The sequence below is a fragment of the Pseudomonas sp. S9 genome, assembly GCF_000222125.1.
Lineage (GTDB): Bacteria > Pseudomonadota > Gammaproteobacteria > Pseudomonadales > Pseudomonadaceae > Aquipseudomonas > Aquipseudomonas segetis.
Genome location: NZ_AFFX01000001.1, coordinates 519,044 through 575,289, shown reverse-complemented (window position 1 = coordinate 575,289; position 56,246 = coordinate 519,044). Strand labels below are relative to the sequence as shown.

Genomic DNA, 56,246 nt, shown 5'->3' with positions numbered 1-56,246 from the left:
GACCGTACAGATACAAGTTTTACGCAGCATTACCCGAACCTTTGAAAAACAACATGTGTTCCGTTTTCTCCCCGTCAGAAGACCCTCGGCCGAACAGGCCCTCAATCAAGTCATTCAACTCAGCAAAGACTGGGATGAACGAGCCGCCTGGGGCGACCCCATAGGCGCGGACATTATTGCAGATGAAATTTCACAGCAACTTCCTGGCCTGCTTGAGCCCATGATCGACGTCCTGGTTTCGGCCAACATATCGCTATCCAATGAACTGGACGATGACCGCCAGAAGCTGCATTCAAGCTTTCTCTACCTGGGCTGGTCGCTGCTTGGACTGCTCATCGGCAGTGCGCTCCTGGTTGCCCGATTGATCGTCAGTTACCTGCAGGTTCGGCGGCTCTCGTTGCGCCTGGGCGACCTTAATCAGAACCTTGAAGCGCGGGTCGAAGAGCGGACCCAGGAGCTATCCGAGGAGCAGGCCTTGCTCAACTACATACTTGAGGCCAGCCCCAGCGATGTTGCCCTGTTGAACGCCAAGGATAGCCAGGTGCACTTTGTCAACGAGCGCCTGCTCAAGCGCAGCGGCATCAAGCAACAGCAAGACTTCTCCATCAATGCATTATTTGCGCATCCTGGTGAAGGTGAGCGCTTTCATGAAGCCCTTGAAGCCAGGCGTCAGATCAACGATTGGGAAGCACTTCTGGCAGGAGAGCAGCCCTATTGGGGAGTGGTTTCAGGCCGCGTCCTGGATCAAATTGGACGTACCTCCTACCTGATCTGGTCTTACGACATCAGCGTGCGCAAACAGATGGAACAAGAACTTCTGACCCTCGCCAACACCGACAGCCTGACCGGCATCAACAACAGGCACGCATTCATGCAGTTGGCGGAAGATTCTCTCAAGCTCAACCATCGTTACAGACGCCAATGTGGCGCCCTGATGATCGATATCGATCACTTCAAACAGATCAATGATGTGCACGGCCACCAAGTCGGCGATCTGGCACTGCAAGCGGCAGCGCAAACCCTGGTTAACGGTTTGCGTGAAGTTGATGTTCTTGGCCGCCTGGGCGGTGAAGAGTTCGCCATATTGTTGCCCGAGACAGATTTCACTCAAGCTCGGCAAGTCGCCGAACGCCTGCGCAAGAACATCGAGAACATGCAGGTCCTGCTGCCCAGTCAAAATACATTGAGCATGACCGTCAGCATCGGGTTGGCGATGAACACGTCACAGGAGAGTCTCGACCACTTGCTGGGACGAGCAGATAGCGCGCTCTACCAAGCCAAGACCAACGGGCGCAACCGGCTCGAAACCGCTGGCGAAGCCGCTTTCAGGCAAAAACTGTAACTGTCTGCCGGCTGATTGCCAGCAAGTCCCCGTCATCGGACCACAATGCCGCTGCCACATGGCCATAGCCATCTCGCGCGTATTCAATATGTGCCCGGTACAAGAACCAGTCATCGGTGCTTGATTGCTTGAGCGGCTGGACAAATTCAATGGTCCAGGTCAGGGTGCTGCCAGGCGCCGGCGTCTTCAAGTGCGGCAGTACCGCGGGTGGCCAGGCATCGACCAACGCCAATAAATAAGCTTCGGTAACAGCTTGAGGCTGCTCTTCACCCCGAAGTTGCACCCAACCGCCCATTTGCCGCTCGGGCTTAGCGGTATACGGCATGGCACCGATGGCCCAACGCATCGCTAAATACCGGGTGAACTCTGGCGTAACCTTGGGTATATAAGGCAGTTCCTGGCAGTCTTCGGCCGGTTTGACTTGCGGTGCAGGCTCGGCCTCAACACTGATAACCGAATCACGGGGGCCGCCAAAACTGCCCTGGATCAATGTCACGACCTGCCCGTTCTGCACAGCGCGGCCCAGTACCTGGCTTACCGCCCGCCCCTCGCGCAGCACTTCGGCCTCGAAACTGATAGGAACACCAGGCTCGGCAGGGCCAACAAAGGTCACAGCCAAGGAACGCACGGGGCGCCCGGAAACCACCTGCGCCTTCATGGTTTCATAGACCAATGCGGCAACCAAGCCACCAAAGCTTGCTCGCCCCTGCCCCCAAAGTTCCGGGATCACCAGATTGGCGGGGTTGCCACGCACGGCTTGGAGCAATGAGGAGAAGGTCGTCATAAGCATCTCGAGGATTCAGAGTGAAGCTGATCCTACGGGAAAACCAGACGTACACGAAAGTAGCGATGCCAGTATCGGTGATGGCTCTTTTCAGCCAGTTCCAGAGTTGACGCTGGATGCAGCCAGATAGCGATTAATCAGATGTCCGGATAAACCGCTCATTTGACTGCTTAGCCCTGCTCCTGCTCATTCATTTGCGAGCAGTCTTTTCCTTAAGCTCGCCAGCGCCTTGGCAACCTTTATCTCGGCACTGAGTAAATCTGCCTTCCAGGAAGACACGCAAGACGCCAAGTCTGTTTCTGTTTCACTGAGCAGTAACCACTGCAACAGGTCATGCCATTGCCCCAGCGCTTCCTGAGCCTGTTTTAGCGCTTTCTGACCAGGGCGATCGAGTCTTGCTACCTTGGGGTAAGCCTCGGCGTTGTAGCGCACGCGCTTGACCAGCAAGCGCAGGTCATGCCAGTCATGCAACGGATCAGCCAGGGCCTCAACCAACCGGCGTTGGGCCTTAATCAGCCGTGACTCAAGCTTAGACTCGACCCGCTTTAACGAGCCGTCCCGCTCAGCGAGTCGCCATTGCACGGGCCAGTCGTCAAGGGCCTGCCAGAATGCGGACAATTGATCACTGTGCAGCGTTTGCAGGTAGCCGTCGACCACCCGTTGACGGCGCTGCTCGACAGGCCCCGACGCTTGTTGCTTGCGCTGCAATTCAGCCACAAGCACCTCAAGCTCACGCACCGGGCCAGTCAACTTGCCCAACTGCGCCGCATGCAGTTGCAATTGATCGCAGGCGGGCAATCCTCGCAATGGTTTGAGCAAACTGCGCAAACGGCGCAAATTAATACGCAAGTCATGCAATGCCTCAACATCAGTGCAAGCCTGCATACGCGCCGCGCAGGCAAATAGACTGACCTGGCGTTTCAAGACCTGGGCGCTGATACGATCAGCAAATGCCGACATTGCGATTCTCCTCGACAAGCAACTCCAGCCTGGCGCAAGCCAATACGCCCAGCCCCAAGACCACAGCGACGACTGCTGCAGCCAAATCTCATCCTTGCTTGGCTCCTGCGGCATTACAAGTCGACATTCGTCACAAAAGGTTTTGCAGCGCGCCTGCACTGGCTTGCACAAATCATCCGTGCAGCGGTTTATGCTTGAGCTTTGCACCCGACAGGCAAGTTAGTTTGATGAAACCGATTAGGCTTCGCGGCCTTGGCCCCACGTTGGCTGGCGCCGGTAGCGGCGGATTCAGCCTCGCCGTTTTTGCGACAAGCCAGTGTCCGCCCGAATTTGCCGAGAAAAGCCAGCTGAGCCTGGCCATGGGCTGGGCAGTCATAGCCCTGGGGCTGCTGCTGGGGTTGGTTGTCATGGGCTTTGCCTGGCGCTATTCACGCAAGCACAGCCTGGCGGCAGGGCTACTGACACTGTTTGCCTGCACGACAATAGGCTTGATTGCGGCCATAAACCGTTTTTTCCTGAGCTGCTGATTGAGCCCAACTCGCCAAACACTAGGTCAAACGCCAAGGCAATGCCCTGCGCAACGCCCGAAGATGCTGTTCAAGAATCGCCAGGGATTGGCCTTGACCGCCATAGCGCTGGGCCTCGAAAGCCCTGGCGAACTGTTGGATCTGCCTGGCTTGTCCCGGCAAGGCTTGCGCAGCACGCCGGGCGAAGTCTCGTGGCCCTTCTGCCGGTTGGCGAACGAGTGCGTGGCGCGCCAACAAGCGTTCAAAACGCCTGAAGACTCTCTGCTGCTGATCCCGCTGGTGCTGCCATGGTTTGAATAGAAACAGCGCAATCAAAGCCAGCACAATGGCGCCACCACCGACCAGGCACAAGGCCAACCAGCGACCATCGACCTTGCCGAACCAGCGCTGAAACAACTCCAGTTGCTGCGCGCCTTGATAACCCAGCACCCAGCGTTGCCAGTCGTAATTGACTTGATCCCAGGCAAGCCTGAATTGATTGAGCCACGCCAACTGCCGATAGCGCAGTGGTGAAAATGGCGATTTTTCCAGGAAGCTATTTTCCCCCGCCACGGCTTCTTCCAGTCCCAGTTCGATACGTTCCGGCGCAACTTCAAATGTCGGATCAACGCGAAGCCAACCCTTACCCGCCTGCCAGTATTCCACCCAGGCGTGCGCATCGAACTGGCGGACCTGCAGATAATTGCCAGACGGATTAAGCTCACCACCTTGATAGCCCGCAACCACCCGCGCCGGAATCCCCGCTGCACGTAAAACAAAGGTCATGGATCCCGCGTAGTGAGCACAAAAGCCGCTACGGGTTTCGAACAGAAAATCATCAATGCTGTTAACCCCGACCGCTTTGGGCCGCAATGTGTAGTGAAACGGCTGGCGATTGAAGTTGCGCAGCACCGCTTGCACCAATTGCTCGTCTTGCGGGTATTGCTGCTTGAGTTGCCGTGCCCAGGCGCGGCTGCGTGGATCACCACCGTCCGGCAGCTGCAATGCGCGTCGCAAACGCTCTGTCGAGGCTGCAGGCTCCAGCAGCGCCTGTGGCCATGAAGTCAGGTTGTACAGCAGGGAGCGATCCACCGGTTGTTTTCGCTGCAGACGAAAATCACTCATCATGCGCGTGCCTTCAAGGCTGGTCTGCGCCACATCCAGGCTAAACAACCAGGGCCTGGCACTTGGCTGCATGACGATCTGGTAATTGATAGGTTCGCCCTGCTTTTGCCACGACGGCTGCAGTGGCAACCGTGCAAACCCCGACTGTGACCAACGTCTGCCGTCAAAACGATCCAGTGTCAGCGCGCGCCAGTAGAGCTGATTCCGGGGCGGCGGTTGCCCCTCAAAGCTGGCGCGAAACGCCAGTTCACTGGACTGGCTCAGCTCGGCAATATCCGCTGGCGCCATGCTGTCCGAAAGACCGGTGACCCCTTTTGCGTTGGCCCCAGGCAGCGACCATAAAGGCCCCATCCGCGGGAAGAACAAAAACAACAACAGCATCAAGGGCAAGGCTTGCAGCAGCAGTGAGCCGGCCAGTTTCGCCGTTGCCCAGGGGCGCGTGGCCAGCGTACTTTGTTGCAGCCCGATCATCGCCGCCAGCAAGGCACTAACCGGCAACAGGCTGAAAATGGCGGAAAGCATGCTGTCATCGAACAAGTAGGCGGTAACAACGGTAAAGAAGCCCAGAAAGATAAGCACGAGGGCATCACGGCGAGTACGCACCTCGACCAGTTTCAGGACAAAAGCGGCAATCAGCAACACCACGCCCGCATCGAGCCCGACCAGGCTACCGCGTGAAACAAAGACACCAATGCCGGCAGCAAGCATCAAGGCGCCTTTCAACCAGGCATTGGGAAACCGGGCGCGCATGCGATAGATCTGTACCCGCCAGGCTGCGCAGCCAAGCCATAGGCCGACAACCCAGAGGGGCAAGTGACCAAGGTGCGGGATAATGACCAGCAACTGGGCAATCAATAGCCATGTCAGGCTGACGCGCGGAATGCTTTGCGGCTTGTTCATGCTGGCGCGCCCGGCTCAGCGAAACTCGAACCGAATAGTGCCAGCGCTCGCAAGCATCTGTCGCGATGCTGCTCGCCGCTGTCAACGCCGATATACACCCCTGGCAAGGCCAGTGAAAACGGTTGCTGGCGCTCGCTCAACCGCAACACCCAATAGCACAGCAGTGACAGACGGGCCTCGGTATCGCTGGCCAGCGCACTGAAGTCCAGGCTGATATCGCGGCCACTCAGTGCGGTAAAGTCCTTGACCAATAAGCCCAGCCCCCGGGAATAGGCTTTCCAATGCAGGCGGCGCTTAGAATCACTCGGCTGGTACGCCCTGAGCCCTTGGAAATCATCGGCACCACTGCCATGAGCCCGTGCGCCCTGCTCCTGCGGGTCATCACCAAGCCCTGCGCCAATTGGCAAATCGCCCTCAACCGGAAGCGGATAAACCAGTAGCTGCAAATCCAGATCGACCCAACTCCAGGCCACCAGAATTCCCAAGGGGAATCTGCTCTCAACCCGCACCCTGCCTGGGCGTAACCAGCCACGCGACGTGGCCGGCAACCCTAGCTCGACATCACTTCCCGACAACGCAGCCACATCCAGTTGCAGCATGCCTTGGGAGGGCCAACCCAGCACAATCGCCTCATGGGCCCGGCGCTCACTTTCAAGCCGTACGTTGAAACGCGCATGCTCGCCGACAAACACAGGCTCGGCAGGACCCGACTTGAGCATCAAGCCACTCAGGTTGAGGTAGGTGTGCAAGATAGCGACGATAAAGACCGAGCCCAGTAAAAACGTCAGGCCGTAGGCCAGGCTGTTTTGATAGTTGATCGCGGCCAGCAACATCAGGATCAACGCCAGGATAAACATCGCACCAACCCGCGATGGGATGATAAATATTTGCCGCTGGCTCAAGCGCAGGCTTTTCGCTGGGGGAATGCGCCGGGACAACCAGCGATTCCAGCGCGACTGCAGACCTTGGATCAAATCGCTGCAACCTCGCGCAACAACCACTGCACCAAAGTACCGCCGCTGTGGCCCGCTGGGTCCGCACGCTCGCGTAGGCGGTGACCCACAACCGAGGGCAAGACAGCCTGCACATCTTCGGGTATCACATACTCGCGGCCTTCAAGAAGTGCCCAGGCCCGAGCAGCAGCCAACAATGCCAGGCTGGCCCGCGGAGACAGCCCCCAGGCAAACTGAGGCTGGGTGCGGGTTGCCTCTACCAGGCGCAATACATAGTCGACCAAGGCATCGCTGACCCTGACCTTTGGTACTTCATCTTGCAAGAGGGCTAACTGTGCGTGGTCGAGTATTGGCGCCAGCCTGGGCAACAGGTTGCGCCGTGCATCCCCCATCAACAAGGCCTTTTCAGCCGCCTTGGCGGGATAACCCAAGGACAAGCGCATCAGGAAACGGTCGAGTTGAGACTCCGGCAAGGCAAAGGTTCCGCCTTGGCTAACCGGGTTCTGGGTGGCGATTACAAAAAATGGATCGGGCAAGGCGCGGGTTGCGCCCTCGATGGTGACCTGGCCCTCCTCCATGGCCTCAAGCAACGCACTCTGGCTTTTCGGCGTGGCGCGGTTGATCTCGTCCGCCAGGACCAGTTCGGCAAAGATCGGCCCCTGGTGAAAGACAAATTGCCCGGTGTCCTTATCAAACACCGAGGTCCCCAGAATATCGCCAGGCAATAAGTCAGAGGTGAACTGAATCCGCTGAAAGCTCAGCCCAAGCACCTTGGCCAAGGCCTGGCTCAGCGTGGTTTTGCCCATGCCGGGCAAGTCCTCGATCAAGAGATGGCCACGCGCAAGCAGGCAAGCCAGCGCGAGCCTGACCTGCTGCTCTTTACCCAAGAGTATTTCGTTGACTGCGCTCAGGCAGGCATCCAACTGGCTGCGCATCATGAACTCCCACGACAAGTTAACCTGATGCTACTGGCAGCCGCAGTTGCGGCAAAGGGCTATGTAACCTTTGCTCACGAAACTGTGAGCAACACCCTCAAATAGCCCTTTGGACAACCGGTCTGTGGCTGTGCGCAGCAGGTCAAGTCGGGCGGATCATCTCGAAGGTATCGCGGGTACGGGTGTACGACATGCCACCCAGGCGCCCGACTATATCCAGTTTATGTGGGTCGACCCGGCCTTTTTCATTGAGCACAGCATCATCGATATGCGCCAGCAGTACCTGGGCAAAAATCAGATTGCAGTTCGGGTTGTGCTGCGGAAAAGGCTGGATCTGCGAAACCTTGCACTCAAAGGTAACTGCCGCGCCCGAGACGCGCGGCACCGCAACCCGCTCGCTGGCAACGCTGGCGATGCCGCAATGCTCAAACTCGCTGACACCATGCTCCAGGATGGCAGAGCTGGCGTTCATTGCCTCGGCGTGCTCAAACGACACCAGTTGGATAACCAGCTCGCCGGTTTCCTGGGCGTTGCGCAATGTGTCTTTCAGGCTGCCGTCGGGATGATGATTGACATTGACCAGCAAGGTCGGCGGCTCATCGCTGATGACCTGAAAAAAACTAAAGGGCGCAAGATTGCTCACGCCCGCAGCTGAACGACTTGAAACCCATGCGATGGGCCGTGGAGTCACTGTCGAAGCCAGCCAACGGTAGGCATCAAGGGCGGCTAACTGAGTGAAATCAATGCGCATTGGCAATTTCCCTGTCAGGGTTTGTTTCGAGTGGATTAACGGCCTGCGCGGGACTCGTCGATATAAAAGCGTGCTTTCTGGGCCTTGCTGCTGCAACCCTCGTAGGCTTCAAATTGCTGCTGGGTCTTGGCCGCGGTCAACAATGACAAGGCCTTGGAGTAGCTGACAGTACCGGCAAAACCTTCAGCCTTGGCCAGGTCAAGCTGTTTCCAGGCGGCATCCAACTGATTGGCGCAACTATTACGATTGACCGTTTTGCCAGAACAACCGGCCAGCAGCGCAACGACTAGGGGTAAGCAGATCAATGCTTTCATGGTGCTCCTCCAATATTTGATATACCCGCTGGCCTGGGACCAGCAGAAGATTGCGATTGTTATCAAAGCAAATTAGTTCAACCCGCTGCACGCTCACGCAAGTACTCGACCACCGCCGCTTGCTCACCACTGAACTCGATACGCCCGGCCTTGCTCTCATGCTGAAACACGTACATAGGGTCGTAATACTCGATTAATAGCGTTTCAATCCAGCCACGATGCAGGCTTACATCATTATTGACCTGCTGTTCAATCAGGGCTTGATCCATGATCGCAGCCAAGCGCTGATAACGCTCGCCCCCTAAACGCTTGAGAATATTAGCCAGGCTTTGTTGCAGGCGCTCAGCGAAGGCTGCAAAGCCCGCCTCCTCGCCAAGCAACTGAACAAACTCGGCCCGAAGATCTATTACATAATCCTTGAGGATACGCTCAACCCGCCCTTCTACACTGTCTTCCAGCCAGACCAGCGCAAAGCCTTGCATGCCTTGATATAGAGACAGGGGCAGCGAGCAACGACCGATAATCCGACCTTCGTCTTCAAGTACGAATTGATTGATACCGCGTTCGCGCTTTTTCAGTATGTCGATGGCCAAGGCATTTTCAAAATCGATCTGCGTGGGCTGAGCCGTTGCGCGCTTGCCGAAGCTCGATCCACGATGGTTGGCATGGCCTTCAAGATCCAGGCTGTTTTCAAGTTGCGCAACCACTTCGGTCTTGCCCGTGCCGGTCATGCCGCCGACCAGTACGAACCGGCTTTGCTCGATGGCAAGTTCAGTTGTTTCAATCAAGAAATTGCGCATGGCTTTGTAGCCGCCCGCTACCCGCGGGTAGGCAATGCCCAGCTCCGATTTCAACCACTGCTGCACGAGCTGCGAGCGCAGGCCGCCTCGAAAGCAATAGAGATAACCTTCGGGATTGGCCTCGGCAAAAGCCGCCCAGGCCGCCAGGCGATCGGCCTTGAGCTGGCCGTTGACCAGTTGGTGCCCCAGTTCGATTGCGGCTTGCTGGCCGTGTTGCTTGTAGCAGGTGCCAACCTTTTGCCGCTCGATGTCGTTCATCAATGGCAAGTTGACGGCACCAGGAAAGGCGCCCTTGCTGAACTCAACCGGGGCGCGGGCATCCATCATCGGGGAGTCTTGCAGGAAGATCTGGCGGTAGTCACTGGTGTCGTCACGCATTACACCACCTCAACCGCATGGCTCTGTCGCTCACACATTTGGCCAATGGCTTCAAGATGCAAACCACACTCGGCGGCCGTTTGCAGGAATTCGCCCTCGGCTTCGGGCTTAACGGCAACCAACAAGCCACCACTGGTTTGCGGATCACATAACAGCAACTTGCACAGCTGCGGCAGTGGCGCAATCTTGTCGCCATAGCTGTCGAAGTTGCGCAAGGTCCCACCCGGTATGCAGCCCTGCTCCAGATAATATTCAACGCTGGACAGGCGCGGCACCTTGGCAAATTCGATCCGCGCGGTCAGGCCGCTGCCATCGGCCATTTCAACCAAGTGCCCAAGCAGGCCAAAACCGGTAACGTCGGTCATGGCCATCACGCCGGCCAACTTGGCAAAGCGGCTACCGGGTTTGTTCAGGGTGCACATCCAGTCGCGCGCCAGGCCGATGTCCTCATCGCGCAGCTTGGCTTTCTTCTCGGCGGTGGTCAGAATGCCGATTCCCAAGGGTTTGCTCAGATAAAGCTTGCAGCCAGGCGTGGCGGTGTCATTGCGCTTCATGTGGCGCTTTTCAACCAGGCCTGTGACTGCCAGGCCAAAAATTGGCTCCGGTGCATCGATGGAGTGTCCGCCAGCCAGGGCGATACCCGCCTCGTCACAAATCGAACGGCCACCACGAATCACTTCACGAGCCACTTCAGGCGCCAGCACATTGACCGGCCAGCCCAAAATGGCGATAGCCATCAGTGGGTCGCCCCCCATTGCATAGATATCGCTAATGGCGTTGGTCGCCGCGATTCGCCCGAAATCGTAAGGGTCGTCAACGATTGGCATAAAGAAGTCGGTGGTGGAGACCACACCGCGCTCCGCGTCGATCTCGTACACTGCGGCGTCATCGCGAGAGGCATTGCCAACCCAGAGTTTGGGATCGAGATTCTGCGCGCCACTGCCGGCCAGGATCACTTCCAGCACCTTTGGCGAAATTTTGCAGCCACAACCGGCGCCGTGGCTGTATTGGGTCAAACGAATTGGCTCACTCATAATTTCTCACTGGTCGTGTCGACAGGCGGGCACATTCTAGCAAATACAGCCTTGGCGCTAGCGCCTCTCGCGGGTATGTTGTCAAAACAATGCGTTATGAGGGATTTACGGTGAAAAAGCGAGTCGCCCTGGTCTTGGGTTCAGGTGGTGCACGTGGTTATGCACACATTGGTGTTATCGAAGAACTCGAAGCCCGTGGCTACGACATCGCATGCATCGCGGGTTGCTCCATGGGGGCCGTGGTTGGCGGCATCTATGCTGCCGGAAAACTCAAAGAATACAGTGAATGGACGCAAAGCCTGGACTACCTGGATGTATTGCGCTTACTGGATGTCAGCTTTCGCCTGGGCGCCATTCGCGGTGAAAAGGTTTTCGGCCAGATCCGGGAAATTGTCGGCGACGTCAAGATCGAGGACCTGAGGATACCTTTCACTGCCGTGGCAACCGACCTCACCAACCAGCAGGAAATCTGGTTTCAAGAAGGTAATTTGCATCAGGCCATGCGCGCCTCCGCAGCCATTCCGAGCTTGTTTACTCCTGTAATCCAGGGCTCGCGCATGCTGGTCGATGGCGGCCTGCTCAACCCCTTGCCCATCGTTCCTGTGGTTTCCAGCCACTGCGACCTGATTATTGCTGTCAACCTCAATGCCACCAACCAGCAACACTATCAACTGCCTGTAATTGAGCGCCCTGCAGCAATCAAGGGCCGCTTTGACCAGATGATGGCATCGCTCGGCTCGCGCCTTCCCACTTTGCGTCGGAAAACCACCGAGGGCGAAGAACAGATGCTGCTGCTCGAGGATGATTCGGCGCTTGAGCATGAATACATCCTGCAACCTGACCAGCAACCCCCGGCGGCACCCGAGCCTGAAGCTGATGCAGCACCCAAGTCGGCGTCAGGCTCGCGCATTGCCAACGTAGGCGGCCCGGCATCGTTGCTGGAGCTGGTCAACCAGAGTTTCGAGGTGATGCAGGCATCGTTGGCGCAGTACAAAATTGCCGGCTATCCGCCGGATATCCTGATCAATGTACCCAAGCGCGTATGCCGTTTCTTTGAGTTCTACAAGGCCCCCGAACTGATCATGCTCGGCCGCCAGATTGCCAAGGATACGCTGGACAAATATGAGCGCGGTGATCACTAGACGGCTGTAGGCACAGCCTTGCTAGCCATAATGGATAAGGCTGGGTAAAACAATGCCCAGCCTTGCTCCACGCCACAATATATCCCACCAGGCGGGATATATTCCTTCCTAGGCCGCGCAATCAGTTTGCTGGTTTCCAGCCCCCACGCTCAGCCGCCTGGCGAAACCTGGCCCGGTTGGCCGGCGTATCGGCAGGTTCTGATTCACCAAATATGGCTTTGATCCAGTGGCCGTCGGTGGGATTAGGAAAGAGGATGTACCGACCACCAAACTTGTCATGGTTGTCGTCCACCAACTGCGCGCGCTTCTCGACCGTATCGACATAATAACTGCGCTCGAAATCATTGAGGTTGTCACCCAACATCAACAACACATTGAACTGCTCGACGATCTTGTGCTGTGCCGGCTCCTTGTTCGAGCTTTCGCGCAGAACGGTCACATGGGCTTCATCGGCATCAGGCAGCTTGTACTTGCGCAGGTTATTCAGCGCGTACTCGTATGTCTTGTCGCCCTGATCACGGCTGGATACATAGAAGATTTCCACCCCGCGCGACTTGGCGTAGTTCAGGAACTCCAGAGCGCCCGGGGTCAAGGTCGGACCATTGTCAGCCACCCAGCTAGGATCATCGAAAAACGCTTTATCCTGGGCGATCAAATAGCCCCAATAGCTGTTACTGTTGAGAATGGTGTCGTCGATATCACTGATGATCGCTGGTTTTTTGTCACCGGGCTTCTGCTCGGCCAATGCCTGATCCAGGCGCGCCTTTGCAATGTTGAAGCCTTGATAATAGAGCGCCCGATATTCCGCCGCAGTCTGGCGCCAGGCCACCGCATCAGTCAGCAGGTTCGAGTCAGGGGCCTCGGGTTCGGTACTTGAGGCATTAACGCTGGCCACAGGTACAGCCAACAATAACAACGACAGGCTAATAGCATTCTTGAGATGGGGCATGGATACATTCCTTGTAGTGCCTTGCGCTTGGGACAGCGAAAGCTGAACCAGTCATACACCGGCCGCTGTCATATCACAATCAGGAAGCCGCACAGGCACAACAATCTGGCGCGCCCATATATGTAAGTGCAGAACCCGCATCCGCTAGGGTGCCAGCGACCGCTCTCACATCTCGAACGGCCGCCTATTGACGATCATCTGGACTCAGCTCGGGGGTTGATCTGTGCTGCGTATCACCACGCCGGTTTCGGTCTCGAATTTCGGCTGCCCGTGAGCCACCCAGTCTGTGACCAGATTGTAGGCGACCGCCAGTAAGGTCGGCCCCAGAAACAGCCCCATGAAACCAAAGGTCAGAATGCCGCCAAAAACGCCGAGCAACACCACCACCAGCGGTAAGTTACCGCCCCGGCTGATGAGGTAGGGTTTGAGGATATTGTCGACCCCACTGATGATCAGCACGCCCCAGATGCCGAGGAAGATCGTCATGCCGACCTCGCCATTCCATGCCAGCCAAGCCACCGCCGGCGCCCAAACCAGGGGTGGGAACATGATCAGGCTTGCCCCAAAGGTCAGTAATGCCAGGAGCAACGCCCCCGGAACACCCGCGATCAAAAAGCCGATGTAAGCCAGTACTGCCTGCGCTGCAGCCGTACCAATCACCCCATTGACCACGCGCTGAATAGTGCCTGAAATCAAGTGGATATAGTGATCTGCCCGGTCCTCTATCAAGCGCTCGAGCAGGCTGCGGGCAAAAGCGGCAAGGCGCGGGCCATCACGGTAGAAAAAGAACACCAGAACCAGGCTCAACGCCAGCTCAAGCATGCTTCCGCCAACCTGCGCGCTGCGCTCCAGGAGCCAGTTGCCAACCTGGCCAAAGTAAGGTCGCAGCGATGCAAAGAAAGCAGCGCCTTGCTGGTCGATGGTGATCCAGAGAGAAACCAGGCGATCCCCAACCAGGGGCACGTTCGCAATCCATGCAGGTGGAGCTGGCAGACCGGTCACCTGCAGGTTCTTGATCAGGCCAGTGGCATCGCGAATATGATCGGCCAGGTTATAACCGAGCATGACCAATGGCACGGCCACCAGCACTATCCAGCACAGCGTGAGTATGGCCGCGGCCAATGACTCACGGCCCTTTAGCATATGGGTGAGCCAGCGCATCAACGGCCAACTGGCAAACGCCAGCACTGAAGCCCAAAACAGCGCCGACCAAAATGGCGCAAGTACCCACAAGCTTGCGCCCAGCAATGCCAGCAGCAATATCTGCACCAGCAAGCGATCGTTATTGAGCATTTCAATGTCCTGAAAATATGAATGTAACGAACAAAGGCCCTGTGGGTTACACAGGGCCTCGTTAATCAGGCTGCCTTGGTCGGTATCGCAACTACGGCGGGTGGGATACTTGAGCGGTTAACGCAATACATTCACCTGCAAACCGCTAACATCGGCATTGCCCAACTCAAGTCGCGAGCTGCGCACCCGTTGCGCGACCAATGCCTCACGCCAGCTTTCAGCATTGTTACCGGCAAGGCTAACACGCATGGTGCTATCGGAATTCAATGCACGTGACAACACTTCGACCCAGGCTGGCGTTGGCTCCTGCTGGTTGGACAAGTTCAACACGCCAGTGGTTCGCAATTGACGTAATAATGTTGCTGGCGTTGGTAATATGTCCCCTAGCGCGCTATCACTGGCGAGCAGTTCGGCATGCAGGTAGGCCCGGCGATTACCGCGCGTGATGCTGTACAGCGCCAGAACGCTGTCTTGTTGCGGTTCAGCCAGCCTGAACAAGGCGAACGACTGCTGATCATCCGGCCCATAGAGGATTGACTTGGAGAACACCGAATTAGCCCATAGGCTACTCCCTCCGCAATCACGTCCCTTACACCAATAAAGCATCTGGGCATTCTTGGCCAACAACGCTTCCCGGGTGCTATTGAATACCTGATCTGAGCTGTGTGTGTCGGGCAATCGATAGGTGATTGCGGTGAGGTCGCCCTTGAGTTGAATTTCATTTTCATAGCGCAGACGGCCACTAATTCTGCGAATGGAGCCTTGCGGGTAGATACGTTCCTGCTCCGCCTGCTCGCTGTAATCGACGATCTGGCTGCCGGTAAAGCGCGGCATTACCGATAAATCCTTGCTGCCCGGCACATCCGCCAGTACCGCGGAACTGAATACCATTGCTAGCGCGACACAAACACTACGTATACCAGCCATTAGCGAGCCAACATTGTCTGGGCGGATTTGACGACCTTCACACCGTCATCTTCGCTGTGTGGAATGGCCAGGCCGCGCTGCACGGCCGGGCGTTGAGCAATGGCATCAAGCCAGCGCTGGAGGCTGTCAAGGCCGTCAATCGAGACGCCAGCCCAATCGTGTAGCCGCACCCATGGAAAGGTCGCGATATCCGCGATGCTGTATTCCCCAGCTAAAAACTCCTCCTCTGCAAGACGAGTATCGAGCACTTCATATAGACGCCGGCATTCGTGCTGATAGCGATCGATTCCCACCTGGATTTTCTCGGGCAGATAACGATAAAACACGTTGGCCTGGCCTTGCATCGGGCCTACACCACCCATTTGGAACATCAACCACTGCATCACCCGTGAACGACCTTTGACATCTTGCGGAATCAACCGGCCAGTTTTCTCCGCGAGATAGACCAGGACCGCACCGGACTCAAACACCGCAAAATCGTCGTTATCACGGTCGACAATTGCCGGGATACGGCCATTGGGGTTGACGCGAAGAAAGGCCGGGCTTTTCTGCTGTTTCTTGTCGAAGCTCAACGCGTGCACCTTGTAAGGCAGGCCAAGCTCTTCGAGAGCAATCGCTACTTTGTGTCCATTGGGTGTGGCCGCGGTGTAGAAATCAATCATGTACTTCTCCATTGCAATGGCACCACCATTCCCCAGTTCGGTTTGCCAAGTCAAGAAGACAGCATGAAGCGATTGAAACAGTCTGCTACAAGCTGCGCGCCGCGTTCGTCATCAAGGTGCAGGTGATGTCCTCCCGGCAGTTGGGTGACCTCGAAGTCAAGCTCGCTCATGACCTTGTCGTAGGTGGCTTTGGCCTTGCCCAGCAAGATGCCCTGCTCGGCCACGACCAAGCTAACCGGGCAAGCGACTCGCTTGGCAAATGCCATTGCCTGGGCCTGCGTCAATAGTAGTTTAGACGGCAATGTGAGCCGGCTGTCTGCGCTCCATGAATAGCCGCCAGGTACCTCGACCAAGCCGCGCGCAGCCAACAGTTGCGCAGCCTCAAGGCTGACCGAGGTCATGCCGTTCATGCGCATTTCTACAGCACGCCTGAATTCGGGATGCACTGTTTTGCGCTTTTTGGCCAATTGCATCTGCGCCATCAACGCATCGCCAAAGCGCTGCGGAGCAGCTTCAGCCTCGAGTGTATGGGGAGTCACGCCATCGATCAGCGCCAGGCGCTCAATCCGCTCAGGCAAGGCACCGGCCAGCAGAACCCCAACAATTGCCCCCATTGAATGACCGATGATGCTGAATGTCTCCCACTCGAGAAATTCAGCCGCAGCCAATACGTCGTAGACATAATCCCAGATCGCATAACTGACGCCCGCAGGGCGATGCCCGGATAAACCATGCCCTGCCAGATCCAGCGCTACAATTCGCAGCCCCTCCAGCTTGGGCGCAAGGCGTGCAAAGGTGGCGGCATTATCCAGCCAGCCATGCAGGGCCAGCACCGGCTTGCCGTCGGCGGGCCCATAAACCTGGGCTGCGAGCTCTATATGCGGCAGACGCAACCGCAACTCCTGGATGTTTGAGCTCATGCAGTGTCCTTACTTGAATCGTGGCTGTCGATATCGGCCCAGCGCTGGAAAAATGACTTTAACAGCTCCGCCGTTTGCAACGGATGTTCCAGGGGAAACATGTGACCGCCCGGCATTGTCAGGTACTCACCCTTTGGTATCCGCCGTACATGCCGCGTGTGATGCGCAAGAACCACCCGGCTATGCTGGCCACGCACCATGGCCAATGGCACTTTCAATTGATGTGCAGGGCCAGCGCTGATGTGCGGCACATTGCGATAGATATTGATTTCCGTGGCTGGGTCAAAGCGCAAGCGCAGTCCCGTTCCAGTTGGTTGCAAACCATGCTCGATATAGGCACTCAAGCAATCTGGATCGAACCTGCGGAACAGGCTCTTGGCCGCGAAATAACGGTGTGCCTCGGCGGCATCGGCAAATGCCTCGCGTCGTCCAATGGTTCGTCCGGCCGGGGTGATGCGATCGATAAAACCGAAACGCTTGGCCGCGCGGATCACCCACTGATCAGCCAGGGTCAACAGCGGCGAGTCGAGCATGGCGACGCCCAGGTACAACTCGGGGCGCAACTGGGCGGCATGATAGTGCAAGACACCACCAAGGGAATGCCCTACTCCCCACACCGGCTGTTCGCGCTGTTCGAGATGATGGATTAGCTCGCGAACCAGGTTGCTCCAGTTCGCATTTACCGGGAAATCGGGGTCGTGCCCATGCTGGCCGATATGCTCGACCTTGTAGTGTGGCCCCAGCGCGTCAAATAACTTGGTGTAGGTCGCTGCCGGAAAACCATTGGCATGGGCAAAAAATACCGTTTGATGGGGCATTGGCTAACTCAATCAATCAAAACCGAATGAATTGTCCAGCACCCTGAGGGTTATCACAATGAGCGTAATTGCCAGTGATGATGGTGCTATGGCCAAACACCTGTAGCCACGGCTACACGCCCCAGGATTGCCACCGCCACCAGTAGAAACACCACGCCACAACATAGATCGATAGTGGGCACCAGGCGCACCAGGCGCATTTGCAGGCTCCGATGCGTAAAGCCGATGCTCAGCGCACTGAACCAGAGCAAACCGACGACAAACAAGATGCTCGCAGCCGCCAGTTTACCTGCCACCGACATATGCGCGGGAATCAAGCTGCTCAACAGTGCCAGGAAGAACACCAATGCCTTGGGATTGAGGATATTGGTGGCAAAGCCGCGTAGCCACGGGCCCAGCACCGAGGGTTCCAGGGCACGGGTGAACTGCCCGGTTTGGGCGGCCGAGGGCGAACTGAAACGTGAGCGCAGCGCGCCAAACCCCAGCCAGGCCAGATAACCCGCACCAGCGACCTGGATCAGGTTGAACAGCAGCGGAGAACGGCTGAGCAGCAATGACACGCCGGTCAACACCAAAATCCCGTGCAGCAAAATGCCACAGGCCAGCCCCAGGGCACTGAGCAAACCGCTGCGCCGACCTTGATGAATCGAGGTGCGCACAACCAGCGCGACATCCGGTCCTGGACTGATAAGTGCTATCAAAAACACAGCCGTCAGCGACAGCAAGACGGAACTCTCCTGCATGGCAATCTCCACAAGATCAAATAAAGTCGGGTCAGCTGCTTGAACGCAACCTTGCTGGGGGCAAACCGTAGGTTCGCCGGAACAGGCGGGAAAAATGCGCTTGATCGTAAAAGCCCAGCTGCAGGGCTATGTCACTTAGCGAATCGCCGCGTAGAACCCGTGGCAGCGCTCGCTCCAGACGCAATTGAGTCAACCATTGATGTGGCGGCAAGCCACACTGGCGACTGAATCTACGCAGTGCTTGCCATGGACTCAGGCCGCAAAACGCGGCCAGCTCTTCCAGAGACGGTGGCTGATCGAGCCGTGACTCCATCCACTCACGCAGACGCCCCCATGTGCGCAGGTCAAACCCTTGATCCTGCTCCTTGATCCTCAGGCTCGAGCCGAGAGCCAGTAATGTCGCAAACATGCTCAGCAGGTTACTTTCCTGGGCCAGGGTCGAATCACCGTTGACCAGCGAGGCATGCAACACGCCCAGTTGCCGTTGCAGCTGGACATTGCGCAAGGAGGAACTGGTCAGGCGCGGCGTGCCGTGGCGCTCATCACTCAAGCTGCGACTCGCCTGCTCGAGCCGTTGCGGATCAAGGGCAAGCACGCGAATGCGATAGCCCTCGCCAGTGAGGCTTGCACCGTCGTGGATTTGCTCGGGCGCCATCAGCAACGCATCACCTACCGTCGCCTGCAGGCGTTCACCCTGGCACACATAGCGGTGCTGCCCGCGCAGCAGCAAACCGATGTGGTATTCAAGGTGAAAGTGCCGGGGAAAGGCAAAGTTATGGTACTCGGCGTTGATTAAACGCACGCCGGGTAGGCCACTGATGATGTGTTGAGTCTGTTCCATGGCCGCTACTTTAACGCTTTGCAGCAGCCTGATCTTGGACAAAATTGCAGAGGGCAGCGCGATCAATCACCGCCTGGCCGAACCGCGCGCCCTAACGGTTCACTTTGGTAACTCGCTACCCTGGGCGACAACCGCAACCGTCAATCGCGAAATACAACTGGTTTTACCCTCTTCGGTTGTCAGCCGAATATCCCACACATGGGTAGAGCGCCCCAGGTGGACGGCTCGCGCAACGGCTGTAACCCGCCCGCTGCGGACAGCGCGCAGATGGTTGGCATTGACCTCCAGGCCTACACAGTAGAACTTCTCTGCATCGATGCACTGGTAGCTAGCGGTAGAACCCAATGTTTCGGCAAGCACCACCGATGCACCGCCATGCAGCAGCCCATAGGGCTGATGGGTGCGGGAATCGACCACCATGCTCGCGGTTATCGACTCATCGTCAAATGACTCAAAGCGAATATCCAGCTGTTCACCAATGGTGTTTTTCAGCGTTGCATTCAACCCGTCGATATCGGGCGTTCGGCGCCACAGACTCATATGCGTTCCTTTTCCATAACGTGGCATCACCACCGATCAAGCTGAATCAAGCACGAACGGTGAATATTGCTCACAGCAAAATTAGTCGTGCCAGACAAGAGGCTGGCGACTGTCACTCCAGGCCGCAAACCGACTGGAGTATGTGTCCTCGACCACATTACGCTTGATTTTAAGCGTGGGCGTAAGGAACCCATTCTCAATCGACCAGGTATCCTTGACCAACACCAGCCCTTGCAAACGTTCGTGCTGATCAAGCTGTGCATTGACCTCCTCCAACAACTTCACCAAGCTGCTTTCCAATTCGCTTCGGCTACTGTTGGCTGCATCCTGGCGACCTGTTTCCGACAGCACGCAAAGCGCCATGGGCTGGGCCATGCCGTCACCGACCACACACACCTGCTCGATGCGCGAATGCACCGCCAGGCGATTTTCGATCGGTGAAGGCGCGACATACTTGCCTTTGCTCGTCTTGAATATTTCCTTGATTCGTCCAGTCAGGCGCAAATTGCCCTCGCCATCCTGCTCGCCCTTGTCACCCGTGCGCAGAAAGCCATCCTCGGTGATAGTTTCAGCGGTCTTTTCCGGGTCTTTGAAATAGCCCTGCATGGTTGCCCCGCTGCGCACCTGCAACTCGCCATCGTCGGCAATTCGCGCCTCGACACCCGTGCTGTTTTGACCGATCCAGCCTTTTTTATACTTGCCGGGGCGGCAGACATGGGAATAACCGCAATTCTCGGTCATGCCATAGACCTCAAGCACATCCAGCCCCATGCGTTGATACCACTTGAGCAAGGCTTCAGGCACGGGCGCCGCGCCAGACAAGGCAAAACGGATCGCATCCAGGCCGAGCCCGGTCAGGACTTTCTTGCCCACAACAGGGCCGATGATGGGCAACTTGAGCAAGAAACCGAGCCGCTCGGCAGGCATCTTGCTGTAGACCCCCATCTGGAATTTGGTCCAGATGCGCGGTACGGCGAAGAACACTGTCGGTCGAGCACGCTTTAGGTCTTCAAGAAAGGTATCGAGACTGGCGGCAAAGAACACCGTCGGCCCACCGTAGAAGGATGAAAGCTCAATAAACATGCGCTCGGCGACATGGCACAGTGGCAGATAGGACAACAACCTGTCGTCTTCAGTGACACTAAATAGCGTACGCGCATTGCTCGCGGCAAAACCGAAATTACCGAAGTTATGCATCACCCCTTTGGGCAAGCCAGTGGTGCCCGAGGTGTAGATGATGGTGGCGAGCTGGTCCGGGGCCGGGCTCGGGCTGTCCTGGATCGGTGAACAAGCCTGCAAGTCGCTCCAACTGAAGTCAAAGCGGCCCTCGGGATGCAACGGCATTGCGACCGTTGGGATGGCGTCGGAAATTCCCGGTGCCATGCTCGGCCAATTATCAAGCTTGCCAATGAATGCCAGTACCGACTCAGAATGCTCAAGCACATGGCTGATCGATTCGGCCGTCAGGTTGGGGTACAGCGGCACCGACACATGCCCGGCCATCCAGATCGCCAAGTCGGTGATTATCCAGTGCGCACAGTTTTTTGAAATGATTGCGATATGACTGCCGGGGGGGAAATCCTGGGTGCGTAGCCAGTGTGCCGCGCGCCGGGCTTGTTCACCCACTTCGGCCCAACTCAGCCTCTCAAGGCTGCCATCCGGCAGTGGTTGGACCAAATAGCATTTATCGGGGTGCCGTGCTTCTCGATGGTAGAAGGCATCGAGCGGCAGTTGGAACGCATCAGCCATGAAGTTTCTTCCCTTGTTATTATTTTCGGGGTAAACCAAGCAATTGCTTGGTTGACTATTTCATGCCCAAAGGCATCCCGCAAGAGAAGAAATGTTTCCGTGTGTAGTGATATTTCAGTTAGAGGAATCGCTTAAAAGGATAGCGGCCATGTTCGGGCCAGGCACAACGAGCAACGGCACTAACAACCTAAGCCGCGCACAACCATGGGCGCGTCAAATACGCATTCTGGGCACTTCTTTAACGAAGCCCCGACCGCCCCACTCATATCTGGCGCAATAGTTGTTCAGCGGCTGTTTAATGATGGGCGTGAACCACGGCCAGTAGATCCATGGCTCCGGCAGCAACCATTGGCCCATCCAGCTCCGCCAGGCTTGCCGTCATCATCGGCAGCGGCTGTTCGCGATGACCATGGATCAGCAAGCCCGCCAAATCACCGACTAAAGGCTGATGAGTCACCAGCAAGATCTCTTCATCGGCGTATCGGTCCAGTTGGCGAATGACATTACGCGACTGACCGTCAGGCGTCAGCCAGGGCGCGGTTATGATTGGGGAGCCGTAGCCTAGCGTCTCGGCAACCAGGGCCGCCGTCTGCTGGGTACGCAGGTATGGGCTGGCAATGATCTGCCGAATGGGACGCCCCTCAAGCTGCAGCGCCGCCTTGCGCACCTGATCGCAGCCGTGCGCAGTCAAGGCACGGGCAGCATCAGTGGCAGCCTGTGGCTGCGCCTCACCGTGGCGCAACAACCACAAACGCATTACAACTTGGGCTCTTCGTCGCGCACCGGATGCGGCGCAGGTTCAACTGAATGCGGGGCCTCTCCTTGGGGGGCTTGCGGGGTTGGCCAATCGGAAAACGGCCAGGGCTTGGCCTCGGTATTGAAGGTGCCGAAACGCCCAATCTGCGCCAGGTACTGACTCAGGCTGTCACCAAAGGAAAGCAGTGTCTTGCTGGGCGCGCCGTAGAACAGGCGGTAGGCCAACTGCACCACGACCGTCACCCCCAGCACCACGACCACGGCTTGCCAGATAATGCTGAACAGCACCATCCAAAGGATCCTGAGCAGCAGTGACTCGCGCTCGATAAGGGTATTTTTCTCAGCCATGTGATTCTCCCTGAATAATCTGGACGCAACCCGCTCAAGGGCTGCCTAAAAACCGGTGGTGGAAATAAAGTCGACGTCTGTCTTGGGTTCGGCCTGCATCAATTTATCAATCACCTGGCCCAATGTACGCCCGCCAAACAAGATGGCGTACAAGCCACTAACCAGAGGCATGTAAACCTCCATTTCGTCAGCTTTGGCCTTGAGTACCTTGATCGTATTGACGCCTTCGGCAACCTCGCCCAGGCGCGCCACGGCGTCATCAAGGCTGAGCCCCTCGCCCAAGGCGAAGCCAACCTGATAATTGCGGCTCTTGGGCGAAGAACAGGTCACAATTAAATCGCCAACGCCCGCCAACCCCAGAAAAGTCATCGGATTGGCCCCCAGTTGCACGGCAAAGCGGGTCATTTCAGCCAAGGCGCGGGTGATCAGCATGCTTTTGGTGTTCTCGCCCATGTCCATGGCCGCAGCCATGCCCGCGATGATCGCGTAGACGTTTTTCAAGGCCCCGCCCAGCTCGACACCGAAGCGATCATTACTGGCGTATACACGGAAGGTCTTGCCGTGCAGAACCTCTTGTACACGCTGGCACAAGGCTTCGTTTTCACTGGCTACCACTGTGGCAGTCAAGGCACCAACTGCTACTTCCTTCGCCAGATTCGGCCCGGAAATGACACCAATGCACGCATTCGGTGCAATTTCTTCAATAATCTGGCTCATCAGCTTGAAGCTCTTGGCTTCAATACCCTTGGTGGTGCTCACCAGCATTTTACCGCCAAGCAACGGCGCGACAGGCTGCAACACTTGCCGCAGTGCGCTGGATGGCAAGGCGACGAAAATCAATTCACAACGTTCGACGGTTGACTGCAAATCGCTCAACGGCTCCACAGCCGGATGAATTTTAATCCCCTTGAGGTAGCGTGGATTCTCGCGCGTGGCCAATATCGCTTCGACCTGAGTCTCGTCGCGCATCCAATGCAAAACGCGCTGGCCGTTTTCAGCCAAGAGGTTTGCGATAGCCGTGCCGAAACTGCCGCCACCCAAGACGGCGATAGGTTGTTGCTCTGTCATAAAAAATCCGTTGTGCGCCATTTACACTGGCATTCTGAACGCATTATACGGGCCAAAGGCCCAGCGGCTAGCCCAAACCGGAACGAGATAGGCTGCACGACAGCTAAAACCACATGCCCAGCCAAGACTAATAGCAGCATGGCGTTACAGTTTATCGCCCTGGCGTCGAAGCAATGCATGACACACCGGGTAATTCTGCTAGGTTGAAACCCAAAGCGGGCTTGGCACGCAGGCTGCACCGATTGCAAGTGAACGATTGAGCACTGCAGGCTTCATACAATTAAGGCTTGTGGTGACTTAAACTAACCGCCAGCGAGTGACTAAAGTGCTAGAGGCGAACGCTCAGCTAACAACTAAAATGTGCTTTCAGGCTACAATTGGCAAGCAGAGTACAACTGTACACTATAAGCTGTGACTTTCATGGCGACCTAGCAGTCTATTAGTGTAAGCAAGCTGGCCTGCGACCTGTCGCGTGACCAGCCCGAACGACTTGCCCAGCCATGGAGCATGGGATTATTGAGGAGCTCGCATGACCAAACAAAACGCCTTCACCCAAGAAGACCTGTTGCGCTGCAGCCGCGGCGAACTGTTCGGCGAGGGTAATGCGCAACTGCCCGCCCCTAACATGCTGATGATGGACCGCATCGTTCATATCAGCGAAGCTGGCGGTAAGTACGGTAAGGGCGAGATCGTCGCTGAGCTCGATATCCACCCAGACCTGTGGTTCTTTGGCTGCCACTTCGAAGGCGATCCAGTGATGCCTGGCTGCCTGGGCCTTGATGCCATGTGGCAGCTGGTTGGCTTTTACCTGGGCTGGCAAGGAAACCCCGGCCGCGGTCGTGCGCTGGGTTCAGGCGAAGTCAAATTCTTCGGCCAGGTTTTACCTACGGCCAAGAAGGTCACCTACAACATTCACATTAAGCGCACCATCACTCGCTCGCTGATCCTGGCTATCGCAGATGGCACGGTCAGCGTTGATGGCCGCGAGATTTACAGTGCCGAAGGCTTGCGCGTCGGCCTGTTCACCTACACTGACAGTTTCTAAAGGATTTTTCCATGCGTCGCGTCGTAATTACCGGCCTCGGCATCGTTTCTTGCCTGGGCAATGACAAAGAAACAGTCTCCGCCAACCTGCGCGCGGGTCGTTCTGGCATTCGCTTCAATCCGCAATACGCTGAAATGGGCCTACGCAGCCACATTTCCGGCTCGATTGATCTGAACCTCGAAGAATTGATCGACCGCAAGCTCATCCGATTCATGGGTGACGCGGCGGCCTACGCTTACTTGTCCATGGCTGAGGCGATCAAGGATTCCGGGCTGACTGAAGAGCAGGTTTCCAACCCGCGCACCGGCCTGATTGCCGGCTCTGGTGGTGCCTCGACCGTCAACCAGATGGAAGCCATCGATACCCTGCGCGAAAAAGGCGTCAAGCGCATTGGCCCGTACCGCGTGACCCGCACCATGGGCAGCACTGTTTCAGCCTGCCTGGCCACTCCGTTCAAGATCAAGGGCGTCAACTTCTCGATCTCCTCTGCCTGTGCGACCAGTGCCCACTGCATCGGCCAGGCCATGGAGCAGATCCAGCTCGGCAAGCAGGACGTGGTTTTTGCCGGCGGTGGTGAAGAAGAGCACTACAGCCAGAGCTGCCTGTTTGATGCAATGGGCGCGCTCTCGACACAATACAACGACACCCCGGAAAAAGCGTCCCGCGCATATGACGCCAAACGTGATGGTTTTGTCATCGCTGGCGGTGGCGGCATGGTTGTGGTCGAAGAACTCGAGCACGCCCTCGCCCGCGGCGCAAAAATCTACGCTGAAGTCGTTGGCTATGGCGCAACTTCTGACGGCTACGACATGGTCGCCCCAAGTGGCGAAGGTGCTATCCGTTGCATGAAGCAAGCGTTGTCCACCGTTGACACGCCTATCGACTATCTCAACACCCACGGCACCTCGACACCGGTTGGCGACATCGCTGAGATGCGTGGCGTGCGCGAAGTGTTTGCCGACAAAGCACCGGCGATCAGCTCGACCAAGAGTCTGTCCGGCCACTCGCTTGGCGCTGCTGGCGTTCAGGAAGCCATCTATTGCATGCTGATGATGGAAGGCAATTTCATCGCCGGCTCAGCAAACATCGATGAACTGGACCCGGAAGTTGCGGATATGCCAATCCTGCTGAAAACCGAGGAGAACGCACAGATCAACACTGTGATGAGCAACAGCTTCGGTTTTGGCGGCACCAACGCAACATTGGTGATGAAGCGCTGGACTGGCAAGTAGGCTGTTGCTGAGCCTGCGACACTAAAAAGGGAGCCAATGGCTCCCTTTTTGCTGCCCGCGATTTAACTCAACGTACAGTGAATTTTTGCTCGGCGAGCTTGCGATCACCCTGAAAAACCATGAACTGCCACTGCCCCGGAACCACTTCATAAGGCTCGGTAAACTCAAACGCCATGGTGTCCAGCACAGCACCGGGCGCCAGCTTTTGCGTCACCACGAACTTGTCGTGACGCTGGCCATCAGGGCTGTTCACACCAGGGGTAAGGTAGAGCAGTGTCAGCGGCTCGCCATCGACAGTCTTGCCAGCCAGCTTATAGCGCATACCAAACTTGGTGCCCAACTTGGCTGGCACGCTGTCAGTGGTTTCGATTTCTTGATTGGCTCGCGTCAGTACACGCTCACCGGGCTTGAAGTCTTTGTATTGAGTGGCAAACACACCGTATTCGACCGGCCCTTCGACGCGCACCTGCGCGTGCACAAGCCCAGCCATCATTGTCAGTGCCACAGCGGCGCCAATACGAATGCAATACATGTCTCGCTCCTTGTTTTCGATGGCGCGAGCCTATGACGCCAGCATGACAAGACAATGACAGCCTGCATATTTTCAGCCCACAGGGTCACTCGGCGCTGGGTTGCTGCTCGGCAAGCTCAGCCTGAACGGTGCGCGGCAGGACTGCGAGAAAGTTGTCATGTGCCACTTTCTGCGCCACATCTGCGGGCAAGGCATCCAGAAACGGCACGAAGCTGTCCATGTACTCCTTGAGACTGTCAAAGCGCCCAACCACATCGGAGCCCAACATAAAGCGCGCCGGGTAACTGCTGACAAGCCTGACCCATTCGGGATCCGGGTTTCCCTCTTTGTCCAGCAAGTAGGGATGGGCGACTGTCCACGACAGATCGATATACAGGTTGGGATAGGTCTTGAGCATGCGCTCGAGCGTTGGCAAGAGGAAATCCAGCTTGGTCTGGTGACGGTGAATCTCCATGCTGGTGCCAGCATGGGCCCAGATGAAACGTACGCTTGGATGATTGCGCAATGGCTCTTCGATTTCTGGCAGGTACAGCGGGTTGCGCTCGCGCTTGGAGGTGATATTAGAGTGCAGCATGACCGGCAAATCGTACTCTGCCGCCAAGTGATAGATCCTCGACAACGCCTCGTTATTGGCGCGCGGCGTATCACCCTCGATCAACGCCGTGAGATCGTCGTGACGGGTAAATATCTCACCTATGCCCTGCCACAGCCCTGGGTCAAGCTCCAGGGTCTTGCGCACCAAGGCATCGGCATTCTTGTCATTCGGATTGAAACCGGACAAAAACGGATGAAAGCGCCGGCGTTGCTCGGCGGGGAGTTTGTTATATGCATGGGCAATCAAGGTATCGGTCGCGCTGTACCAATAGGCATTGGCATCATCACCGGCGTAATAACGAGGGCGCTTGGGCTCGTCCTCGTGCCATTTCTTGGCAACAGGAATACCCGAGAGCATCACATGCTCGATATTGGCTGCGGCCATATTGGCGACCAGGTCATCAAGCCCCGCGCTTTCCTGGAAGAAATCAACGAAATGCAGGTGCGCATCGCTGAAGCGATAATCCCGTGCCTCAACCGTACTTGTAGCGCTGGCTGCAATCAATGCAGCTATACCCAGGCGAAATAATGACAAACGCGAATACTCCCTATAACGTGATTTAGATAGAGTCAGTTAAGCTCTGGAGAGTTCAGCCGGCAATAACGCCCATTGTTACAAGAAGTCAGTGAGCCAAGGCATTATCTAAGCCCAAGTATGGATTAAGTGGCGCAATGAGCACGTATTGCCGTCATTTTGGAGAGCAGTGAATGAGTGAGCTTCAAGTAATTCAGCCGCGTCTGGAAGAGATTGAAGGGCAGCCCATACTGCGCCCTCTTCCTTCGGCCAAATGCCGCAGCGTCGGCCCCTTCGTGTTCTTCGATCACATGCTCGAGCACAACTATGCGGCCGGCAGCGGGATGAATATCAACCAGCACCCGCATATTGGCCTGTCGACACTGACCTACCTGTTTGAAGGCCAGTTGCAGCACAAGGACAGCCTCGGTTCCGACCAGCTGGTACAGCCCGGTGATGTCAGCTGGATGACGGCCGGCAAGCAGATCGCCCATGTCGAAAGAACCCCGCATGCCTTGCTCAAGGCAGGTTCGAACCTGCCCATGTCGAAAGAACCCCGCATGCCTTGCTCAAGGCAGGTTCGACCCTGAATGGCCTGCAAGTCTGGCTGGCACTACCCGAAGCCAATCAACTTGATGAACCAAGCTACAGCCACCATCGCGCCGAAACCCTGCCGCGTAGTGAAAGCATGGGCGTTGAAATCTGCATGATCGCAGGCCATGGCTTTTGCCTGGAGTCACCGGTGCCGGTCAAGTCAGCCACCCTCTATGCCGAAGTCAAACTGGTCGCGGGCGCCAGCCTGGCCATTCCCGCCGAGCACCGCGAACGGGCGATATACCTGCTTGAGGGTGATGCGCAACTGGGTTGCAGCGACCTGACCGTACGCGCACTGACGGTCTTGCCTGAATCCGAAGCATTGACGCTGCTGGCCTGCTCCACCTGTCACCTGGTGATTATTGGTGGCGAGCCACTCGGCCCAAGACGGATGAACTGGAACTTCGTCTCCAGCGACCCGCAACTGATCGAGCAGGCACGACAAAATTGGGCCGCCCAGCAGTGGCCGTCTGTGCCAGGTGAAACAGCACGTATCGAACTGCCTGGCCAAGGCTGACTGCGGCTCACTCCACCACAAGCCCTAGCCCCCTTTCGCCAGCCTATAAAAAACGCAGCCAGTGGCTGCGTTTTCAGTACTGCCCCTTGCGCTGTCAGGCGCTGAAGCACTCATCCAGCAAGTTGCGCATAGCGGTGAAGGCCCGCGCTGCAGTCTTCTCATCATACTGCGCCGTCCCCGGCATATTGGCGTGCGGATCAGTAAAGGAATGCACCGCACCGCCGTAGGTGACCAGTTGCCAATCGACTTTGGCCTCGGTCATTTCCTTGGCAAACTCGGCAAGTTGCTCACGAGGAACCAAGGGGTCGGCCGCACCGTCCAGGACCAGGACAGCCCCCTTGATCTTCTTCGCATCGGCAGGATTTGGCGTGTCCAGCGTGCCATGGAACGAGACGGCAGCTTGCAGCGGTGCACCATCACGCGCCAACTCCAGCGAGCAACAACCGCCAAAGCAGAAGCCAAAGGTAGCCTGCCTGGAATCATCCAAGGCCACCTTGTCTGCCTGGGCCAGCAAGGTCTTCAGCGAGCCTTGCATGCGTTTACGCAGCAGTGCCCGGTCATCCTTGAGCGGCATCATCGCGGCACCGGCTTCATCGGCATTACCGGGGCGCAGGTCTTTGCCGTATAGGTCAGCAACAAACACCACGTAATCATCGCCAGCGACCTTGCGCGCGATATCGATCGCACCATCGCTCACGCCCATCCAGTTAGGCGCCATCAACAAGGCTGGGCGTGGCGTCTTGATTGCACTATTGAAGACCAACTGACCTTCAAACTGCACACCATCGACCTCGTATGCGATGGCTTGAACCTTCATATTGCTCATCTGTGCTCTCCCGATTTCAGGCTGAACGATATGAAAAAGCCCGCGTTCGCGGGCTTTTTCGTTGCACTTGCTAGGCTGACATTTCAACCAGCAGCTTGTTCAGACGCTGCACATAAGCGGCAGGGTCTTTCAGGCTATCACCAGCAGCCAAGGCCGCCTGGTCGAAGAGGATATGTGTCAGATCGCCGAAACGGTCTTCATCCTGCTCCGCATCCAGACGCTCGATCAACGGGTGGGCCGGGTTGAATTCAAAGATAGGCTTGGACTCCGGCACCTTCTGCCCGCTCGCCTCAAGAATCTGGCGCATCTGCATGCCCAGGTCCTGCTCGCCGATGGCCAGAATAGCAGGCGAATCGGTCAGGCGATGGGATACACGCACTTCGGCCACCTGCTCGCCCAGAGCAGACTTCAAGCGCTCGGTCAGGCCCTCTTTGGCCTTGGCCACTTCTTCCTGGGCCTTCTTGTCTTCTTCAGAATCCAGGCTGCCAAGGTCAAGGTCGCCACGGGCTACATCGACGAACGACTTGCCATCGAACTCGGTCAGGTAGCTCATCAGCCACTCATCGATACGATCGGTGAGCAACAGTACTTCGATGCCTTTCTTGCGGAAGACTTCGAGATGCGGGCTGTTCTTGACCTGCGCGTAAGACTCGCCGGACAGGTAGTAAATCTTGTCCTGGCCTTCCTTCATGCGGGCAATGTAGTCGGCCAGGCCAACCTCTTGCTCACCCTCGGAACCGGCGGTGGAGGCAAAGCGCAACAAGCCAGCAATCTTGTCTTTGTTGGCAAAGTCCTCTGCCGGGCCTTCCTTGAGCACCTGGCCAAAGTTTTTCCAGAATGTCTTGTACTGCTCGGCGTCGTTCTTGGCCAGCTTTTCCAGCATGTCCAGCACGCGCTTGGTCAGCGCCGACTTCATGGAGTCGATAACCGGATCTTTCTGCAGGATTTCACGGGAGATATTGAGCGACAGGTCATTGGAGTCGACCACGCCTTTGATAAAGCGCAGGTACAGCGGCAGGAACTCGTCTGCCTGATCCATGATGAACACGCGCTGCACATAGAGCTTCAGGCCACGGGGCGCCTCGCGCTGGTACAGGTCAAAAGGAGCGCGGCCAGGCACATACAGCAGCGAGGTATATTCCAGCTTGCCTTCGACCTTGTTGTGGCTCCAGCTCAGTGGGTTCTCGAAATCATGGCCAACGTGCTTGTAGAACTCCTGGTATTCCTCGTCCTTGACCTCGCTACGTGGGCGAGTCCACAGCGCGCTGGCGCGGTTGACGGTTTCCCACTCTTGCTCGGCCGGCTGTTCTTCAGCTTCACTGGCCGCCTCTTTCGGCAGCTCGATTGGCAATGCAATGTGGTCGGAATACTTCTTGATGATATTGCGCAAGCGCCAGCCATCGGCGAACTCGTCTTCACCTGCCTTGAGGTGCAAAACGATACGCGTACCGCGCTCGGCCTTATCGATGGTGGCAATTTCGAAATCGCCTTCGCCCTGCGAAGACCAGTGAACGCCCTCGCCTGCGGCAAGGCCTGCGCGACGGGTAAACACATCAACCTTGTCTGCAACGATGAATGCAGAATAGAAACCCACGCCAAACTGACCAATAAGGTGCGAATCCTTTTTCTGGTCGCCGGTCATGTTCTTGAGAAATTCGGAAGTGCCCGACTTGGCGATGGTGCCGAGGTGCGTGATGGCTTCCTCGCGACTCATGCCGATACCGTTATCTTCGAGCGTCACGGTCTTGGCTTCTTTATCGAAGCTCACACGAATTTTCAGCTCTGCGCCACCTTCAAGCAACTCTGGCTTGGCCAGGGCTTCAAAACGCAGTTTATCGACGGCATCCGATGCGTTGGAAATCAATTCACGCAGGAAGATTTCTTTATTCGAATACAGCGAATGGATCATCAGGTGAAGCAGTTGCTTCACCTCTGTCTGGAAGCCCAGGGTTTCTTTTTGAGTTTCCACACTCATGGTCGTTTAACTCCACATTTGATGGCTGAGCCTTTTATAGGCGGTAGTCATTCAAATGGGGGCAGTCACAGGCATTTCAAGGGCTTGACTGAATTGAAAATTTTCAGGCTCAGGGTTCAAGCAGCTCGATGGTTTCGATCTGTTGCGGATCGACGGTGAAACTGGCCTCCCCCGCACCATTTCTGACTTGGCGCAAAACAATCTGCCCCTGGTCGTCCACTCCCCGGAAGCGACCCTCGACCCGGCTGCCACGCAAGGTAACCGCATGCATGGCCAGGCCATAGTAGCGCTCGGGATTGCGAAGCAATCGCTTCAAGGAGAAACGTGAACGGCGGTCTATCTGCCGTGTTGCAACTTCTGGCGACAGCTGTTTTTCGGGTTCGACGGTGGTAACAACCGCAGGAGCCTTAAGGTCTTTTGGCAACTTGGCGTAACGATCTCCCTTCACACTCCACCCCGCTCCGGGCGACTTGACCAGTTGCAGCGCCAGTTGTTGGGGCTCTTCATTGATTTGCGCATCGACCTTTAGATCAAGGCTGCTGGATGTGAAGCTGGGCATGGGCAAAGGACGCAGTTGCACCTGGCGGGTGATAAAGCGCCGCTGCAAGTAATCCTCGATGATATAAGCCAGGGTGTCGCGCGAGTCGACGCTGCGATCAACCTTGCCGTCAACGTAGCGCAAGCCATTACTGAACAGCTCGACCTTGCCGCTCAGGGTTGTCTTGAATTGTGGCGGCAGCACCAGGTGGAAGTCACCTTCAAGCTTGTTCGGCGCTAGAGGCGTCAATGCCAGGTGCAAGGTATAACCATGACGCACGCGACGTGCTTCAGGCAGTTCCTGTTCGGGCAATAGCCAACTGATTTCGACTTCGGGTAGACGGCCGGTGTCCCTTGGCAACACATCAACATTTACCGCACCAGCTGGCTGTTGAGGCAGGCGGATAACCACTTCACGACGGGCAAAGAAATCCTGCCCTTCACGCAGCGTCAGCACGCCGTCGATCAACTCACCCTGTTGCGGGTTGAATGGCTGGCCATTGAGCTCTCCGTTCAAGGCAAAGTTGAGTGCCGAAGGTGCTGCCGCGTCAGGCTGCAGCCATTGCAGGCTAATGATCTGGGCCAAGCGCTGGCTGTCATGACTGGCCAGCATCGTCAGGCCGACCACCAACGGGATCACGCCCAACCCACAAAGCCCAATCGGCTGTTTGGCTGACCTCCAGTGGCGAAACAGATAGCCCAGGGTCAACGGCGGCAACAAGCTGGCCCAGCCCCATAGCAGGCTGGTGCCAAAGGCACGCATCACCAACCAGACCAAGCCTGCCAAAATCAGCAGTAAGCCACCGAGGATCAACAACGAATCCATGCAACGTCCTTAAGCAAAATATCTGACAGCGAAGCTGTTACGGCTCGTCGACCTTGAAATGCGCGCGAGCAGTTGCAATTGGCTCCGTCTGGTTGGTTTGCCAGGCGGTAATAGCAACGTTGGCGACCCGGCGGCCCTGACGCCACACCTGGCAACGAACGAAGGTGTCACGATAATGACCTGCGCGCAGGTAATCTATCGAGAAGTCGATGATTTTAGGTAAATGTGGAATTTCCATGAACATCAGCAGGTGCAACATTGCCGAGTGCTCCATGAAGCCGGCGATAACCCCGCCGTGAATCGCGGGCAACACCGGATTACCGATGTTGTCTTTATTGGCTGGCAGCCGAAAAACCATGTCATCGCCCATACGCAAGCACTCGATACCGAGCAGGCTGGCGTAGGGAAACAGACTGATCAGCTTGTCGTAATCATTACGCTCATGCGCATCGCGTACACATTGATTGAGGTCGAGGCTCATTGCGCGCCCCCCTGGATGTCTTTTTTCAGATTGCCACCGCCCTGCGCGATCTTGCCCATGCGCATAAAGGTGCCAACCACATGCGCAATAGGTTGCGTGGGATCATCTTGATAGGCATAGCCACGGGTAAAAATAATGTTAGGCGTTACCCGATAGCATTCGGCAAACCCATATACGTTCTTATGCGGCTCTGCGGGATGCATGTAGTCAATACGCAGATCGAGGGTTGGGCAAATCTCGAACTCCGGCAATACACAGACCGTTGAAATACCGCATGTAGTGTCCATCAAGGTGGTGATCGCACCACCGTGAATAACCCCGGTCTCTGGGTTACCAATAATCTGCGGACTGTAGGGCAGGCATAAAGTAAGCCCTTCAGCCGTCGCCTGATGAACCTGTAAACCCAATACCTGACAATGACGTAGCGCGCTTAAAAAACGCTGCGCCCGTTCGAGAATAGCCGACTCACTCATTCTACAGTCCAACCGCAAAAGCCGGCATGATAACGTCTTGTCCCGTGGCAATGCATCGACTCATGCGCAATCAACGCCAGGTCAGCCAATCACTTAGCCGGAATCCTTGTATCCAATAGTGAACTAAAGTCTTAGTGCTGTGTTCAAAGCAGCATGCTTAGGGGAAACCCGGCACTTACGATACTTACAAGGAGTACCTAACCGTGCAAAAACCATTTTCCTATGCCCTTATTCTTGCCTCCATGCTTGCCTTGGGTGCGTGCGAGAAAACCCCGGAAGACAAGATGGAGTCGGCTAAAGAGTCAGTTTCTGAAGCAGCCGAATCCATGAGCGACGCCGCAAAAGACGCCGGCGATGCCATCAAGCAGAAAGCAAACGAAGCCGTTGGCAATGAGCCAACCACTGGCGAAAAAGTCGAAAGCGCGATGGATGATGCATCCGACGCAGTTGAAGAAGCTGGCGACGAAACCAAGGATGCGATTGACGGCAACTAAGTTTTTGCGCCGATAAACAAAGCCCCGCAAATGCGGGGCTTTGTTTTGTCTGACGGCTTTGCTTCAAAGCTTTTACAGCGCAGGCGACAACATCAGCAGCAAGCTACAGAGCAAACCCACCAGCCAGGCCAGGCTGCGCTGCCAGTGCATGTCCGCCCAGTAGAAAACCAGATACAAGACCCGCGCAACCACGAAAATGATCGCCAGGGTATCAATCAGGTAACCCTGGGTCTGGGTCACATGGGCCATCAGGACCCCGACGGCAAACAGCGGAAAGGCCTCGAAGCTGTTCATATGCGCAGCTAGCGCACGCGCGCCGAAGCCTGTGAGCTGCGACTGCTGGGTCCGTGGATGATGATTATCGTAGACGCCTCCGCCCTGCTTCTGCATCGCTTTGGCCACAGGAGCCTTGGCGACGAAAATCAAAAGCGCACTGATGAACACACACCAAAACGGCAGACTCATTCGACTTTCTCCTTAACCGGCTCAATTGTCGGGGTTTGCGTATAGACCATGACTTCCAGCACGTCTGAATGAAACTCGCGGCGATACAGGATCATCACCACACCCGTGGTGACAAGGATGAAAAACCATGGGTTGATAAACCAGGCCAAAGTCGCCATGCCGAAGTAATAGGCGCGCAAACCATAGTTGAACTGGTTGGCCGCCATGGAAATAACCCGCGCCGTGCGCTCACTGAACGCCTTGCGTTCCTGCTCAGTCACATTGCGCTCACCCACCATTGGCGCCGACCCCACCAGGATCGCAGCAAAATTGTACTGGCGCATGCACCAACTGAAGGTGAAAAAGGCGTAGACAAACACCACGCCCAGGCCCAGCAGCTTGACTTCAGACAGGCTGCGGCTGGCTTCCTGCACAAAGGGCAGGTCCGCCAACAACGAGAGCGCCCGGTCCGATGAACCCAGAACAGTGAGGATACCGGCCAGGATAATCAGCGTACTGGATGCAAAAAAAGAAGCGTTACGCTCCAGGTTACCGATGACGTTGGCGTCGGCAATGCGGTTCTCACGCAACAGCATGCGGCGCATCCAGTCTTCACGATACAAATGCAGGACACTGGCCAGGCAAGGCGTGGTCTTGGCTTTTGCCAGGGAATAACGGCTATAGCCGACCCAGCAAATCAAGAACCAAATGACTGCAATTACATGTGGCAGGTGAAAATCACTAATCGGCATGAGTACTCCTTGTTGACCCTGACGATTATAGACAAGGCGCATCCCTCGCTGCCTCATAAAACACCAACCTGCCGAACAAAAAACACCCACTAAAAAGCCGCCTCGTGGGCGGCTCTTAGCGACAAATCGTGCTAGGCGGTGGCGATAGCCTTATGCCCAGCGATCCGATCGACAATGATCGCAACCACCAGTGTTGCCAGCACCGGCAATACCCAGCCCAGGCTCTGCTCTGACAGTGGCAACTGCGAGAAAATGCTCGGCACCAGGTTCTTGAAACCGGCGGCAGACAGTGCAGCTTCAAAGCCGAAGATCAATGCAATCGACATCACCGGGATAAATACCCGGCGCGAAGACAGCCAGAAACGATCAAGCAGGCTCAAGCCAATCAGCACAATCGCCAGCGGATACAAGCCGACCAGGACTGGCACCGACAGGCTGATCAACTGCGTCAATCCCTGGTTCGCCACCAACAAACTGAAGACGCCCAAGGCCACCACAACCACGCGATACGGCAATACTGGCAACAACTCGCTGAAAAACTCACCACAAGCAGTCAGCAGGCCAACCGCCGTAGTCAGGCAGGCCAAGGTAATCACCACCGCAAGCAGCAGGCTGCCAGTGGTGCCGAATGTGTGCTGTACGTAAGCGGTGAGAATCTGCACACCATTCTGCGCCTCTGCGGCAATGCTCTGGCTGGTCGCTCCGAGATAGAACAGTGCGAGATACACCAGCGACAACCCGGTTGCAGCAATCAAACCGGCAATGATCGAGTAACGTGTAACCAGCTTGCTGTCGGTGATACCACGGTCGCGAATCGCCATGGCGATGACAATGCCGAAGACCAGGGCGCCCAGGGTGTCCATGGTCAGGTAGCCCTGCAAGAAGCCTTGTACAAAGGGTGCAGACTGGTATTCAGCGGTGGACTGCCCCACCTCGCCCGCTGGCGACAGCAATGCCGCGCCACCGAGTACCAGCAAGGCGGCAATCAATACCGGCGTAATGAACTTGCCGACACGATCAACCAGGCGTCCCGGATTTAATGACAAGAACATCACCGCGGCAAAATACGCCAAGGTGTATATCAGCAATGCAGAACCATCCGTGCCCGTGAACGGGGCGATCCCCATTTCAAAGGAAACCACTGCGGTACGAGGGGTCGCGAACAATGGGCCAATCGCCAGATAAACCGCCACGGCAAACACTATGCCCGCCGCCTTACCCAATGGCGCTGTCAGCAATGCCATGCCGCCACCGACACGGGCCAACGCCACGATGGTCAACAATGGCAGGCCTACGCCAGTGAGCAAGAAGCCAAACGCGGCCATTCCCATGTTGCCGCCAGCAGCCATGCCTGCACTGGGTGGGAAAATAATATTGCCTGCACCTAGAAAAAGCGCAAACGTCATGAAGCCAAGGGCCAGGAGATCCGAGCCTTTTAAACGAGTCATAAAGGGGAATACCACATGCAGAAAATAATGAGTTCCGAGGGTTTCCCGAAGGATCGGGGGAAACGTCGCCGTGCAGGTTAAGCACAACCACTGGGATGCCGAAGGCTTCTTGTGAAAGCCCCACCAATTAATCGTTGTAATACTAACGAATTCAGCCGTGGAACGGCATTGACACAAGCCTGGGTGTCGAAGCGCAATAACTTGGTGTCGCATCGACTACTTTTATCAGCAAGACATTGACGACCGGTCAATCACCAACGTCCAGGGCCACGCACCTGCAGGCACAAAAAACCCGGCACTAAGGCCGGGTTCTGCTGCTAAAAGCTCAGATCAAACTGGAGCTTTGGCGCGCGACTTGTACTCGCCAGTGCGGGTGTCGATTTCGATCCAGTCGTCGATCTCGCAGAAGTCAGCAACCTTGACTTCAGTACCGTTGCTCAGCTTGGCTGGCTTCATCACTTTGCCAGAAGTGTCGCCGCGAGCGGAGCCTTCGGTGTAGGTGATCTGGCGAACGATAGTGGTCGGCAGGTCAACGGAAACAACTTTGCCTTCGAAGAAAACGGCTTCGCAGACATCAGTCATGCCGTCAACGATGTAAGGCAGGACGCTTTCGAGGTCTTCTTTGTTCAACTCGTACTGGTTGAACTCTTCGTCCATGAACACGTAGTTAGGCTCGCTGTAGTACGAGTAAGTCACGTCGATACGGTCCAGGATCACAGGCTCGAGCTTGTCGTCAGCCTTGTAGACGGTTTCGGTCGAGGAACCCGTCAACAGGTTGCGCAGCTTCATTTTTACGATGGCGCTGTTACGACCGGATTTGGTGAACTCGGCCTTCTGGATAAGCCAAGGTTGGCCGTCGATCAGAGCCACACTGTTGGGCTTCATTTCTTGTGCGGTTTTCATACTAGTATCCGGATATGAATGGGGTTACAGAATTCGTAGGTGGCGTATCATATCCAATTTTGCTGAAACTGCACCAGCGCGGCAGCAAGATCTGTGCGAGAAGCCTGTTCCAGACACCATTTTTCTGCATGAACGGTCAGTTCTTCGGCCTGCTCCTGCCACAAGGACCAGCTTTGAGTCATCATTTGCCCGCCATTCCAGTCGCGCCATAGCGCCAACAATGCCTCGCGGGCCGGTGCCGACAAGCCTTGGCTGTAAAGTTGCAAAAACGCATCAAGCTTGTCCCAATGCGCGCCCTCCTCTTGCGGATAGATATGCCAAAGCATGGGTCTTCCTGCCCACTGCGCGCGCAAGAAAGAGTCTTCGCCGCGCACCGCGTTAAAATCGCAGCTCCACAGCAACCGGTCGTATTGGCTTTGCTCAAGGAAAGGCAGGACGTTGACCTGCAACTGACCACGCACCCGGCAATCACCAGCTCGCAATTGCGGGCCTCCGAGCCAGCGCTCGACATCCTTGAGGATTCGCCCTTCCGGAACCAGGAGCTGGGTTGTCGATTGCATGGCCGCCAGCCCATCAAGCCAACTGCCTAGCGCTGCATTCTCGTAGGCGAATAGCGAGATCAGCCGCGCCCCGGCAACAGGCTCAACCGCCAATTCGCGCAAAAAGCGTGCTGCAGCCCCCGCATCCGCCTGGAATGCATGTCGCTCGGCGATCAGCCCAGTCTCCCGCAGCAGACCGCCGGTTTGGCCAGTAAAGCCTGGGAAGAAGAAATATTTTTGCAGGCCATTGGACTGCATTGATGGCAAACCATGACAGCCGTCGACCCATTCTTCGGCACTCAGGTATTCCAGGTTCAGCCACAGTGGCTTGGGTTCACGCGCTGCCATTGCCGCCACGTAGGCATCTGGCAGGTGACAGGCAAAGCCTTCAACCACCACATCGCCAGGCTCAATCGCTGTCCACTGGCCATGCCAGGCATGAATGGCAACACCGTGCTGGACCTGAGAATCAAGTCGTGGATCCACTGCAGGGCAAATCCGGGCAAAGGCGCTGAGATCATCCACCCACAAGCGCACGGCCAGGGCATGCTCGGCAACCAGTTGCCTGGCCAACCGCCAAGTCACCCCGATATCACCGAAGTTATCTACCACACTGCAGAAAATATCCCACTTCACAGCACGCACCGTTCACATTCGATGCGCCAGTTTAACCCGTGCCACCTGACGCAACATCGTCGGCAGACTACGCAGTTCAAATAAATCGCCATGCCGGTTGGAAATTGCGGACAAAGAAAACCCGCCACAAGGGCGGGTAAAGGGAGGAGCAACACAAGGAGTAAAGCGAAACGGTAAAACTATGGCTGGACTCGATAATCAGGCAGCAAATGACTGGAGACCCTTATGACGCATGAGCAGCTCGAATTCCCATACCGACTGGTTGGCAATGGCAGCATCAAGGGATGTGAAAGGTCCTGACTTTTGCACGCCATCAACTACGACATACCAACAGGCTATGGATCCTGCGGCCCGTAACGCCGCCGGTACTGCACTGCCTACTACTGACATGATGTTGATGTGTGACATGGTCGCCTCCAGAACTTTGCTTGGGACAAACGATATGCCAGAGGCCCCCGGAGGAGAAATCAGTCGAATTGATAGTCGTTATCTATAGAAAGCATGCCCCTGTTTGTAACATTCAAATCAACGAGCAAGCCGCTGCCAGCCCGGCCTTCAAACCCGTGCCTTGATCAGACATTGACTGCCGGTTTAGGCGAAAAACGATCACAACGAACAAATTTGATCGATAAACGAACGCTTTACAACAAAGCACACAATGCCAAACCCAGCTTGGATAAAGCCACTAAACCCTTAATAAACAGCTAGTTATCCAATAAAAACCATAGCAATGCCTGGTTTGGATGCTGGCACCTTAGCCAATAAGCTAGTTGACCAAACTAACCAGTTGGTACATTTTCTCCCCAAGCGTTCCGGGCATTGCACCCAGAACCACAAAAATAAAACCGGAGTACCTTTTTAATGCCTCGCACCCTCTTGGTTCTTAACGGGCCAAACCTGAACATGCTCGGCACACGCGAGCCTGCAACCTACGGCCACGAAACCCTGGCCGATATCGCCGAACTCTGCCGCCACAGCGCCGAACAGCATGGGTTTGAGTGTCAGTTCCTGCAGACCAACCACGAAGGCGAGTTGATCAACTGGATACACGAGGCACGTGGCCGCTGTGCAGGGATTGTCATAAACCCTGCGGCCTGGACCCACACCTCGGTGGCCATTCGCGATGCGCTGGTCGCCAGCGAAGTGCCGGTGATCGAAGTACACCTGTCCAACGTGCACAAGCGCGAAGCTTTTCGTCATCATTCATTCGTTTCAGCAATAGCGGTTGGGGTGATTTGCGGCCTCGGCAGCAACGGCTATCGCCTGGCGATCGAACACTTCGCTCATCTTCTGCAGGACTAACTTCTATGCCGTCCCCAAGTACCGCCAGCATCCTGGCCGGCCTCATTGGCGCAGGAATCCAGGCCTCGCGCACCCCCGCCCTGCACGAACATGAAGCCGACGCCCAAGGCGTACGTTGCCTGTACCGGTTGATTGACCTGGATGCCTTGCAACTGGATTTGAACGCCCTGCCTGAACTCATCAGCGCGGCGCAGCACACCGGCTTCACCGGACTCAACATCACCTTCCCCTGCAAGCAGGCAGTGATCCCGCTGCTTGACGAACTCTCACCCGAGGCCCGTGGTATTGGCGCAGTCAACACTGTTGTCTTTGCCAATGGCAAGCGGATCGGCCACAACACCGACTGCCTTGGCTTTGCTGAAGGTTTCCGCCGTGGCCTGGCCGACGTTGCTCGTGAGCAGGTCGTGCAGATGGGGGCCGGTGGCGCTGGTGCGGCAGTCGCGCACGCATTGCTCAGCGAAGGCGTGCGGCGACTGATTATTTTTGATGTCGACGCCAGCCGGGCACAAAACCTTGTCGATAACCTGAACCAGAACTTTCCCGGCGACCGTGCCCAGCTTGGTGTAGACCTTGCCGATGCAATGCAGAACGCCAACGGACTGGTCAATACGACGCCAATGGGCATGGTCAAGCTGCCCGGCATGCCGGTGCCAAAAGCATTGTTGCGTGCTGACCTGTGGGTTGCCGAGATTGTCTACTTCCCACTCGAAACCGAGCTGCTGCGTGAAGCCCGAGCGCTGGGTTGCCGCACGCTGGACGGCAGCGCCATGGCGGTATTCCAGGCGGTCAAGGCGTTTGAGCTGTTCAGTGGTTTACAAGCAGATGCACAGCGCATGCAGCAACATTTCCACGGCATGGGCTGAGTGATCGGCGCTGAGGCTTAACAATAAGAATGGCACCGGGTGCGCTGCACACTGGCTAGCCTTGTGAGGTCGAAATGACAAAAATCGTCAACCTGTACTTTAGCCTGCTCAAACTGATCATCGTCCTGTGCATGGGTGTAATGGTGGTCATGGTCTTTGGCAACGTGGTCATGCGCTACGCCTTCAACTCCGGCATTACTGTTTCAGAAGAGCTCTCACGCTGGCTGTTCGTGCTGATGGTGTTCCTTGGTGCGCTGGTTGCCTTGCGCGAGCGCAGTCACCTGGGCCTGGACCTGATCATCAAGAAAATGCCAGCGGCAGGACGCAACCTGTTCCTGGCCCTTGGCCACCTGATGATGCTCTTGATTGCCTGGCTGATACTCAGCGGCAGCTGGCAGCAGGCAAAGATCAACCTTGATGTCGCCGCGCCCGCCTCTGGCCTGTCGATGGCCTGGTTCTATGGCATTGGCGTGGTGTTCGGAGCGAGCGCGATCCCAATCATCACCTACGACCTGATACTGGCACTGCGCGGACGCCTGCCCCAAGGCAAGTCCGAAATCGAATCAACACAGTTACCTGACAACGAGGGGATCAAGTCATGACCCTGGCCCTGTTTCTCGGCACCCTGCTTGGCACCATGGCGCTGGGCATACCGATCGCCTTTGCCCTGCTGATGGTGAGCGTTGCGCTGATGTGGCAGCTGGATTTGTTCGATGCCCAGATCATCGCGCAGAACCTGCTTAATGGCGCCGATAGCTTCCCTTTGCTGGCTGTGCCATTTTTCATGCTGGCTGGCGAGATCATGAACGCTGGCGGCCTGTCCAAACGCATCGTCAACATTGCCATGGCCTTGGTTGGCCACAAGCGTGGTGGCCTCGGCTATTTAGCCATTATCGCTTCATGTCTGCTGGCTTCGCTGTCCGGCTCTGCGGTTGCCGACGCTGCTGCCCTGGCGGCGCTGTTGGTGCCGATGATGGTACAGGCCGGGCATAATCGCGAGCGCGCTGCCGGGCTCATTGCCTCTGGCGGCATCATTGCCCCGATCATTCCACCAAGTATCGGCTTTATCGTCTTTGGTGTTGCTTCCGGCGTGTCGATCTCCAAGCTATTTCTCGCAGGCATAGTGCCAGGCATCATGCTCGGCGGCGCGTTGGCAATTGCCTGGTGGTTTGTTTCACGCAGTGAAAACGTTGAAGTTCCCGCCAAGCGTAGCCGCCAAGAGGTCATCAAGACCTTGCTTGACGGCAGTTGGGCCATGGGTCTGCCGATCATCATTATTGTCGGCCTCAAATTCGGTATCTTCACCCCGACCGAGGCGGCCGTGGTTGCGGCAGTCTATGCCTTGTTCGTGTCACTGGTGATCTACCGCGAGCTGAAGATAAGCCAGCTGTTTGAAGTCGTGCTGTCTGCTGCCAAGACCACCTCGGTGGTGATGCTGCTGGTCGCGGCGGCCATGGTTTCCTCATGGCTGGTGACTATCGCCGACCTGCCTGGCCAACTGACCGACTTGCTCGAACCATTCCTTGAGTCGCCAACCCTGTTGCTGCTGATGGTCATGCTGCTGATCATCCTGGTCGGCATGGTCATGGACATGACGCCCTCGATCCTGATTCTGACGCCGGTATTAATGCCAGTGATGAAACAAGCAGGCATCGACCCGGTTTACTTTGGCGTACTGTTTTTGGTCAACACCTCCATTGGACTCATCACTCCGCCAGTGGGCACTGTGCTCAACGTGGTATGTGGCGTATCCAAGCTGCGTATTGATGAAATTACCCGAGGCGTCTGGCCGTTCCTGCTGGCACAGGTGATCGTCCTGATACTTCTTGTCCTGTTCCCCCAACTGGTTCTGGGTCCGTTGAAGTTTTTCACCGGTTGAACCTGTGATCCACCGCAAGCCCCGTAACTCAAACAATAACGATGGAGTGCCTTACTCATGAACAACTGGCTTAAACCACTGCTGACCTCCGCCTGTCTCGCAGGCTTACTGCTCAACAGCCTGTCTGCCCATGCAGAAATTGGCGAGCACACACTGCGTTTTGCTTTCCAGAACGTTAAAGAGCACCCGCAGGGCCAAGGCGCACAGAAGTTTGCCGACCTGGTCAAGGAGAAAAGCGGTGGCAAGATGAAGGTCCGCCTGTTTGCCGGCGGCGTGCTCGGTGGCGACCTGCAAACCGTTTCCGCACTGCAAGGTGCAACCCTGGACCTGACCGTGCTCAACTCCGGAATTCTTGCAGCCCAGGTGCCGGAGTTTGCCCTGCTCGACTTCCCGTTCCTGTTCAACAACACCGCCGAGGCCCAAGCCGTGATTGATGGCCCGGTTGGCCAGGAACTGTCCAAGCGTTTGGAAGGCAAAGGCCTTAAAACCCTGGGCTACTGGGACCTTGGTTTCCGCAACCTGACCAACAGCAAGCACCCAGTAGCCAAATGGGAAGATATGGCTGGCTTGAAGATTCGTGTAATCCAGTCCCCCATCTACCTGGAAACCTTCAAGGCCCTGGGTGCAAACCCAGTGCCAATGCCATTCCCCGAGGTGTACACCGGCCTTGAGCAACGCACTGTAGACGGCCAGGAAAACCCGTTCACCGTGATCAAGGGCAACAAGTTCAACGAAGTGCAGAAATACCTCTCGGTAACTCAGCACATCTACAACCCACAGTCGTTCATCATTGGCGAAAAGAGCTGGGCCAAGCTCAACCCCGAGGAACAGGCCGTCATTGTGGATGCAGCCAAGGAAGCAACTGCCTACCAGCGCAAGATTACCGCGGCAGCCCAAGATGCAGCCTATGCAGAACTGTCGAAAGACATGCAGGCCAACGCTGTGACCCCGGCTGAGATGGATCGCTTCCGCGAGAAGGTCAAGCCTGTTATCGAGCAGTTCTCCAAAGACATGGACCCGGCTCTGGTCAAGGCCATGTACGACTCAGTCGAGAAGACCCGCGCAGCGCACTAAACCGGCGCTTTGCCACCCACAAAAAAACGGCCAGCTGGCCGTTTTTTTGTGGCTTACAATTGATCAGCGCTGAAGAAAGCCCAGGACCGACTCACAGATCATGCGCTTTTGCCGCTGCTTGACTTCATCGTCTTGCAAGTCGATCTGGAAGATTGAGCTGAAGGTGTGGCGGTTTGAAACCCTATAAAAGCTGAATGAGCTGATCAACATATGCACATCAACCGGATCAAGGCCCTGGCGGAACAGCCCGGCTTCGGCGCCACGATCAAGGATTTCGCCCAGCGACTTGAGCACATGGCTGCTCATGGTACGAATGGTTTCCGACTGGCCGACATACTGGCCAAAGTTGATGTTTTCGATACTGACGATGCGCACGAAGTCGACATTGCGGTCATGGTGATCGAAGGTGAACTCGACCAAGCGGCGTATCGCCTCGACGGGCCCCAACTTGCCTAGGTGCAAGCTCTGCTCAGTAGAACGAATGTCGCCGTAAAGTTTTTCCAAAGTAGCCTGGTAGAGCTGCTCCTTGCTGCCGAAATAGTAATAGATCATGCGTTTCGAGGTATGCGTGCGCTCGGCAATGGCATCTACGCGCGCCCCGGATAGACCAAACTGGACAAACTCGGTGATTGCAGCCTGGAGGATATTTTCGCGGGTTTTCTCGGGATTGTTCTTGCGGCTTTTGCGTGGCGCGCTCACTGCGCCCTCGGCAAGCCCTGTTGTTGTTGTCATAGTTAACCGATCGCTTGAATTCGTTGATGATGATTATGGTCGTGTCCGTGCAACGAAGAAAGCCCGGCACTGTTAGGTGCCGGGCCGGTTCCGGTCAACGACTACAAGCGCTTTTTGCCACCTGCCCCGCTTCGGGCCTTGGCCATGGCTGCGAGCCGCACCGCAACGTTGGCGGCGCCATAACCGATATAGCCGTTTTTACGCTGCAATAGCTCGAAGAAAAACCGGTCTTCAAAAGGCTCGGTATACACATGGAACAGTTCGCCACCCTGGGCATCACGGTCGTAAAGCACATTGTAATAGGCCAACTCGCTTAAGAACTCGTCATCAAAATCGAAACGAGCGGCCAGGTCATCGTAGTAATTGAGGGGAATATCCAACAAGGGCACGCCAGCATCCTTGGCGCGATTGATCTCGGTGAACAAGTCATCACAGGAAAACGCGATGTGATGCACCCCCGAGCCACGATAGCTCGACAGGGCATGAGAAATCGCAGTATTGCGGTTCTCGGAAATGTTCAACGGCAAGCGGACACTGCCATTGCGGCTGCGCAAGGCACGACTTTTGACCAGGCCATAGGGGTCGGGCAGCACCACTTCGTCATCCGCTTCAAAGTCAAAGACGCTCTTGTAGAACAGCACCCAAGTGTCGAGATTATCTGCAGGTAAAGCCAAGGCCATGTGGTCGATGCGCTGCAAGTTGCCCTTTGGCTCGGCCTGTGGATCGACGATAAAGTCACTGTCATAGATAGTTGCGCCCTCAGGCGACTTGTCGAGCAGATATACCAGGCTGCCATCTGGTGCTCGCACCGCTGGAATTTCACGCTCGTTTGGACCGACCAGGCCGCGATAAGGCTGGGCCTTGAACTGCCGGGCGCGCTCCAGTGAGTCACTGGCATTACGCACCCTCAGGGCGGTCGCGCACAGCGATGGCCCGTGGGCCTCGAAAAAGCCATGGGCAAAGGAGTAAGGCTCGGCATTGAGCACGATATTGATATCGCCCTGACGCATCAGGCTGACATCCTTGGAGCGGTGCTGGCCGGCATGGACAAAGCCCAGGCGTTCCAGCCAATTGCCCAGCCTGCTGCCTAGATCGCTGTCGACCGCGAACTCAAGAAACTCAACACCGTCGTATTGGCTGGCAGCCGGAGGATCGAACAACAGTCCAAGATCCGGCTGTGCGACCTCGACCTGTTCGCGAGCCTGTTTTTCAAGCAAATCGCGGGTCTTCTCTTCCAGATACTGGGGAGCCTGTTTTTCAAGCAAATCGCGGGTCTTCTCTTCCAGATACAGCAATGAACGCAAGCCATCGGCGGCGTTTGCCCGTGGAGGTGCCGCACGGAAGCCATCGTTGAATATTTCCAGGGATAACGGGCCGTTGTAACCCGTGCGCAGAATCGGAGCAAGGAAACCTGCCAGGTCAAACTCCCCCTGCCCCGGGAAGCAGCGGAAATGCCGACTCCACTCCAGTACATCCATGGCCAGGATAGGTGCATCGGCCATCTGCACGAAGAAAATCTTGTCGCCGGGAATATTGGCAATGGCTGCAGGATCGCCCTTGAGCGACAGGGTGTGGAAACTGTCGAGCAAGACACCCAGCGCCGGATGGTTGGCCTGACGCACGATATCCCAGACTTGCTGGTAGCTATTGACGTGGCGCCCCCAGGCCAGGGCTTCATAGCCGATGCGCAGGTCACGGGCGCCGGCGCGCTCGGCCAGCAGGCTCAGGTCATCAATCAGGATCTGCTCATCACCCAATGAATCAGCAGCGACATTGCTGCACACCAACACCAGATCGGTGCCCAGTTCCTGCATCAGGTCAAACTTGCGTTCAGCTCGATCAAGGTTGCGCTGCAAGCGTTCACGACGGCAGCCCTCGAAGTCCCTAAATGGCTGGAACAAGGTGATGGCGATACCCAGATCGGCGCACATCTTGCGCACCTCACGCGGGCTGCCCGCATAGTAGAGCAAGTCGTTTTCGAAAATCTCCACACCGTCAAAACCGGCTGCGGCAATGGCTTCAAGCTTTTCTGGCAGAGTACCGCTCAAGGACACGGTGGCAATCGAACGCTGCATGCACAAACTCCTGTTTTTATTAGCACTGCCGGACCTGGCGCGGCACCTATTGAAGTACCTGACCTCAGACAGTCAATGGCGCTATCGAGCAGAATCGGATCAGGGTACATGGAGTATTCGAGCTTGCGCCCAATACCGCAAACACTTTGTACTAAACGGTTACCTTTATGTTCGATTATCGAACAAACACATGCGCTACTCTTTCAGCCACGTTTCTAGATACTGGCCAAATAGCCATATACGGCATGAAAACCGCGAATTAACAGGCAGAAATGACTGAGCGCAAACAAAATTATGTACTGAATAGTTAATTAGCCGTTCGTTTATCGAACGAAACAGCTTAAAACGAATTGCGCAACCGGCAATGAAGCCGTTCGTTTATCGAACGAAACAGCTTAAAACGAATTGCGCAACCGGAAATGACCTTCCACTATCAAGGCCTGAATGAAGCGCGCTGCCCCACGACAGACGCCTTTATCGATGTGCCAATAAATACAAATAAAGGTTCATTGCCATGTTCACACTCCCTCGCAGTCCCATGTTTGTGCGCAGCATTGCCAAAGGGCGCAACACGCTTTGCGCCGATACCCGACTTGCCACCGACCAGGCCACGCAGGGCGCATGCCCCTGACGCGCCGGTATAGCGTTGCGACTTCTGTCAATTCGCTCGCGCACGCCATTTAAATCCAGCAAAGCATCCCGCCTTGAGCCGTTCACCCGGCGAAATGGCATGACTGCGCTCGTCTATCCCATGAGCCCATGTATGCGCACCTAAAACAATAAACAAGGAAATAAACATGACCCTACGAATGCTGCCCGCCACCCTGGCAATTGCCGTATCCAGTGCCAGCCTGCCACTGCTTTCCCATGCTGCGGGTTTCGTCGAAGATGCCAAGGTCTCCACCAACTTGCGTAACTTCTATATCAACCGCAACTTCGTCGACTCCAACGCGCCGCAAAACTACGCCGAGGAATGGACCCAGGCCTTTATTCTCAATGCCCAGTCTGGGTTCACCGAAGGCACCGTCGGCCCAGTCTGGGTTCACCGAAGGCACCGTCGGTTTCGGTCTCGACACCTTGGGCATGCTCGCGATCAAGCTGGACAGTGGTGGCGGCACCGCAGGCACCGCCCTGCTCCCGGTTCATCCGGACGGTCCATCGGATGATTTCGGACGCCTTGCAGTTGCCGCCAAGGCAAAGATTTCCAACACCGAACTGAAGGTGGGTGAATGGATGCCGGTGCTGCCAATCCTGCGCTCCGACGATGGCCGCTCATTGCCGCAAACCTTTGAAGGGGCGCAGCTGACATCGAGGGAAATCGATGGCTTGAGCCTGTACGGTGGCCAGTTCCGCCAGAACAGCCCCCGTGACAGTGCCAGCATGGATGACATGAGCTACGGCGGCGCGTTCTCCGACCGCTTCAACTTTGCCGGCGGCGAATACGCATTCAATGACAAACGCACCCAGCTGGGCGTTTGGTACGCCGAGCTGGAAGACGTCTACCAACAGCAATACTTCAACCTGCAACACAGCCAGCCAGTGGGCGACTGGGTGCTTGGCGCCAACATCGGCTACTTTATCGGCAAGGAAGACGGCAGTGCGCTGGCCGGCGACCTGGATAACAAAACCATCTCCGCTTTGTTCTCCGCCAAGTACGCCAGCAACACCTTCTATATCGGCCTGCAAAAGCTTACGGGAGACAACAACTGGATGCGCGTCAATGGCACCAGCGGCGGCACCCTGGCCAACGACAGTTTAAACAACAGCTACGACAACGCCCAGGAACGTTCCTGGCAAGTACGCCATGACTTCAACTTCGCCGGGCTGGGCATACCGGGCCTGACCCTGATGAATCGCTACATCAGCGGTGACAATGTGCACACCGCGACCACCAGCGATGGCAAGGAATGGGGACGCGAAACCGAGTTGGCCTACACCATCCAAAGCGGCGCCCTCAAGTCGCTGAACATGAAGTGGCGAAACTCGACCCTGCGCCAGGACTTCGCCATGCGCGATATGGATGAGAACCGAATCATCATCAACTACCCCCTGGATATCCTCTAAGGAGCCGCTGAACACGACTGGGTTCGATAGTACTGCGTGAAAAACGGCTCACAGCCTTCAGGCTGAACGCAGTTAAGTGCAGCTCCGCAGGGCCAGCCCTTGCGCGGCTTACGTCTTGTACTCTCGTCGCTCGCTGCCTTTTCAGAAGGTTCCGAGCCCGGGCCGGGCATTGGTAACGGCCCGGTATTTTCAACGCTCCACCCTGCTTGCTCCAGTGACTTTCAGCCCAGCTTCGTGCTGGGCTTTTTTATCGGTACTCGGATGTCCGTTTATCGACCGCTGATTGCCTGAACGGCCTGGCCATTTTGCCGGCGCCATCGGCAACAGTTGTAAGATCAACAGCCGTTCGACTTGGAGAATAGATATGCAGTCAATCATCACTCGTCAACAGTTGCAGCTGCCCAAACTTGGCCTCGGTACATGGCCGATGCTCGATGAAGAATGCAGCCGCGCCGTCGAGCAGGCGATCGAACTGGGCTACCGGCATATTGATACCGCCACCGGCTACAACAACGAAGCAGCAGTCGGCGCGGCACTGGCTCGCTCAAGCACGCCGCGCGAGCAGATTCATGTGACCACCAAGGTCTGGTGGGACAAGCTGCAACCGCAGGCCATGCGCCAATCACTCGACAACAGCTTGAAAGCCCTGCAAAGCGATTATGTTGACCTCTTCCTGATTCACTGGCCCGGCAAAGGCGGCAAGGACTGGAGCCTGGAACAGAGCATCCAAACCCTGGTCGAGCTTCAGCAAAGCGGCAAAGCCAAGCATATCGGCGTGGCCAACTTCACTCTGCCCATGCTGCGCCGTGCGATGGATGAATTGGGCGCCCCACTGGCCGCACTGCAAGTTGAATACCATCTGATGCTCGACCAGCAACCCTTGCTGGATTTTGCTCGTCAGCACGGCATGGCACTGACCGCCTACACGCCACTAGCCCGTGGCAAGGCTGCAGAGGCTGCGCAGGTACAACAGGTTGGGAACAAACATGCCGTCCCACCGAGCCAGGTTGCCCTGCAATGGCTATTGGCCCAAGACAGCGTGGCCGCGATTCCCAAGGCCAGTGGCAAGGCCAATCAGCTCAGCAACCTACAAGCCCTGGATCTGCGCCTGGACGCCGACGACCTGGCCCTACTCGCACAACTGCCGAAGAACCTGCGCGTGGTCAACCCTGACTTTGCACCACAATGGGATGACTGAACCAACACCCACGAAACAACAAAGCCAGCGATGAGTGCTGGCTTTGTTGTTACGGCGGCGGGTCGTAGCCTTAGTCTTTTAGCGACTCGACACCCATCTCGTCCCACACCTCCTCCGCCAGGTGGAAGGTGGCGTTAGCCGCGGGAATGCCGCAATAGATCGCGCTCTGCATCAGCACTTCCTTGATCTCGTCACGGGTCACTCCGTTGTTTTTCGCAGCCTTGAGATGCAATTTCAACTCACCTTCGCGGTTCATGCCGATCAGCATGGCAATGGTGATCAGGCTGCGGGTGTGTCGCGGCAGACCGGGACGGGTCCAGATATCACCCCAGGCATGACGGGTGATCATCTCCTGGAACTCTTCATTGAACGGCGTCATCTTCTCCAGGCTGCGATCAACATGCGCATCGCCCAATACCGAGCGACGCACTTGCATGCCTGCTTCGTAGCGTTGTTTTTCGTCCATCGTCATCACTCCGATCAAGCCAGCAAGAAATCCAGCACGCGCTGGCTGAACAAGTCACCTGCCTCGACATTCGACAGGTGCGCGGCATGGAATTCAACCTGTTGCGCTCCTGCAATCCTGGACGCCATAAATTGCCCGTCAGTTACTGTTGTCACCGCATCATGGATGCCACACACCACCAGGAACGGCAATGTGATTGTCGCAATCTGCTCACGAAAATCCGCATCACGAACCGCTGCGCAATTAGCCGCATAGCCTTGAGGTGAAGTTTGCGCAAGCATGCCGACAATGGGCTCGACCTTGGCCGGCTCGGCCTCGGCAAACTCAGGCGTAAACCAGCGCGCAATCGATGCATCACGCAGGGCAACCATTGCCGCCGTGCCATCACGCAGCACGGTTTCGATGCGCGGATTCCACACATCAGGGTTGCCGATCTTCGCAGCGGTGTTGCACACCACAACCTTATGCAGGCGTTGCGGCGCGTTGATCGCCAGCCACTGGCCAATCAGGCCGCCCATCGACAGGCCGCAGAAATAGGCCCTGCCAATGTCCAGCGCATCCAGCAGGGCCAGCACATCACGACCATTTTGCTCGATGCTGTAAGGCCCTTCGGTGACCAGGGATTGACCATGGCCGCGGGTGTCATAGCGCAGCACGCGAAAGTGCTCGGTAAATGCGGGCATCTGCGCATCCCACATATGCAGGTCGGTACCCAATGAGTTGGACAGCACCAGAACCGGCGCGTCCTCAGGCCCTTGCAGCAGGTAATTCAATTGGCCATCAGCCAGTTGCACAGCAGACATCAGGGACTCCTATTGGCAAAGATTGTGGTGTTCAGCCAATGCGCGTTCTACCCAGCGCCTTGCCTGACCAAGATAAAAGGCCGGATCCAGCAAGCGATCAAGCTCAGCTGATGACAGTTGAGCAGTCACTTGCTCGTTTGCCCCAAGCACTGCACGCAAATGCGTGCCTTGCGCCACCGCTTCGCGGCAACAGTGCTCGAGCAGATGATGGGCCGCGTCGCGGCCGATCTTTTGAGCCAGGGCAATGCTGACCGCTTCAGCCAGGACCAAGCCTTGAGTCAGGTCGAGGTTTTTGCGCATGCGCGCAGCCTGCACCTCGAACCCTGGCACCACCAGCAAGGCTTGTTGCAAAGCCCCCGAAACCAGGCAGCAAAGCTCGGGCAGACACTCCCATTCGGCATGCCACAAGCCCAGGCTGCGCTCATGCTCCTGTGGCATGGCAGAGAACATGGTTGATACCAGACCTGGAGCACGAGTAGCAGCTGCTATCAAAACCGCAGCACTGACTGGATTGCGTTTGTGCGGCATGGTTGATGAGCCGCCCTTGCCTGCTGCGGCTGGCTCGAACAACTCGCCCGCCTCGGTTTGCATCAACAGGCTCAGGTCGCGGCCCAGCTTGCCCAGGCTGCCGGCCAGCATGCCCAACCAGCTGGCAAACTCGACCAATCGGTCGCGCTGGGTATGCCAGGGCTGATCCGGCAAGCTCAGCTTGAGCTCATCAGCCAAGGCCTCGCTGACTGGCCAGGCCTGATCGTCCAGTGCCGCCAAGCTGCCAGAAGCGCCACCGAACTGCAGGCACAGCAAGCGCGGCTTGAGTTCGTTCAAGCGTTGGCGATGGCGGCTAATGGCGCCGAGCACACCGGCAAGTTTCATGCCCAGCGTCACAGGCGTTGCATGCTGCAGCCAGGTACGTCCGGCCATGGGCGTATCCGCATGGCGCTCGGCCTGCAGCGCCAGCCCATCAGCCAAAGCCTGCAAGTCTTGCTCAAGCAGCTCAATGGCGGCGCGCAGCTGCAGGACCAGCCCCGTGTCCATTACATCCTGGCTGGTAGCGCCCAGGTGCAGATAGCGCTCGGCCTCGGTACTTTCACTGGCAACTCGCTTGCCCAGCGCCTTGACCAGTGGAATCGCTGAATTACCTGCGACCGTGATGGCTTGAGCCAGCGCCGGCAAATCAAAGTGCCCCGCCCTGCATGCAGCCTCGATAGGGCCTACGGCGGTCGCAGGAATCAGGCCAACACGCGCCTGGGCACGGGCCAGCGCCGCCTCAAAATCAAGCATGCCCTGCACCCGCCCCTGGTCGCAAAAGATTGCGCGCATCGCTGGCTGGGTGAAATAAGCGTCGAATAGTTGGTTGCTCGGGCTGTTCAAGCCAGCGCTCCAGAAAGTGGGAATGAGAGTTTGTTTTATAGCAGTCAACGCGCCGAGGCCAGTAGCGGATTTGCAGCCAACGCAAATCCGCTACTGGCCATGGCCAATCAGACCCGCTCGAAGGCCAGCGCCAGGCCTTGTCCCACGCCCACGCACATGGTCGCCAGCCCCAGCTTGCCGCCGGTTTTCTCAAGCTGGTGTACGGCGGTAAGAACCAGCCGGTTGCCACTCATGCCCAAGGGATGACCAAGGGCGATAGCGCCACCATTGGGATTGACCTTGAGGCTGTCATCGGCCAAGCCCAGTTCGCGGGTGACGGCAAGGCCCTGGGCAGCGAATGCTTCGTTCAGTTCGATCACATCGAAGGCATTGATATCGAGGTTCAGGCGCGCCAGCAATTTGCGCACGGCCGGCACCGGGCCAACCCCCATCACTCGCGGCGCCACACCGGCGCTGGCCATGCCCAGCACTTTGGCACGTGGTCTGAGGCCGTACTTCTGCACGGCTTCTGCCGAAGCCAGGATCATGGCGCTGGCGCCGTCGTTCAGACCCGACGCATTGCCTGCAGTGACGGTTTTATCAGGACCGTTGACCGGCTTGAGCTTGGCCATGGCTTCGGCGTTGCTGTCGGCGCGTGGGTGCTCGTCAGTGTCGACAATGGTTTCACCCTTGCGGGTCTTGATCACCACCGGGACAATTTCCTCGGCGTAATAACCGCTTGCCTGTGCGGCGGCTGCACGTTGCTGGCTGCGCAAGGCAAAGGCATCCTGGTCGGCGCGACTGACAGCGTATTCTTGCGCCACGTTGTCGGCAGTGACAGGCATGGCGTCGATACCGTACTGCTCTTTCATCAAGGGGTTAACAAAGCGCCAGCCCATGGTCGTATCTTCGATCTTCTGGCCACGACCAAACGCACTGTCGGCCTTGCCCATCACATATGGCGCGCGGGTCATCGACTCAACACCCGCTGCAATCGCCAGCTCCATCTCCCCCAGCGCAATGGCGCGGAACGCAGAACCCACCGCCTCCAGCCCCGAGGCGCACAGACGATTGAGCGTCACCCCTGGCACCGTTTGCGGAAGGCCCGCGAGCAACAATGCCATGCGCGCAACGTTGCGGTTGTCTTCACCAGACTGGTTGGCACAACCCATGAAGACTTCGTCGATTGCGTTCCAGTCAACCTCTGGGTTGCGCTCGATCAGAGCACGTAGGGGAATGGCAGCCAAGTCATCGGCACGCACCGCTGAAAGACCGCCATTGAGGCGCCCAATCGGCGTTCGCACGGCGTCGCAAATAAATACTTCGCGGCTCATTCGTCACCCCCGGCCTGGCCGTGAGCAGCGGCAGTACGGGCTTCGAGATCGCGCAGCGCGGTCAGCTCTTCAAACTTAGGCGCTTCAGTGGTGGTCACTGTTTCGGCAAAGCGAATCTGCCAGCCGGTATTTTCAATCACCTGCTCGCGTGTTACGCCCGGATGCAGGGACGTGACGATAAATTCATTGCTGCCTTCTTCCGGCTCCATGATGCACAGGTCGGTAATGATCGCCACCGGCCCCTCGCCCGGCAAACCGAGGCGCTTGCGATGATCACCGCCCTCGCCATGGCCAACCGAGGTAATAAAGGCCAGCTTTTCAACAAAGGTACGGTGGCCCTGCTTGAGGATGATCAGCACTTTCTTCGCCGAACCTGCAATTTCCGGCGCACCGCCAGCGCCTGGCAGTCGGACCTTGGGCTGGTGGTAATCGCCGATCACCGTAGTGTTGATATTGCCGTGCTTGTCGACCTGCGCCGCGCCCAGGAAACCCACGTCGATACGCCCACCTTGCAGCCAGTAGCGAAAGATCTCGCCCGTGGGCACAACGGTGTCAGCGGTTTCGGCCAGCTCGCCATCACCAATCGACAGCGGCAATACACTCGGCTTGGCACCAATAGGGCCCGATTCGTAGATCAGCACCACTTCGGGTGCGTGGGTCAGGCGTGCGAGATTGGCAGCCTTGGAAGGCAAGCCGATACCGACAAAGCAAACACTGCCATTGCCCAGGCGACGGGCTGCAGCGACAGTCATCATTTCATTGGTTGTGAAGTCAGTCATCACTTGTTCTCCCCGTTCACTTTCGCTTTGTACTCGGCAAAATCCGCAGTGCCACGGATGTATTCATCAATCCAGGCAGTGAAGGTTTCCCGGTCACGGGCGATGGGGTCCCAAGCTTGATAGAAGCGGTTGTCGCGCTCGTAGTAGCCGTGTGCATAGGATGGATGCGCACCGCCCGGCACCAGGCAGACGGCGGCTATGGCCCAGGTTGGCAAAACGCAGGCATTCATCGGCGCTTGCAAGTCATCGACAATTTCCTCAACGGTCACTATGCAATGCTTGGCCGCCAGCGCAGCTTCTTTCTGTACGCCGAGAATGCCCTGGATCAGCACATTGCCTTTGCGGTCGGCCTTTTGTGCATGGATCACAGTCACATCCGGACGCACGCTCGGCACCGCTGCCAGGGTTTCACCGGTAAAGGGGCAATCGATGAACTTGATACGCGGGTTGACCTTGGCCAGGTCCGAGCCTTGATAGCCACGCAGCACAGCGAACGGCAAACCCGATGCACCGGACACATAGGCATTGGCCATGGCCGCATGGCTGTGCTCTTCAATCTCAAGAGGTTGCGGCCAGCCCTTCTCGACCGCGTCGCGCAGACGATGCAGCGAGCCAACGCCAGGGTTGCCACCCCAGGAGAAAATCAGTTTTTTCGCACAGCCAGCACCGATCAACAGGTCATAGACCAGATCCGGGGTCATGCGCACCAGCGTCAGGTCCTTCTTGTCCTGGCGAATCAGTTCATGAGCAGCGGCGGTTGGAATCAGGTGGGTAAAACCTTCGAGGGCAACAGTGTCGCCATCGGTGACGAAGCGTTGTACGGCTTCGCTTAGAGAAATAATGTCAGCCATGGTAAGTCTCAATTGGTAGACGGGACGTGGCAGCACGTCGTGTGGGTAAAAAGTACTCTGCCGCCTCGACCCACACAATCCGATAATCGACTATGAGTGCGATTATCGAACATTAGATAGTCATGGTGTTCAAATCGCGGAAGAAGCTACGCCCTAGCAATAACGGGGCGTAGCCGGATGCAAAAGCTGAGCACGTTCGCAAAGCCATGTAACCCTGCCCTACAGCGCCTTGTGCCAGCATTGAAAACTCAGAGCAGATTCCAGGTGTAATTGAAAATCAGCCGGTTCTCGTCGATATCCGTGCGGTAATTCGAGCGCGCCGCCACATTGCGCACACGGATATTCAACCCGCTGAGTACGCCACTCTGCACGACATAGCCAAGGTCAAGATCACGCTCGTGTTCCTTGCCCTCGAACCCCTGACCGGTGTCGACATTATCTCCGCGGATGTAACGCACTGTGGCAATCAGACCGGGTATACCGACACCGCCAAAGTCGTAGTCGTAGCGCGCCTGCCATGAGCGCTCGTCGGTGTAGGCAAACTCGTAGGTTGGAACCTCGTTACCCAGCGGCGAG

General features: G+C 56.7%; 56 protein-coding genes and 2 pseudogenes (2 of these 58 running past the window's edge). 14 read left to right on the top strand and 44 right to left on the bottom strand.

Features of this window, described 5'->3' with window-relative positions:
* Window positions 1-1,342, top strand: the 3' portion of a protein-coding gene (locus PSES9_RS0102655; RefSeq protein WP_010483719.1) for a GGDEF domain-containing protein. It extends 251 nt beyond the left edge of the window; the window shows 1,342 of its 1,593 coding nt (coding positions 252-1,593); its start codon lies off the left edge, out of view; its stop codon occupies window positions 1,340-1,342.
* On the opposite strand, the gene PSES9_RS0102650 is transcribed toward PSES9_RS0102655, so the two are convergent.
* Together PSES9_RS0102650 and PSES9_RS0102645 are read right to left on the bottom strand one after the other, a co-directional pair.
* A complete protein-coding gene (locus PSES9_RS0102650; protein WP_010483716.1) occupies window positions 1,326-2,126 on the bottom strand; it encodes an acyl-CoA thioesterase in 801 nt (266 codons plus the stop codon). The genes PSES9_RS0102655 and PSES9_RS0102650 overlap by 17 nt on opposite strands.
* A 186-nt stretch (window positions 2,127-2,312) precedes the next feature.
* Entirely contained in the window at window positions 2,313-3,086 is a 774-nt protein-coding gene (locus PSES9_RS0102645) for a CHAD domain-containing protein (RefSeq protein WP_010483714.1), read from the bottom strand.
* Between the two features lie 227 nt (window positions 3,087-3,313).
* Here PSES9_RS0102645 and PSES9_RS0102640 point away from each other — a divergent pair, with 227 nt between their 5' ends.
* Window positions 3,314-3,613, top strand: coding sequence for a hypothetical protein (locus PSES9_RS0102640; protein WP_010483712.1), 300 nt, complete (start codon window positions 3,314-3,316; stop codon window positions 3,611-3,613).
* A gap of 21 nt (window positions 3,614-3,634) precedes the next feature.
* Here PSES9_RS0102640 and PSES9_RS0102635 read toward each other — a convergent pair whose 3' ends face one another.
* The 7 genes from PSES9_RS0102635 to selD form a co-directional block, all read right to left on the bottom strand.
* The gene (locus PSES9_RS0102635; RefSeq protein WP_010483710.1) at window positions 3,635-5,617 is read right to left on the bottom strand and encodes a transglutaminase TgpA family protein; all 1,983 of its coding nucleotides are present in this window, start codon (window positions 5,615-5,617) and stop codon (window positions 3,635-3,637) included.
* Complete coding sequence (locus PSES9_RS0102630; protein ID WP_010483708.1) at window positions 5,614-6,591, bottom strand: DUF58 domain-containing protein; 978 nt, start codon at window positions 6,589-6,591, stop codon at window positions 5,614-5,616. The genes PSES9_RS0102635 and PSES9_RS0102630 overlap by 4 nt, the downstream gene beginning before the upstream one ends.
* Window positions 6,588-7,505 (bottom strand): AAA family ATPase, encoded by a 918-nt coding sequence (locus tag PSES9_RS0102625; protein WP_010483706.1) that lies wholly within the window; start codon window positions 7,503-7,505, stop codon window positions 6,588-6,590. The genes PSES9_RS0102630 and PSES9_RS0102625 overlap by 4 nt, the downstream gene beginning before the upstream one ends.
* Before the next feature lie 142 nt (window positions 7,506-7,647).
* Entirely contained in the window at window positions 7,648-8,256 is a 609-nt protein-coding gene (locus PSES9_RS0102620) for a flavin reductase family protein (RefSeq protein ID WP_010483702.1), read from the bottom strand.
* Window positions 8,257-8,291: 35 nt separating this feature from the next.
* Entirely contained in the window at window positions 8,292-8,570 is a 279-nt protein-coding gene (locus PSES9_RS0102615) for a hypothetical protein (protein WP_010483699.1), read from the bottom strand.
* A 77-nt stretch (window positions 8,571-8,647) separates the two neighbouring features.
* The gene (mnmH, locus tag PSES9_RS0102610; RefSeq protein WP_010483698.1) at window positions 8,648-9,748 is read right to left on the bottom strand and encodes a tRNA 2-selenouridine(34) synthase MnmH; all 1,101 of its coding nucleotides are present in this window, start codon (window positions 9,746-9,748) and stop codon (window positions 8,648-8,650) included.
* Window positions 9,748-10,782, bottom strand: a complete 1,035-nt coding sequence (selD, locus tag PSES9_RS0102605) for a selenide, water dikinase SelD (protein WP_010483696.1) — start codon at window positions 10,780-10,782, stop codon at window positions 9,748-9,750. Before selD ends, mnmH begins: the two co-directional genes overlap by 1 nt.
* A 110-nt stretch (window positions 10,783-10,892) precedes the next feature.
* On the opposite strand from selD, the gene PSES9_RS0102600 reads away from it, so the two are divergent.
* A complete protein-coding gene (locus tag PSES9_RS0102600) occupies window positions 10,893-11,924 on the top strand; it encodes a patatin-like phospholipase family protein (RefSeq protein WP_010483694.1) in 1,032 nt (343 codons plus the stop codon).
* Window positions 11,925-12,045: 121 nt separating this feature from the next.
* Here the strand turns inward: PSES9_RS0102600 and PSES9_RS0102595 are convergent, their stop codons facing one another.
* From PSES9_RS0102595 to PSES9_RS0102535, 13 genes are all read right to left on the bottom strand, one after another.
* Window positions 12,046-12,873, bottom strand: a complete 828-nt coding sequence (locus PSES9_RS0102595) for a 5'-nucleotidase, lipoprotein e(P4) family (RefSeq protein WP_010483693.1) — start codon at window positions 12,871-12,873, stop codon at window positions 12,046-12,048.
* Window positions 12,874-13,077: 204 nt separating this feature from the next.
* A complete protein-coding gene (locus PSES9_RS0102590; protein ID WP_010483692.1) occupies window positions 13,078-14,166 on the bottom strand; it encodes an AI-2E family transporter in 1,089 nt (362 codons plus the stop codon).
* Between the two features lie 117 nt (window positions 14,167-14,283).
* Window positions 14,284-15,057 carry a DUF4892 domain-containing protein gene (locus PSES9_RS0102585; RefSeq protein ID WP_238530353.1) on the bottom strand — a complete coding sequence of 258 codons (774 nt, stop codon included), beginning with the start codon at window positions 15,055-15,057 and terminating at the stop codon, window positions 14,284-14,286.
* Between the two features lie 35 nt (window positions 15,058-15,092).
* The gene (locus PSES9_RS0102580) at window positions 15,093-15,755 is read right to left on the bottom strand and encodes a glutathione S-transferase family protein (protein WP_010483690.1); all 663 of its coding nucleotides are present in this window, start codon (window positions 15,753-15,755) and stop codon (window positions 15,093-15,095) included.
* 50 nt (window positions 15,756-15,805) lie between these two features.
* Window positions 15,806-16,675 (bottom strand): alpha/beta fold hydrolase, encoded by an 870-nt coding sequence (locus PSES9_RS0102575; RefSeq protein ID WP_010483689.1) that lies wholly within the window; start codon window positions 16,673-16,675, stop codon window positions 15,806-15,808.
* Window positions 16,672-17,493 (bottom strand): alpha/beta fold hydrolase, encoded by an 822-nt coding sequence (locus tag PSES9_RS0102570; protein WP_010483687.1) that lies wholly within the window; start codon window positions 17,491-17,493, stop codon window positions 16,672-16,674. The genes PSES9_RS0102575 and PSES9_RS0102570 overlap by 4 nt, the downstream gene beginning before the upstream one ends.
* Window positions 17,494-17,579: 86 nt before the next feature.
* Window positions 17,580-18,236 carry a LysE family translocator gene (locus PSES9_RS0102565; RefSeq protein WP_010483685.1) on the bottom strand — a complete coding sequence of 219 codons (657 nt, stop codon included), beginning with the start codon at window positions 18,234-18,236 and terminating at the stop codon, window positions 17,580-17,582.
* A gap of 31 nt (window positions 18,237-18,267) precedes the next feature.
* On the bottom strand, window positions 18,268-19,077 hold the full coding sequence (locus tag PSES9_RS0102560) for an AraC family transcriptional regulator (RefSeq protein ID WP_010483683.1): 810 nt from the start codon (window positions 19,075-19,077) through the stop codon (window positions 18,268-18,270).
* A gap of 99 nt (window positions 19,078-19,176) precedes the next feature.
* Window positions 19,177-19,617, bottom strand: a complete 441-nt coding sequence (locus PSES9_RS0102555; protein WP_010483681.1) for a hotdog fold thioesterase — start codon at window positions 19,615-19,617, stop codon at window positions 19,177-19,179.
* Window positions 19,618-19,698: 81 nt separating this feature from the next.
* On the bottom strand, window positions 19,699-21,366 hold the full coding sequence (locus tag PSES9_RS0102550) for an AMP-binding protein (RefSeq protein ID WP_010483679.1): 1,668 nt from the start codon (window positions 21,364-21,366) through the stop codon (window positions 19,699-19,701).
* Window positions 21,367-21,661: 295 nt separating this feature from the next.
* A complete protein-coding gene (gene sixA / locus PSES9_RS0102545) occupies window positions 21,662-22,123 on the bottom strand; it encodes a phosphohistidine phosphatase SixA (protein WP_010483677.1) in 462 nt (153 codons plus the stop codon).
* Window positions 22,123-22,470, bottom strand: a complete 348-nt coding sequence (locus tag PSES9_RS0102540) for a DUF4389 domain-containing protein (protein WP_010483675.1) — start codon at window positions 22,468-22,470, stop codon at window positions 22,123-22,125. The genes sixA and PSES9_RS0102540 overlap by 1 nt, the downstream gene beginning before the upstream one ends.
* 45 nt (window positions 22,471-22,515) lie before the next feature.
* Window positions 22,516-23,538 (bottom strand): NAD(P)H-dependent glycerol-3-phosphate dehydrogenase, encoded by a 1,023-nt coding sequence (locus tag PSES9_RS0102535; protein ID WP_010483673.1) that lies wholly within the window; start codon window positions 23,536-23,538, stop codon window positions 22,516-22,518.
* Window positions 23,539-24,067: 529 nt separating this feature from the next.
* Here PSES9_RS0102535 and fabA point away from each other — a divergent pair.
* Both fabA and fabB read left to right on the top strand, forming a co-directional pair.
* A complete protein-coding gene (gene fabA / locus PSES9_RS0102530; protein ID WP_010483672.1) occupies window positions 24,068-24,583 on the top strand; it encodes a 3-hydroxyacyl-[acyl-carrier-protein] dehydratase FabA in 516 nt (171 codons plus the stop codon).
* 11 nt (window positions 24,584-24,594) lie between these two features.
* A complete protein-coding gene (gene fabB / locus PSES9_RS0102525) occupies window positions 24,595-25,815 on the top strand; it encodes a beta-ketoacyl-ACP synthase I (RefSeq protein WP_010483670.1) in 1,221 nt (406 codons plus the stop codon).
* Window positions 25,816-25,882: 67 nt separating this feature from the next.
* Here the strand turns inward: fabB and PSES9_RS0102520 are convergent, their stop codons facing one another.
* A complete protein-coding gene (locus tag PSES9_RS0102520) occupies window positions 25,883-26,347 on the bottom strand; it encodes a DUF3859 domain-containing protein (RefSeq protein ID WP_010483668.1) in 465 nt (154 codons plus the stop codon).
* An 85-nt stretch (window positions 26,348-26,432) separates the two neighbouring features.
* The gene (locus PSES9_RS0102515; RefSeq protein ID WP_010483666.1) at window positions 26,433-27,476 is read right to left on the bottom strand and encodes an amidohydrolase family protein; all 1,044 of its coding nucleotides are present in this window, start codon (window positions 27,474-27,476) and stop codon (window positions 26,433-26,435) included.
* 173 nt (window positions 27,477-27,649) lie between these two features.
* Between PSES9_RS0102515 and PSES9_RS22915 the strand changes: the two are divergent.
* Window positions 27,650-28,566 (top strand): annotated as a pseudogene (locus PSES9_RS22915) (pirin family protein).
* A gap of 94 nt (window positions 28,567-28,660) precedes the next feature.
* On the opposite strand, the gene PSES9_RS0102505 reads toward PSES9_RS22915, so the two are convergent.
* The 5 genes from PSES9_RS0102505 to PSES9_RS0102485 all read right to left on the bottom strand — a co-directional run bounded on the left by PSES9_RS0102505 (window position 28,661) and on the right by PSES9_RS0102485 (window position 33,684).
* The gene (locus PSES9_RS0102505; RefSeq protein WP_010483665.1) at window positions 28,661-29,392 is read right to left on the bottom strand and encodes a dienelactone hydrolase family protein; all 732 of its coding nucleotides are present in this window, start codon (window positions 29,390-29,392) and stop codon (window positions 28,661-28,663) included.
* Window positions 29,393-29,462: 70 nt separating this feature from the next.
* A complete protein-coding gene (gene htpG / locus PSES9_RS0102500; protein ID WP_010483663.1) occupies window positions 29,463-31,367 on the bottom strand; it encodes a molecular chaperone HtpG in 1,905 nt (634 codons plus the stop codon).
* A 109-nt stretch (window positions 31,368-31,476) separates the two neighbouring features.
* Window positions 31,477-32,730, bottom strand: coding sequence for a hypothetical protein (locus tag PSES9_RS0102495; protein WP_010483661.1), 1,254 nt, complete (start codon window positions 32,728-32,730; stop codon window positions 31,477-31,479).
* Between the two features lie 37 nt (window positions 32,731-32,767).
* A complete protein-coding gene (locus PSES9_RS0102490) occupies window positions 32,768-33,211 on the bottom strand; it encodes a PaaI family thioesterase (RefSeq protein WP_010483660.1) in 444 nt (147 codons plus the stop codon).
* A complete protein-coding gene (locus PSES9_RS0102485; RefSeq protein WP_010483658.1) occupies window positions 33,208-33,684 on the bottom strand; it encodes a PaaI family thioesterase in 477 nt (158 codons plus the stop codon). Before PSES9_RS0102485 ends, PSES9_RS0102490 begins: the two co-directional genes overlap by 4 nt.
* A 203-nt stretch (window positions 33,685-33,887) precedes the next feature.
* Here PSES9_RS0102485 and PSES9_RS0102480 point away from each other — a divergent pair, with 203 nt between their 5' ends.
* Window positions 33,888-34,178, top strand: a complete 291-nt coding sequence (locus tag PSES9_RS0102480) for a hypothetical protein (protein ID WP_010483656.1) — start codon at window positions 33,888-33,890, stop codon at window positions 34,176-34,178.
* 72 nt (window positions 34,179-34,250) lie between these two features.
* Here the strand turns inward: PSES9_RS0102480 and PSES9_RS0102475 are convergent, their stop codons facing one another.
* The 6 genes from PSES9_RS0102475 to PSES9_RS0102450 form a co-directional block, all read right to left on the bottom strand.
* Window positions 34,251-34,643, bottom strand: a complete 393-nt coding sequence (locus PSES9_RS0102475) for an MAPEG family protein (protein ID WP_010483654.1) — start codon at window positions 34,641-34,643, stop codon at window positions 34,251-34,253.
* Entirely contained in the window at window positions 34,640-35,374 is a 735-nt protein-coding gene (locus tag PSES9_RS0102470; protein ID WP_010483652.1) for a DUF599 domain-containing protein, read from the bottom strand. Before PSES9_RS0102470 ends, PSES9_RS0102475 begins: the two co-directional genes overlap by 4 nt.
* 131 nt (window positions 35,375-35,505) lie before the next feature.
* Window positions 35,506-36,822 (bottom strand): branched-chain amino acid transport system II carrier protein, encoded by a 1,317-nt coding sequence (gene brnQ / locus PSES9_RS0102465; protein WP_010483651.1) that lies wholly within the window; start codon window positions 36,820-36,822, stop codon window positions 35,506-35,508.
* Window positions 36,823-37,152: 330 nt separating this feature from the next.
* Complete coding sequence (gene efp, locus PSES9_RS0102460; protein ID WP_010483650.1) at window positions 37,153-37,725, bottom strand: elongation factor P; 573 nt, start codon at window positions 37,723-37,725, stop codon at window positions 37,153-37,155.
* A 47-nt stretch (window positions 37,726-37,772) separates the two neighbouring features.
* Complete coding sequence (earP, locus tag PSES9_RS0102455) at window positions 37,773-38,909, bottom strand: elongation factor P maturation arginine rhamnosyltransferase EarP (protein ID WP_010483649.1); 1,137 nt, start codon at window positions 38,907-38,909, stop codon at window positions 37,773-37,775.
* Window positions 38,910-39,098: 189 nt separating this feature from the next.
* Entirely contained in the window at window positions 39,099-39,308 is a 210-nt protein-coding gene (locus PSES9_RS0102450) for a hypothetical protein (protein WP_010483647.1), read from the bottom strand.
* A gap of 453 nt (window positions 39,309-39,761) precedes the next feature.
* On the opposite strand from PSES9_RS0102450, the gene aroQ reads away from it, so the two are divergent.
* The 5 genes from aroQ (at window position 39,762) to PSES9_RS0102425 (ending at window position 44,018) form a co-directional block, all read left to right on the top strand.
* On the top strand, window positions 39,762-40,202 hold the full coding sequence (gene aroQ, locus PSES9_RS0102445; RefSeq protein WP_010483645.1) for a type II 3-dehydroquinate dehydratase: 441 nt from the start codon (window positions 39,762-39,764) through the stop codon (window positions 40,200-40,202).
* A gap of 5 nt (window positions 40,203-40,207) precedes the next feature.
* The gene (locus PSES9_RS0102440; RefSeq protein WP_010483643.1) at window positions 40,208-41,065 is read left to right on the top strand and encodes a shikimate dehydrogenase; all 858 of its coding nucleotides are present in this window, start codon (window positions 40,208-40,210) and stop codon (window positions 41,063-41,065) included.
* 74 nt (window positions 41,066-41,139) lie between these two features.
* Window positions 41,140-41,667: a TRAP transporter small permease gene (locus PSES9_RS0102435; RefSeq protein WP_010483641.1), complete on the top strand. Its 528-nt coding sequence runs from the start codon at window positions 41,140-41,142 to the stop codon at window positions 41,665-41,667.
* Window positions 41,664-42,944, top strand: coding sequence for a TRAP transporter large permease subunit (locus PSES9_RS0102430; protein ID WP_010483638.1), 1,281 nt, complete (start codon window positions 41,664-41,666; stop codon window positions 42,942-42,944). Before PSES9_RS0102435 ends, PSES9_RS0102430 begins: the two co-directional genes overlap by 4 nt.
* 57 nt (window positions 42,945-43,001) lie before the next feature.
* Window positions 43,002-44,018, top strand: a complete 1,017-nt coding sequence (locus tag PSES9_RS0102425) for a TRAP transporter substrate-binding protein (RefSeq protein ID WP_010483636.1) — start codon at window positions 43,002-43,004, stop codon at window positions 44,016-44,018.
* Window positions 44,019-44,081: 63 nt separating this feature from the next.
* Here PSES9_RS0102425 and PSES9_RS0102420 read toward each other — a convergent pair whose 3' ends face one another.
* Together PSES9_RS0102420 and PSES9_RS0102415 are read right to left on the bottom strand one after the other, a co-directional pair.
* On the bottom strand, window positions 44,082-44,750 hold the full coding sequence (locus PSES9_RS0102420; protein ID WP_010483635.1) for a TetR family transcriptional regulator: 669 nt from the start codon (window positions 44,748-44,750) through the stop codon (window positions 44,082-44,084).
* 101 nt (window positions 44,751-44,851) lie between these two features.
* Window positions 44,852-46,825: a bifunctional sugar phosphate isomerase/epimerase/4-hydroxyphenylpyruvate dioxygenase family protein gene (locus PSES9_RS0102415; protein ID WP_010483633.1), complete on the bottom strand. Its 1,974-nt coding sequence runs from the start codon at window positions 46,823-46,825 to the stop codon at window positions 44,852-44,854.
* A gap of 809 nt (window positions 46,826-47,634) precedes the next feature.
* On the opposite strand from PSES9_RS0102415, the pseudogene PSES9_RS22910 reads away from it, so the two are divergent.
* Window positions 47,635-48,889 (top strand): annotated as a pseudogene (locus PSES9_RS22910) (OprD family porin).
* 364 nt (window positions 48,890-49,253) lie between these two features.
* On the top strand, window positions 49,254-50,087 hold the full coding sequence (locus PSES9_RS0102405; protein ID WP_010483629.1) for an aldo/keto reductase: 834 nt from the start codon (window positions 49,254-49,256) through the stop codon (window positions 50,085-50,087).
* A gap of 70 nt (window positions 50,088-50,157) precedes the next feature.
* Here the strand turns inward: PSES9_RS0102405 and pcaC are convergent, their stop codons facing one another.
* From pcaC to PSES9_RS0102370, 7 genes are all read right to left on the bottom strand, one after another.
* Window positions 50,158-50,553, bottom strand: a complete 396-nt coding sequence (pcaC, locus tag PSES9_RS0102400) for a 4-carboxymuconolactone decarboxylase (protein ID WP_010483628.1) — start codon at window positions 50,551-50,553, stop codon at window positions 50,158-50,160.
* A gap of 14 nt (window positions 50,554-50,567) precedes the next feature.
* Window positions 50,568-51,356 carry a 3-oxoadipate enol-lactonase gene (pcaD, locus tag PSES9_RS0102395; protein WP_010483626.1) on the bottom strand — a complete coding sequence of 263 codons (789 nt, stop codon included), beginning with the start codon at window positions 51,354-51,356 and terminating at the stop codon, window positions 50,568-50,570.
* 9 nt (window positions 51,357-51,365) lie between these two features.
* Window positions 51,366-52,727 (bottom strand): 3-carboxy-cis,cis-muconate cycloisomerase, encoded by a 1,362-nt coding sequence (locus tag PSES9_RS0102390; RefSeq protein WP_010483623.1) that lies wholly within the window; start codon window positions 52,725-52,727, stop codon window positions 51,366-51,368.
* Window positions 52,728-52,834: 107 nt separating this feature from the next.
* Window positions 52,835-54,040 carry a 3-oxoadipyl-CoA thiolase gene (pcaF, locus tag PSES9_RS0102385; RefSeq protein ID WP_010483621.1) on the bottom strand — a complete coding sequence of 402 codons (1,206 nt, stop codon included), beginning with the start codon at window positions 54,038-54,040 and terminating at the stop codon, window positions 52,835-52,837.
* A complete protein-coding gene (locus PSES9_RS0102380) occupies window positions 54,037-54,819 on the bottom strand; it encodes a CoA-transferase subunit beta (RefSeq protein WP_010483619.1) in 783 nt (260 codons plus the stop codon). Before PSES9_RS0102380 ends, pcaF begins: the two co-directional genes overlap by 4 nt.
* On the bottom strand, window positions 54,819-55,670 hold the full coding sequence (locus tag PSES9_RS0102375; RefSeq protein ID WP_010483617.1) for a CoA transferase subunit A: 852 nt from the start codon (window positions 55,668-55,670) through the stop codon (window positions 54,819-54,821). The genes PSES9_RS0102380 and PSES9_RS0102375 overlap by 1 nt, the downstream gene beginning before the upstream one ends.
* A gap of 248 nt (window positions 55,671-55,918) precedes the next feature.
* A protein-coding gene (locus PSES9_RS0102370) for an OprD family porin (RefSeq protein ID WP_051120909.1) crosses the window boundary here: on the bottom strand, window positions 55,919-56,246 show its final stretch. It continues 902 nt past the right edge of the window; the window shows 328 of its 1,230 coding nt (coding positions 903-1,230); its start codon lies beyond the right edge, outside the window; its stop codon occupies window positions 55,919-55,921.

What these genes read in the sequence shown, in the direction of transcription:
- PSES9_RS0102650 (WP_010483716.1), bottom strand. Translation starts at nt 2,126, where the DNA reads ATGACGACCTTCTCCTCATTGCTCCAAGCCGTGCGTGGCAACCCCGCC.
- PSES9_RS0102645 (WP_010483714.1), bottom strand. Translation starts at nt 3,086, where the DNA reads ATGTCGGCATTTGCTGATCGTATCAGCGCCCAGGTCTTGAAACGCCAG.
- PSES9_RS0102640 (WP_010483712.1), top strand. Translation starts at nt 3,314, where the DNA reads ATGAAACCGATTAGGCTTCGCGGCCTTGGCCCCACGTTGGCTGGCGCC.
- PSES9_RS0102635 (WP_010483710.1), bottom strand. Translation starts at nt 5,617, where the DNA reads ATGAACAAGCCGCAAAGCATTCCGCGCGTCAGCCTGACATGGCTATTG.
- PSES9_RS0102625 (WP_010483706.1), bottom strand. Translation starts at nt 7,505, where the DNA reads ATGCGCAGCCAGTTGGATGCCTGCCTGAGCGCAGTCAACGAAATACTC.
- PSES9_RS0102620 (WP_010483702.1), bottom strand. Translation starts at nt 8,256, where the DNA reads ATGCGCATTGATTTCACTCAGTTAGCCGCCCTTGATGCCTACCGTTGG.
- PSES9_RS0102615 (WP_010483699.1), bottom strand. Translation starts at nt 8,570, where the DNA reads ATGAAAGCATTGATCTGCTTACCCCTAGTCGTTGCGCTGCTGGCCGGT.
- mnmH (WP_010483698.1), bottom strand. Translation starts at nt 9,748, where the DNA reads ATGCGTGACGACACCAGTGACTACCGCCAGATCTTCCTGCAAGACTCC.
- selD (WP_010483696.1), bottom strand. Translation starts at nt 10,782, where the DNA reads ATGAGTGAGCCAATTCGTTTGACCCAATACAGCCACGGCGCCGGTTGT.
- PSES9_RS0102595 (WP_010483693.1), bottom strand. Translation starts at nt 12,873, where the DNA reads ATGCCCCATCTCAAGAATGCTATTAGCCTGTCGTTGTTATTGTTGGCT.
- PSES9_RS0102590 (WP_010483692.1), bottom strand. Translation starts at nt 14,166, where the DNA reads ATGCTCAATAACGATCGCTTGCTGGTGCAGATATTGCTGCTGGCATTG.
- PSES9_RS0102585 (WP_238530353.1), bottom strand. Translation starts at nt 15,057, where the DNA reads ATGGTATTCAGTTCCGCGGTACTGGCGGATGTGCCGGGCAGCAAGGAT.
- PSES9_RS0102580 (WP_010483690.1), bottom strand. Translation starts at nt 15,755, where the DNA reads ATGATTGATTTCTACACCGCGGCCACACCCAATGGACACAAAGTAGCG.
- PSES9_RS0102575 (WP_010483689.1), bottom strand. Translation starts at nt 16,675, where the DNA reads ATGAGCTCAAACATCCAGGAGTTGCGGTTGCGTCTGCCGCATATAGAG.
- PSES9_RS0102570 (WP_010483687.1), bottom strand. Translation starts at nt 17,493, where the DNA reads ATGCCCCATCAAACGGTATTTTTTGCCCATGCCAATGGTTTTCCGGCA.
- PSES9_RS0102565 (WP_010483685.1), bottom strand. Translation starts at nt 18,236, where the DNA reads ATGCAGGAGAGTTCCGTCTTGCTGTCGCTGACGGCTGTGTTTTTGATA.
- PSES9_RS0102560 (WP_010483683.1), bottom strand. Translation starts at nt 19,077, where the DNA reads ATGGAACAGACTCAACACATCATCAGTGGCCTACCCGGCGTGCGTTTA.
- PSES9_RS0102555 (WP_010483681.1), bottom strand. Translation starts at nt 19,617, where the DNA reads ATGAGTCTGTGGCGCCGAACGCCCGATATCGACGGGTTGAATGCAACG.
- PSES9_RS0102550 (WP_010483679.1), bottom strand. Translation starts at nt 21,366, where the DNA reads ATGGCTGATGCGTTCCAACTGCCGCTCGATGCCTTCTACCATCGAGAA.
- sixA (WP_010483677.1), bottom strand. Translation starts at nt 22,123, where the DNA reads ATGCGTTTGTGGTTGTTGCGCCACGGTGAGGCGCAGCCACAGGCTGCC.
- PSES9_RS0102540 (WP_010483675.1), bottom strand. Translation starts at nt 22,470, where the DNA reads ATGGCTGAGAAAAATACCCTTATCGAGCGCGAGTCACTGCTGCTCAGG.
- PSES9_RS0102535 (WP_010483673.1), bottom strand. Translation starts at nt 23,538, where the DNA reads ATGACAGAGCAACAACCTATCGCCGTCTTGGGTGGCGGCAGTTTCGGC.
- fabA (WP_010483672.1), top strand. Translation starts at nt 24,068, where the DNA reads ATGACCAAACAAAACGCCTTCACCCAAGAAGACCTGTTGCGCTGCAGC.
- fabB (WP_010483670.1), top strand. Translation starts at nt 24,595, where the DNA reads ATGCGTCGCGTCGTAATTACCGGCCTCGGCATCGTTTCTTGCCTGGGC.
- PSES9_RS0102520 (WP_010483668.1), bottom strand. Translation starts at nt 26,347, where the DNA reads ATGTATTGCATTCGTATTGGCGCCGCTGTGGCACTGACAATGATGGCT.
- PSES9_RS0102505 (WP_010483665.1), bottom strand. Translation starts at nt 29,392, where the DNA reads ATGAGCAATATGAAGGTTCAAGCCATCGCATACGAGGTCGATGGTGTG.
- htpG (WP_010483663.1), bottom strand. Translation starts at nt 31,367, where the DNA reads ATGAGTGTGGAAACTCAAAAAGAAACCCTGGGCTTCCAGACAGAGGTG.
- PSES9_RS0102495 (WP_010483661.1), bottom strand. Translation starts at nt 32,730, where the DNA reads ATGGATTCGTTGTTGATCCTCGGTGGCTTACTGCTGATTTTGGCAGGC.
- PSES9_RS0102490 (WP_010483660.1), bottom strand. Translation starts at nt 33,211, where the DNA reads ATGAGCCTCGACCTCAATCAATGTGTACGCGATGCGCATGAGCGTAAT.
- PSES9_RS0102485 (WP_010483658.1), bottom strand. Translation starts at nt 33,684, where the DNA reads ATGAGTGAGTCGGCTATTCTCGAACGGGCGCAGCGTTTTTTAAGCGCG.
- PSES9_RS0102475 (WP_010483654.1), bottom strand. Translation starts at nt 34,643, where the DNA reads ATGAGTCTGCCGTTTTGGTGTGTGTTCATCAGTGCGCTTTTGATTTTC.
- PSES9_RS0102470 (WP_010483652.1), bottom strand. Translation starts at nt 35,374, where the DNA reads ATGCCGATTAGTGATTTTCACCTGCCACATGTAATTGCAGTCATTTGG.
- brnQ (WP_010483651.1), bottom strand. Translation starts at nt 36,822, where the DNA reads ATGACTCGTTTAAAAGGCTCGGATCTCCTGGCCCTTGGCTTCATGACG.
- efp (WP_010483650.1), bottom strand. Translation starts at nt 37,725, where the DNA reads ATGAAAACCGCACAAGAAATGAAGCCCAACAGTGTGGCTCTGATCGAC.
- PSES9_RS0102450 (WP_010483647.1), bottom strand. Translation starts at nt 39,308, where the DNA reads ATGTCACACATCAACATCATGTCAGTAGTAGGCAGTGCAGTACCGGCG.
- aroQ (WP_010483645.1), top strand. Translation starts at nt 39,762, where the DNA reads ATGCCTCGCACCCTCTTGGTTCTTAACGGGCCAAACCTGAACATGCTC.
- PSES9_RS0102440 (WP_010483643.1), top strand. Translation starts at nt 40,208, where the DNA reads ATGCCGTCCCCAAGTACCGCCAGCATCCTGGCCGGCCTCATTGGCGCA.
- PSES9_RS0102435 (WP_010483641.1), top strand. Translation starts at nt 41,140, where the DNA reads ATGACAAAAATCGTCAACCTGTACTTTAGCCTGCTCAAACTGATCATC.
- PSES9_RS0102430 (WP_010483638.1), top strand. Translation starts at nt 41,664, where the DNA reads ATGACCCTGGCCCTGTTTCTCGGCACCCTGCTTGGCACCATGGCGCTG.
- PSES9_RS0102425 (WP_010483636.1), top strand. Translation starts at nt 43,002, where the DNA reads ATGAACAACTGGCTTAAACCACTGCTGACCTCCGCCTGTCTCGCAGGC.
- PSES9_RS0102420 (WP_010483635.1), bottom strand. Translation starts at nt 44,750, where the DNA reads ATGACAACAACAACAGGGCTTGCCGAGGGCGCAGTGAGCGCGCCACGC.
- PSES9_RS0102415 (WP_010483633.1), bottom strand. Translation starts at nt 46,825, where the DNA reads ATGCAGCGTTCGATTGCCACCGTGTCCTTGAGCGGTACTCTGCCAGAA.
- PSES9_RS0102405 (WP_010483629.1), top strand. Translation starts at nt 49,254, where the DNA reads ATGCAGTCAATCATCACTCGTCAACAGTTGCAGCTGCCCAAACTTGGC.
- pcaC (WP_010483628.1), bottom strand. Translation starts at nt 50,553, where the DNA reads ATGGACGAAAAACAACGCTACGAAGCAGGCATGCAAGTGCGTCGCTCG.
- pcaD (WP_010483626.1), bottom strand. Translation starts at nt 51,356, where the DNA reads ATGTCTGCTGTGCAACTGGCTGATGGCCAATTGAATTACCTGCTGCAA.
- pcaF (WP_010483621.1), bottom strand. Translation starts at nt 54,040, where the DNA reads ATGAGCCGCGAAGTATTTATTTGCGACGCCGTGCGAACGCCGATTGGG.
- PSES9_RS0102380 (WP_010483619.1), bottom strand. Translation starts at nt 54,819, where the DNA reads ATGACTGACTTCACAACCAATGAAATGATGACTGTCGCTGCAGCCCGT.
- PSES9_RS0102375 (WP_010483617.1), bottom strand. Translation starts at nt 55,670, where the DNA reads ATGGCTGACATTATTTCTCTAAGCGAAGCCGTACAACGCTTCGTCACC.